Origin of the sequence: uncultured Lawsonella sp., from assembly GCF_947252745.1 — a bacterium.
Classification (GTDB): domain Bacteria; phylum Actinomycetota; class Actinomycetes; order Mycobacteriales; family Mycobacteriaceae; genus Lawsonella.
Genome location: NZ_CAMXWW010000002.1, coordinates 285,513 through 343,183 on the forward strand (window position 1 = coordinate 285,513; position 57,671 = coordinate 343,183).

Here is a 57,671-nt window from a genome sequence, read left to right on the forward strand (position 1 = left end):
GATCGCCGTAATCGTCATCGTCTGCCTCGCCGCGGCTGGCGGCATCGGCTACGGCATCTACTACGGAGTCAAGAAGAAGGGCAAGCAGAAGAGCTAGCTCTCCTCCACACCCCCACACTATAGAAGTGCCCCCTCGACACGTGGTCGAGGGGGCACACTGCTGCAATCGGATAATGGGGTGGAGCCGACAGAAGTGATTAATGGGGCGGATCCAGCGGGGGAGGGCGGCGACACCATGAACACTCAACCGCCGCCGACGCCCACGGAGGACCCACCCAGCGATTTGGTCAGTTCCGCGCCATCAAGGGCAGCAGCCGGTAGATAAGGTCCACCATTTTCTCTGGGAACATCTCCAAGGCCAGCAAAGCCGCCCCAGAGTTCTTGCGGTAGCGCAAGCGCGGGTGCTTCGTGTCCAGAATTTTCACCACCACTTCCGCCAGTTCCCGCGGGTCGCCGGAATTCTCTAGCGTGCTATCCATCATGGGTCGCATGGTGGAGAGGGCTTTCTTGAAGCGGGTGGTGTTGGTGTAAACCCGATCGAAGTCTGTTCGGAGGTTACGGGTGAGGTCGGTGGCGTAGGAGCCAGGCTCAACTTTCACCACGCGCACCCCACAGTACATGGCTTCGCGGCGGAGGGAATCGTTGTAGCCCTCCACTGCTTTCTTGGACATGGTGTAGGCACCGGCGAAGGGCTGCGCCGTCATCCACCCTGTTGAGGACGACGTATTAACAATGATGCCTTTGGCCTTCTCCACCATGTCGAAGAACGTGGCGTTAACACGCACCATACCAAGGGCGTTCACCTGGACGATGCGCTCACAGTCCTCAATGGGAGTGCCCTCAATGAGGGAGGCGAAAGCGGACAACCCGGCCATATTGACGATGGCATCCAGGTGGTCGGTGTGGTGTTGTATCTCTTTCCGGGCGGCTCGCACGCTCTCAACATCGGTGACGTCCATATGTATAGGTGTGATGTTGGGAAGGTTGGTGGCGAGTGCGTCGAGGCCGGCCATGTCGATGTCGGCGGCGTAGACGTGCCATTTGCCCCTTGTTGCCAACAGGGTGACGACGCTGCTACCAAGCCCGCCGGCTGCTCCCGTTAGTAGCACATTTTTCATGATGTTCCGTTCTGCCAAAGAAACCGGCTCCCAGCTGCCGTGGAAGGCGGTGTTTCTGTAGTTCAGTTTAGGTGTGAGGGGGAGGGGCAAAGTTTGCTTTGAAACGTGATTAAAGTCATTCACTAACGGTGTTCATGGGGTGGCGGCATTTGGGTAGCGTGTGGGTTGGCTTAACGCGGTGGGCTGTCTCTCTGGTACTGTGGTTTCGCTCTGCTGCTGGCCCCCACCCTCTGCGCCTTCACACTGGGCAAGGGCGCCTGGCTCCAGCACCGCGCCCACACGCTGGCCCTGTGGTGCATGTTCGCACAAACCGTCCCCGCCTTCATTGACAAGGGTGAATTCGCCGTGCACTCCACCTACAACCCGACGGTGATGTGGGTGTGGGGCTTCGCCGCGCTGGTGACCAACATTGCCGTCTTTATCTTCATGCTCTACCGCGTGTGGAAGAAGAAGATGAACCCCTACACCAACGATATTTACGCAGGCCTGGGCGCCTACGACGAGGTGAAGGCGATGTCCGCCCCGGTGTGGGAAGGCTCCAAAGAGGCCGTTCTGGCCGCCGAGCCAGCCACCAACGCCCCTGCCGCCAAGAACGCAGGATAGATAAGGTAACCGAAGCGGCTCGCCGGCATGAGCAGCATGGCTACCATGAGGCCCACCGCGCACACCCAGAAGGTGCGTGCCATAGTGGCCGGCGGGCACTTCACCATCCACAACAGCATGGCCACCCCGGCGAGCAGCAGAAGACTCCGCGACACCCACACCCCCACTGGTCCGGTGGACGCGATGAGCTGCCCCGGGGTGGCTCCTTGTGCGGAGGACTTCACCACGGAGGAACCAGTGGTGTAGCGAATAATATTCTCCGCCATGGCGTCTGGGTTAGCCAGGTAGAACGGCAGATAGGCGGCGAGGGTGACGAGCACCAGCACCGCGAGGAAGGCGACGAACTGCCCCGGCGAGGTTGTGACAACGGCTGCCTCTGAAACCGGCCCAGCCTCAGCCTGTGCAGCTGGCTTCGCACCCGTGCGCGCTACCCGGCTTTTCCAACTGCGGTAGCCCAAGGAGATAGCAACCACGAGTACTACCGGCAGCGCCGTCATCTTCATGCCGAGTACTACCACGCCCGCTAGCGCCGCCAACACTGAGTGCCCCCGGAATGCAGCCACCACACAGAGGAGCAGCAGCGCCACCACTACCAGGTCCAAACCGGCGGCCACCACGTTCATGGTGACGGGGGGTACTGCCACTAGCACGAGGAGAGCTTTTTCGGGGATGCGGGGGCGACCCGCCAACAGCCACGTGACCAGCAGCACCAGTGCCGCCACCAGGGTGGTATAGAGACGGGCGTCAGTCCACCAGTGGGTTCCCCACCACCCTGCCGGCAGCCCGAAAACTGCCATTAGAGGAGAATAGGGGTTGTAGTCCGACACGTGCGGGTGGGGAAAGCTGGCGACATCCAGGTAGGGGGAACCAGTGCGGAGCAGCAGCCGACCTGCCCGCTCGACCACCGCGGTTTCCATATTCGCGCCACATTCTTGGGACACCAGCGGGCACGCCATCTGGGCACGGACAATAACCCCATAGACCATGGACCCCGCGGCCGACGCCAGGAGAAAGATGCCGTAGATCCAGCTGCGTACACGTGGGGTGGACCGTTGACAGCTGCCGACCGCAACGAGCGAGAGTAGCGCAAGCCCAGCACAAGTAGAGGTGACGAGACCCCACAGCCGGTAAGAGATGACAGCGTTAGCGGGGGTGAGGGCGAACACCAGACCCACGATGCCCACAGTAAGCAGTAGGACAGAGCCGCCCACGCGGCATACAAGGGGGCGATCAGTGTTGTACCTGGAGGAAAGCCACGCAGCCATGTGCATAATTCTACCGTTTCGTTAAAACAACTTCGGAAACAGCTTAGTAAACACCTTTACATCTCTTGGTCACTCACTGCATTACATAAATGCTGCATACATCCCATCCCCCCCCATCAAACGACCAATTTGTCCTGGTCTAATGAATAACTGAACAACGGCAAACAGCTTTTTTCGATATCCATAAACCTATTACCGAGTGATATTCTCATTTGCGGGTACTGGTGGGCGTTTTACGCTCATTGGTGCTTGACTTATTCAATTGTTCGGCTTTGGAGAAAGCTATGAAAGGTTTTTTCAAGGCGGCTACAGTAGCTTCCGCTGCAGCCGCCCTGTCACTCGCCCTTGGTGGCGGTGTGGCAGAAGCTCAAGGAGTAGAGGGACCCCCTCTGCTCCTGAAACCACTCCAGTCGTCAACGTCCTCAGCATCGATAGTCACACGACCACACACAGTCTGAAAACTATCGATTTTCTTGAGAAGGATAAGCCGGCCATGCCGGCGGTCCCGACTGGTGATGTTCTCGACTTTCTGGCGCAATCCGTCAACTTAGCTGGCCGCGATGTTCTTAAGGGTGGCCTCAAGACACCCTCCCTCAACACCACAAAAAACAGTGCACCCAAAGGTGACAACACCAAGGGTGACACCACCAAAGGTGCCAACAACACTAAAGGTGCGAAGGGCGATAACGGCCAAAACTCCAGTGACGACCAAACGCCACAGGAGAAAATTCAAAAATTTGTTAAAAAGGTCGCACCAGGCGCCAAAAGCAGTGCCCTTGACGGGGCAGGCATCGGCGCCCTCGCGGCCATCCCCGGCGCAATAGCAGGAGGCGGCCTTGGTGCCGCCATCGGCTACCTCGCCGGACACGTCGTGGGCAGCATGCCCTTCGCCATCCTTGGCGGGGTACCCGGAGCACTCATCGGTGCCCCACTGCTCACCATCCCCGGCGCACTAGTAGGTGGCACGGTAGGACTGCTTGCATCCCTCCTACCCGCTACTCTTCTCGGCGCTCCTGCAGGCCTTTTCATTGGAGGTCCCCTCGGGTTCCTCCTGGGCGGCCCTGCAGGATCCCTCCTGGGAAGCCTACTGGTGGGCCCCGCCATTGTTGCATTCTTCGGTGCACCCCTGAATGCCATCGCTAGTTGTATTGGGACGAAAGTCCTGGGAACTATCGGTGGTGCTCTTGCGGGTAGCCTCGGTGGTGCCGGCCTGTTCGGCATCCCCGCAGCTATTCTGGGAGCTATTGCCGGCTCGCTCATTGGCCGTTGGTTTACGGGACACCTCTTCGGTATCCCCGCAGCCATCGCTGGTTTGATTGGCGGCGGACTAATCGGTGCCCTCGTTGGCACCATCCCCGCCGCTCTGCTCGGATTCCTTCCCGGCTCCGCCCTAGCATCGCTTGCTGGAGGACTTGCCGGAAAGGCACTCGGAATTGCCCTCCTAGGTATTCCGAACGCCCTTCTTGGAGGAGTTTTGGGTGCCATCATTAGCGGCGCGCTTGTACTTGGAGCAACCCTTCTACTCGGCCTGGGCCGCAAACTTCTTGTGTGGCTCTCTCCTGTAGACCTTGCTCTGGGTCTTCCAGGTTTCATCCTGGGGCCGATCTTCCTGCCGTACCTCCGTATGCTCGCCACACCAGCACTTATTGCTGCAGGTTTTATCGGCATGCTCGTTATCGGCATTGCCACCATTTGGGTTCTGTACGGAATTGCAGCAGCTATAACTATCAGCGCCGGTTTCTTGACTGGCCCGCTGGCCATCGTTGTTGTGCCTGGCCTCGCGCTGTTGTGGCTCGGACTGGGACTATACCCTGGTATTTCCACCGCTATTGGCGCTGGAGTAGGTGCGCTTGTCCTGCTTGGACTCTTTTTGCTCTACCTAGCTCCGTCGGTTTTCCTGCCGCTCCTGTACCTGTTCCCGATTGGTCGCCTGGTCCCAGGTACCATCGGGCTGGTACTCGTCACCCTCGCCCTCGGATTTGGATGGCTCGGCTACCAAGCTGTCCTCGTCCTCCTCTCCGCTGGCTCGTGGGTCGTCGGTGCCCTCGTCGGGCTCTTCGCAGCAGCGTCTGGAGTGATTTGGCTAGCCGGTTGGATCGTAACCCTCGGACTCATCGCGGCCGTGTTCATTCCTGTCCTCGGCCCCATTGTGTTCGTGGCGAACTTCCTATTCCTCCCGGTCGTCTGGCTTGTCCGCAAGGCAGCATTCATCTGCATGGTCGGATTCGGCATGTTCGCGGCCTACAACTTCGTATGGCCGATCGCAATGGCTATCCTGCCTTCATACGCAGGTGTACTGCTGATCGTCGGCGGAGCTTGGGGACTCGGTGTTCTGTTCACCCTCCTGTCTCCGCTCACCGGTTACGCGCTGAACGTACTCGGTTGGAAGATTGTCCGTAGCCTTGCTCACGGCGGAATTTTCGGTCTCCTCGCCCTCGGTACTACCCCTCTGGGTGCACTTATCGGCGGCATCATCGGCGCCCTCGTCGGCGGTCTCTTGGTCCCCGGTAACCTGCTCGGCCTCGGGCTGGCCATGCTTGGAGGTGTCCTGGGCGGCTTCGTTGGAGTTCCCCTACTCTCGGTCGCACTGACCGGTTCCATCGGATCCGTTATCGGTGCTCTGGGACTGGGTCTTTCTAGCCGCGCCATCGGACACATCGTTGGATTATTCATCGGTGGTTTCAACGGCGCTGCTCTGCTCGGTATCCCGGCTGCTCTCCTCGGAGCGCTTCTCGGTGTACTGCCTGGAGCCCTTGCTGGCCGTATTGGTGCCATCATCCTCGGAACAATCCCCTCGCTTCTGATCGGTGGCTTCCTCGGATTGATCGGCGGAGCCCTGCTGGGCATCCTCCCCGGTGGCTTCTTCGGCCACATCGCCGGCCGTGTTATCGGCCTCGGTGCGGGTCTGCTCGGTGGCTTCTGGCTTCCAGCACTTGGCATCAACGGTCTCCTTGGTGTTATCCCTGGTGTCATTCTGGGCATCCTCGGTGGCAAACTCCTCGGGTTCGTTCTCGGTGGCGCCATCGGTGGCGGCCTGGTTGGTTTCCTTCCTGGGGTCATCCTGGGTGTTGTGACGGCTGTTATTGGTGCTCTTATTGGCGGCATCTTGGGCAGCCTGCTGGGTATCCCCGGTTCCATCATTGGTGCTCTCGTGGGTAGCCTTGCCGGTACCTCCGGCGCCACCTTCCTCACCATCGTTGTTCCCGCACTGCGCAAGAAGGCCAAGGAACTTGGTCTCCCCGTCAGTGACCTCAGCGATGAGGAAGAAATCCAGGAAATCACCATGACGTTCAACGCCGTGTTCCCCTACGCCAAGCGCGGTCTCATCACCGGGCTTGTCTTGGGTGCACTCGCAGCCGTGGTAGCAGCCATCATTGGTGCTGGCATCGGCGCCCTCATCGGCGCACTTCCCGGTGCCCTCACCCTCAACTTCATCCTCGCAGGGATCGGAGCGCTGGTCGTCGGAACTATCTTCGGCGCCACCGTTGCAGTAATCGCCCTCGGGGCTGGAGCTGTGCTCGGCACCATCATTGGTACTGCCATTGGTGTTGCCAACTACAAGAACAAGAAGAGCAATGCTGCTCCTTCCGCCTCTGTGAAGGTCAAGAAAGGCAACAAGGCCAACAACGCGAAGAAAGCCCCCAAGGCTGGAAACGCCAAGAAGGCCAACAAGAGCGCAAAGAGGACTGGGAACTCCCAGACTGACTACGCACTCGCTGCCTAACACTCGCAGAGGTGACGTGAATGTGACGCTACATTTCCCCCAGCACACCACTGGACGAAACCACTAGCACCACACCACACAAACACAACAAAAAACTGGGGTGCCCCACCGAAAGGACCGGGGCACCCCAGTTTTTTGTCATCAGCACTGGCAAGGCGGCACACGTCACAGTGTTGTCCCTACGGGCGGAGCTGTGAAGCGAGTAGACTCGTAACGAAACTATGAACTCATGGAGGACAACAGTGAGCAGTCTGTCACACCCCCCATATGACCTGCACACCGAGGCAAAAACCCTGACCGGCTGGGGACGCACCCAGCCCTCCACTGCCCAGGTGCTCTCTGCCAGCAACCCGGAAGAGATCATCCGTGCTGTCAGTATGGTTGCCGAAGATAACGAGACCAAGCCCAGCTACCTGAAACGCGGCGTCATCGCCCGCGGCCGCGGCCGCTCCTACGGGGACCCTGCCGCCAACTCCGGTGGCCTCGTCATCGACATGGAACCCCTCAACACTATCCACAGCATCGACCCAGATACGGCCCTGGCTGACGTGGATGCTGGTGTTACCCTCGACCAGCTGATGAAAGCAGCCCTGCCCTACGGCCTTTGGGTCCCTGTCCTCCCCGGCACTCGCCAGGTGACTATCGGCGGCGCTATTGGCCCCGACATCCACGGCAAGAACCACCACTCCGCCGGCTCCTTCGGCAACCACGTTCGCAGTATGGAACTGCTGGTTGCTGACGGCCGCGTACTCCACCTGGAGCCGAAAGGTTCCGCCGACGACCCCGACGGCAGCCTCTTCTGGGCCACCGTGGGCGGCATGGGCCTCACCGGTATTATCCTGCGCGCCACCATCGAGATGACCCGCACGGAGACCGCCTACTTTATTGCGGACGGCGACGTCACCCACACCCTGGACGAGACCATCGCCTTCCACTCCGACGGCTCCGAGGTGAACTACACCTACTCCTCCGCCTGGTTCGACGCCATCAGCGCCCCGCCGGCACTCGGCCAAGCCACCATCTCCCGCGGCTCCCTGGCCACCCTGGACCAGCTCAAGGAATACGCCCCCAAGCTGGCGAAGGACCCACTGAAGTTCAACGCCCCCCAGCTGCTGACCGTCCCCGACGTGTTCCCCAACTGGTGGATGAACAAGTACATGATGATCGCCATCGGCAAAGCCTACAGCGCCATGGGCGGCACCTACCGCAACAAGATCAAGAACCTCACGCAGTTCTACCAGCCGCTGGACCTCATCGGTGAGTGGAACCGCGGCTACGGCTCTAACGGCTTCCTGCAGTACCAGTTTGTGGTGCCGCGCGAGGCAGTGGACCCGTTCAAGGAGATCATCTACGACATCCAAAAGTCCGGCCACTACTCCGCACTGAACGTTTTCAAACTGTTCGGTGACGGCAACCGGGCGCCGCTCTCCTACCCGATGCCGGGCTGGAATGTGTGCGTGGACTTCCCCATCAAGGCCGGCCTGGGCGACTTCCTGGATGACCTGGATGCCCGCGTTGCCGAGTTCGGCGGCCGCCTGTACCTGGCGAAGGAATCCCGCACCAGTGCGGAGATGTTCCACAGCATGTACCCGCGGATGGACGAGTGGATTGCCACCCGCCGCCGTATCGACCCCGATGGTGTGTTCATGTCCGACATGGCCCGCCGCCTGGAACTGAACTAGTTCCCCCTCCCCTCACTTCTTTCCCCAGCTGGTGCAATGCCAGCGACTAAGGAGACTAACCCATGCTGAACGCTGTTGGTGTTCCCCAAAAGATTCTGCTGCTCGGCGGCACCTCGGAGATCGGCCTCGCCATCTGCGCCGAATACCTCCACCGTGGCCCCGCGGAAATTGTGCTGGCCGCCCTCCCCGGCGACCCCGTCCTCGCCGACGCTGTCACCCAGATGGAGGAGGCCGGCGCCAAGAAGGTCACCACTCTGGACTTCGACGCCACCGCCTTCGACACTCACCCGGCTGTGCTGGATAAGGCCTTCGAGGGTGACGATGTGGACGTCGCCATTGTGGCCTTCGGTGTGCTGGGCGATAACGAGGAACTGTGGCAGAACCAGGCGAAGGCTGTGCAGGCCGCCCAGATTAACTACACCGGCGCGGTGAGCGTGGGTGTGCTGCTGGGCCAGCATATGAAGGCGCAGGGCCACGGCCAGATTATCGCCATGAGTTCGGTGGCAGGCGAGCGGGTGCGCCGCAGCAACTTCGTGTACGGCTCCACTAAGGCTGGCCTGGATGGGTTCTACCGGAACCTGGGTGAGGCTTTGGAGAAGGACGGTGTGCGCGTATTGGTGATTCGCCCCGGCCAGGTGCGGACTCGTATGTCTGCCGGTGTGAAGGAAGCGCCGCTGACGGTGAATAAGGACGATGTGGCGCGGATGGCGGTGACGGCGGTAGATAAGCGTAAAACGCTGATCTGGGCTCCACCACTGTTCCGCCTGGTGATGGTGGGCCTGAAGCATATTCCGGCGCCGCTGTTCCGGCTGCTGCCGATCTAGACTGCCGTCGATCTGGGCTGCGTCGGTCTAGCCGACTGCTTGTGTCGTTCTCGGTAGCTTCTTTGGTTTGAGACAAATAGTTGTGGTGCCCCTCCTTGTGGGAGGGGCACCACAACTATTTTTGTTTGTCTGCGTGACTTAGCAGCCTACATACACAAGGTGTTATGCAGCGAGGGCGAAGTCAGACTTGACGGCCTTCTTATCGGTTTCCTTGCGGTTGAGGCGAGGAGCGATAACGAAGCCGTAGATGAGCATGGCGACAACTGCCAGAACTCCACCAGCGAGACCGCCAGCAATGCCGCCGAGGACGCCACCAACGGGGAGGGTAACCACAGCGGTAATGCCACCAACAACAAGGAAGGCGACAATAGCCGGGAACAGGCCAAGGGAGCAAACCAGGGTGAAGACGCCGAGGAACAGGAACGCTGCAAGAGCGAACACCGGAATGGAGAGCAGAGCGATCACACCGGCAATACCGAAGAGGAGGCCAGCGATGACCAGAACGAGACCCGGCAGCAGGCCGAGACCCAGGAGGACCACACCTGCAATAAGGAACGGGGTGGAGAAACCACCGGATGGCAACTCTCCAACAGCCGCAGTCGGGATAACGCCGAACGCGATAAGAATTAGGATGATGCCGACCGGCACCCACAGAGGCAGGGTGAGGAGCATGAGGCCTGTCACGATTCCGCTAACAGCGGCAACAATGCCAGCCACTACAATGGTCAGACCAGCGACGAGAGCAACCAGGCCAGCCGGAACCGACACGATGTTGAAAGAAGCGAGCAGGAACGGAGCTTCAACGAGAAGCGCGGCAGCAGCGCCAGCGAATGCTGCTACGGCAGCGCCAGCGAGAGCACCAGCCCCTGCACCCGGAACAGCCAATGCCGGGATAGCGAGCAGCGGTACAACGTAGGGGACAACCTTAAGGACCATATCCAGGGCGCCGTTACCCTTGGGGTCTTGCGGGTCTGCCGGGGTATTCTCGGCCTTCACCAGAGTGGAAAGGCTCTTCGCGGAGAAGTCCTTGGTAGACAGGATGTCACGACCCAGCAGGTTGATGGAGTCGGACAGGAAGGTAAGAACGTCGCTTGCAGGGACAGCCGGGCTTGCGGGGGCGTCCTTGATGGCACTATCGAGAGCGTCCACCACGTGAATTGCCGGTACCTGCACAGGTGCGGGAGCTTGTGCTGCTTCCTGTGCATTTGCCACTCCACCACCGAGGAGGAGAGACAGAGCAGCTGTTGCGACAGCAGCTGCGCCGGGAATCATGAATTTCTTCACGAGAACTCCTAGAGAAAAGTTACATGCGCTCGTGCGTATGTCGATGCTAATACTAACACCACTTATTTAGTAAGTGCACAAATTTAACAGAGCGCAAATCCGGTGTTCGCCTTAATATTGGACAGTTGACCAAAGTTTACCCACTGTTCCCTAGATGATGACGAAAATGACACAGAGTGTCTACCCAGCGTCACATCCAAGAACCCACTACCCGTCTTCCCCGTCCCCGCACACGCCACCAACCAAGTAGAATTTAACACAGCCGCACCCCCACCCAAGGAGCAGCATGAGCACACCCCCCACCACCCAGCGCACCCGCCAAAACATTCTGGCCATCAGCCTCCTCGTCCTCCTCTCCCTGCTGGGCGGCTTCCTCCTACCACTGCTCCTCCTCTGGGTACTCACCTTCACCAACTTCCCAGCCTTCGGCAACAGCAACTTCATCCGCTCCCTCACCACCGTTACCCAAGTCTTCTTCTGCCTCACCACCTTCGCCGGCGCCGTCTGGGCCTACGCTGGCCGCCTCCGCACCCAACGCGGCGACAACCCCCGCTTCTGGTCCACCCACTTCGGCCCCGGCCTCCTCTCCTCCCTCTCCGTCGACGGCTTCGTCACCGTCTCCCTCGGCCTCCCCCTCGCCGCCACCAAGCTCTACCTCCACGGCATCAGCGGCGACCAAGCCTTCCGCACCCAATACCTCACCCGCCTCACCGACAGCCCCGCCCTCCACGACATGGCCTACCCAGACATGGCCCCCTACTACCCCAGCGGCTGGTTCTGGTTCGGCGGACGCTTCGCCAACCTCCTCGGCATCCCCGGCTGGGAAGCCTTCAAACCCTGGGCCATCATCTCCATGGCCCTCATGTGCAGCCTCTTCACCGCCATCTGGTGCATCATCGTCCGCCCCGAACTCGGCATCATTGTCGGCATGGTGACAGCCCTCGTCGCCACCACCTACGGCAGCACCGAACCCTACGCCGCCATCGTCGCCATGGCGCTCCCCCTCGCCTTCGTCCTCAGCTGGCACGCCATCCGCCCCTACCGCGGCGCCGCCACCAAAGGCCGCTTCGCCGCCGGCGGAGTCGCCGCCATCCTCGGCATCAGCGCCTGCACCTACACCCTCTTCACCGCCCTCGGCGCCGTCACCCTCATCCTCATGGCGCTCATCGTCACCATCCACCGCCTCTGGGTTGACCGCCAAGAACTCCGCAAACTCGCCGGCAAAAAAGTCAAAAGCCCCGGCAGGACCGGCATCAGCCCCGACCCCATCAAACTCCGCAAACTCCGCCGCCATATCTGGCAGCCCATCATCCGGCTCATCGTCATTGGCCTCGTCTCCCTCGCCATCGCCCTCATTCACTGGGGCTACTACCTAATCAGCGCCATCGGCCAACCCCGCAGTCACAGCGGCAGCGCCCTCCACTACCTCCCCAGCGACTCCGCCACCGTCCTCCTCCCCATGTTCAAGAGCGACGCCATCGGCCTCCTCTGCCTCATCGGCCTCGTCTGGCTCATCGTCACCATCCGCAGCAGCCGCATCGCCCAAGCCCTCACCATCGGCATCATCGCCATGTACCTCTGGACCCTCGCCTCCATGGGCTCCGTCCTCCTCGGCATCACCCTCCTCGGCTTCCGCGTCGCCCTCCCCCTCACCCTCACCTTCGCCATCGCCGGCATCTGCGGCATCTTCGACGCCACCCACCGCATCATCTCCGTCGCCGTCCGCCACGTCGTCATCGACGCCACCACCTCCCCCGACAACAACGCCACCCCCCTCGTCCTCAACGGACAAACCCCCCGCTACGCCGGCACCACCGACACCGAACCCAACACCCCCGCCCTCATCCTCCCCGCCGCCTTCACCTCCATCGACCCCGACGTCCGCCGCTCCTACAGCGGCCCCAACCAACCCATCCACGTCCGCCGCACCGCCCGCACCATCCAAGCCGTCGTCGCCACCATCACCCTCCTCATCGGCATCGGCTTCGCCCAAGACATCCCCACCTCCCTCAGCGACGAAATCCAAATGGCCTACACCGACACCGACGGCTACGGCGTCCGCGCCGACCGCTTCCCCGCCGGCATCGCCTCCTACTACCCCCAAGTCAACCAAGCCCTCCTGGAAGGCGCCTCCACCCGCCAAGGCCACCCCGCCCACGCCAACGACATCATCGTCCTCACCACCGAAGAAGCCCTCCTAGCCTACTACCCCTACTGGTCCTTCCAAGCCATCAGCCCCCACTACGCCAACCCCCTCGGCCTCTACGACAAACGCAACGAACTCATCGAAGACTGGGCCCTCGCCACCAGCCCCCACGGCCTCCTCCGCAAACTCCACGCAAGCCCCTTCCCCACCCCCAACGCCTTCGTCTTCCGCCGCGACGGCGACAACTACTCCCTCCTCCTCAGCGAAGACGTCTACCCCAACCAACCCAACGTCCACGACTACACCGTCTCCTTCGCCGCCAGCATCTTCCACTCCCGCTGCTTCCTCATCAAAGAAATCGGTCCCCTCGTCGCCGTCACCCGCATCTGCCAAACTCCCCAAGAAATGTCCAATGACTAGTACCCCGAACTAGTACTCTGAAGCCATGACCATCCAGAATCGCATCCTCGCCGCCACCACCACCGCCCTCCTCATCCTCACCGGCGCCAGCGCCCTTGCCACTGCCGACACCATCCCCGAAGGGCCTTTCGGCCCCCACAATCCCTTCGCCAAAGACGCCAAAGACCTCAGCTGGGGCAACAAAGACATCCCCACCAGCAGCCAAGTCCGCCGAGAAATGAAAGAAGGCAAACGGCCCCAATGCACCATCGGCCTAGCCGGTAACGAAGCCACCGCCAACTGCGTCAACAACACCGGCACCCCCTTCTTCGCCGCCGTCAGCACCACCTGCGCCACCAAAGACGCCAACGGCATCCCCACCGCCAAACCCGTCAACGCCAGCTTCGCCATCCCCGCCCACAGCAGCGGAGCCGGCATCGCCCGCTGCCAACCCGGCACCACCGCCCAAGGCATCAGCCTCACCGGACCCGTCACCCGCCACGAAGCCGAACTCATGCAGAAAAACCCCGCCGAGGTCGCCGTCAAAGCCTTCCTCTAGCGGGAGCTAGCAGGAGCCAGCAGGAACCTCCTCCGCAACAGGGAACCTTTACCTCCCCGGCGGCACTCACCGACTAGGCTAAGAGCGTGACTACCAGCACCCCCACGCCCCACGACGCCGCCCCGGCCCCCCAGGACGCCACCACCACTGGTGATAGCACCACCAGCGGTAACGACATCAGCCCCGCATCCCGCCGCACCCGCCGCCGCACCCGCCGCCGCATCGCCATCGCCGCCACCCTCACCGGCATCCTCGGCTTCCTCCTCGCCCTCGCCTCCGCCGTCCTCCCCGTGCAGCAAACGGTCGCCACCATCAACTGGAGCCAGACAAAAGAACCCACCGGCATTGTCTCCCCCCTCGTCTCCTACCTACCGCAAAACCTGGTCGTCACCCTCCCCTGTGGCAGCGTCACCGACGCCCCCACCAACAGCCTCCTCTTCTCCACCATCCCCGCCAGCTCCGCCGACGCCGGCAGTGAAGGCCTGCAAATTCGCCGCGCCCCCGACGGCGCCGGCACCGACGCTCTCTCCATCACCTCCCGCAGCCACCTCCTCTTCTCCATTCCTGTCGCGGAACTAGCCAACCAACCCGCCAACTGCTACATCACCACCACCATTCGCCCCGACGCCGCCCCCTCCGCCCCCTCCGTCTATGTTGAAGCAACCGGCAACACCTTCCCCATGCCCGGTAGCAACGGTGACGGCACCACCAACACCAGCCCCGTCGTCGGTGAACTCGCCACCGACTCCACCACCCGGCCACAGGTCGTCGGCATCTTCACCACCCTCCCCCGCGACGCTCGCATCCCCGGACTCGCCGCCACCATGGTGGTAGACACCCGCTTCTCCACCAGCCCCACCCCCCTCAAAACCGCCCTCATGGCCATCGGCATCCTCGCCAGCCTCGCCAGCCTCCTCCTACTCTGGCGCATCGACCGGATGAGCCGCCGCTACCGCCGCGACGCCCTCGCCCTCCGCGAAGACGCCGGCGAAAACCCGGCAGACCTCACCACCACCAACGCCGTGGGCGAGATCATTGACCCCAACCCCACAGCCGCTGCCGCAGATGCTGGCGGCTCCACCCAGCGCACTGCCCGGCGCAAGCAGAGCCATAACCGCGGCCGTACCGGCGTGTGGATCACCGACGCCGTCGTCACCCTCCTCCTAGTGGTCTGGCACTTCTTCGGCGCCAACACCTCCGACGACGGCTACCTCCTCAACATGGCCCGCGTCGCCGACCACGCCGGCTACATCTCCAACTACTACCGCTGGCTCGGCTCCCCCGAATCACCCATCGGCTGGTACTACAGCATCCTCCAAGGGCTCACCACCATCAGCACCGCCAGCCCCTTCATCCGCATCCCCACCCTCCTCGCCGGCATCGCCAGCTGGTTTATCATCTCCCACAGCATCCTTCCCCGCCTCGGCGCCGCCATCCGCACCAACGCCGTCGCCTACTGGACCGCCGGCATGCTCTTCCTGGCCTGCTGGATGCCCCTCAACAACGGCCTCCGCCCCGAACCCATCGAAGCCGTCCTCTTCATTGCCTGCTGGGCCCTGGTCGAACGCGCCATCGCCCGCGGCAGCCTCCTTCCCGGCGCCCTCGCCATCCTCGCCGCCACCTTCGCTCTCGGCGCCGGCCCCACCGGCATCATGTGCCTCGCCATCCTCTTCGCCGGGTTCCGCAGCTACTGGCAAAACATCCGCATGGGCATCTACACCCTGCGCTCCGCCGGCACCCCCAAAGGCCTCGCCATCACCGGCGTCTTCGCCCCCATCCTCGCCACCGGCTTCCTCATCCTCTACACCGTCTTCGCCGACCAAACCCTCGGCGCCATGCGCGAAGCCATCCGCGTCCGCACCGAAATCGGCCCCAACCTCGGCTGGTTCGAAGACAAAGCCCGCTGGATCGCCCTCTTCGGCATTACTCCTGACGGCTCCGTCACCCGCCGTTTCCCCATCCTCATCATGCTGCTCATCCTCGGCATCATGATCTACATCATCGCCCGCCGCACCCCCATCGCCGGCCTCTCCACCCCCGTCCTCACCCGTGTAGCAGGCATCAGCATCGGCTCGCTGCTCCTCCTCGCCCTCACCCCCACCAAGTGGACCCACCACTTCGGCACCTTCATCGGCATCGTCGCCGTCGTTGGGGCAGTTGGCGCCGTCCTCATGACCAACCGCGGCATCGGCATCGCCCGCAACCGCTGGCTCGCCGCCGCCGCCGTCACCGCCGTCACCGCCCTCTCCTTCACTACCAACAACGACTGGTGGTACGTCAGCCAATTCGGCATCCACACCAAACACGGTGGCCAAGACTTCCCCACCTTCCTCGGCAAAGCCTTCTCCACCTGGTTTCTGGCGCTGGCCCTCCTCTTCCTCCTCATCGCCGCCCTGCTGCACTTCTTCCCCAGCATCGACCGCACAGCCACCACCACCAGCAACACCGCCATCCGCAACACCACCTCCTGGCTCGCCCGGCAACCCCTCATGCTGGCCGTCCTCAGCACCTTCGTCGTCGTCTTCAGCATGGTCTCACTCCTCGGCGCCTTCATCCAGCGCTACCCCGCCTACACCGTCGGCTCCGCCAACCTCGCCGCCATCAAAGGCAAACCCTGCTCACTCGCAGACCAAGTACTCGTAGAACCCGACCCAGGGCGTTGGATCCTCCAGCCCGTTGACGGCAGCAACCCCACCGAAGCCCTCGCCGGCACCCTCCGCGACGGCTTCACACCCGACGGCCTGCCCGACACCATTGACGACAACCAAACCGAAATCAACACCGGCGACGCCGTAAAAACCCCCGACCGGCAAAACCACAACATACCCCCCTTCGGACTCCCCCACGACGTTCCCATACTGGGCACCTACCGGGCCGACAACCAAGTCTCCGCGCACCTCGTCTCCAACTGGTACCGGCTCCCCGCCCAACGCGACGACAGCCCACTACTGGTGCTGACCATCGCCGGCAGCCTCCCCGCCAACGCTGTACAGCTGGAATGGACGACGGATCCACTTCCTACCCCCAGCACAGCCGCAAACACCAGCACGATAAGCGCCACCAGCACTGCCGGAGCCACTGCCACTCCTGACAGCAGCTATAAGGTTGCCGGCACCCTCACCCCCATGGACCCCGGCCCCACCCCCAGCTGGCGCAACCTCCGCGTCCGCCGCCCCCACGACCTCCCCGCCGACGCCACCGCCGTCCGCCTCGTCGTCCACGACACCTCCCTCGCCACGGACAAGTGGATCGCCGTCACCCCACCACGCGTCCCCCAACTCCACACCCTCAACCAGGTGGTTGGCACCACCGACCCCGTCCTCATCGACTGGTCCGTCGGCCTCGCCTTCCCCTGCCAACGCCCCTTCAACCACCGCAACGGCATCGCCGAACAACCCAAGTGGCGCATCCTCCCCAACGGGCCCAACGTCGAATCCGCCAACGCCTGGGAAGACCGCTTCGGCGGCGGCCCCCTCGGCTGGACAGACCTGCTCTACTACGCAGAAAACGTCCCCACCTACCTCAACCACGACTGGATGCAAGACTGGGGCGCCCTCCAACGCTTCATCCCCCGAGATCCAAATGCACTACCAGCCACCATCACCGTCACTCACAAGGACGTCAACGGCCTCTACACACCCGGCACCATGCGCGACACCCCACCAACGCCCAAGCGCACCTAAACGCAAGTAGACGCTAGTAAGTGGGCGCACGAAAAAACACCCACAGACAACCAAAATACTGACCAGTAGCCAGTGACCGTACCGAAACAGTGTGAGTAGACTGGCTCTATGAGAGACAAAACACAAAAATCGCAGTATACGCGCTAGGCGCATTCATGACATTCGCCGGCGTGTCGCACATGTCCTTCAGTCGCGAAGAATTCCAAGCACAAGTCCCCAACTGGATACCCTTCTTCTCCAAGGATGCCGTCGTTCTCGGCTCAGGAGTTGCCGAAATTGGGCTTGGCCTAGGGCTTCTCGCACTCCCCAAGAAGCGCCGCGAAGTAGGCATGGCTCTAGCAGCCTTTTACACCGCCATCTTCCCCGGCAACATCGCCCAATACGCAGAACGCCGGAACGCCTTCGGCCTCGACACCGACCGCAAACGCTTCATCCGGCTACTCTTGCAAGCCCCCCTCATCGCCGCAGCCCTACACGCCGCAGGGATCCCCGCCGAAAACGAGGAACTACCCACCGGCAACTAACAACCACAACAGCGGATTAGCCGCTGCCATCGGCAAAGCCATAGTGGGTGGAACCACCACCGTTCTCTACTCATAGGACGTAGCCCGCAACGAAGAAGGATTCCAGCAGGTAGACACCAAGAAATACCCGGCTGGCTACCATCTAGTCGGTGATGTACTCAACCACACCAACGGGGACATTATGGAACTCCCCCAAAAATCCTCAACGGAACCTACAAAACCACCTGTCACGGTAACCGTAAATGATGCAGCGGCTACCGTGGTAGGTGTTGTGCGGGTACGCGCGATGCACACCCCAACACGACCGGAGTAGCTACCCCCAGTGCGCGCCGCGAGCAAACACACTGCAAATTAACACGATGACCACTCTAAAGCTATAAAGTGCAACACCGAAAAGTTACAGTTGACCCACAACACCACAAAAGACAAGGGAGGAACGGTCATGAAGTTATTGTCACGGTGTGTAGCCGCTGCCTGTGCGACTCTCCTCACGCTAGCGTCATCCGCCACTGTGTGTACGGCTGAGCCCATCCCAGAACGCCCTGACTATGTTCCTTCGTGGTTGTGGGCTGCTCTTTATGACAGTAAGGCCTACCCCTCCCTCAACCCGGATGACTTCATTGTTGTCAACGGCAAAAACGTCTACATTGGTTTCCACTACACCACTGGCTATACTTTCGACTGCGACATGGGGGCTCCTTGGGAAGAGGAGGGCGACCGCGGTATGGCATGCCTGGGCGATATGCCCACCATGGGGGCACTTCCTTTAACCCGCAGCACCTACCCCATCCCGTCCAATAACCACCGTATTCTCACCCGCATCTCCATGAGCAATGATAGTCTTCCGGTGCGGGCGGAAGCCCCCGCCTACGTCGGCGACCCCACCTTCTACGACAACACCCCCCACTTCCCCGCCGGCCACCGCCTCTACATCCCCAAAGCCGACCCCAAAAAATTCAAAGAACTCTACGGCTACGACGAACAATACAACCGCGCCCTCGTCTGTGTCTCCAAAGACACCAACAGGTTCGGCTGCCTCCGCACCGACAACCACGGCTTCTACCTCGACCAATACGGCACCCACACCTTCTAACGAATGAATACCCTCGACGCATGATTCGACATACTAAGTTCTTTAGCGCAGTAAGAAGGATGCCAACGACCTCACAAATTACACTCCGTTAGGCAGTCTCCAAGCTATGGCGACAGTATTACAGTAGACAACAAGAGGGACTATCAAATCCTGTTCCCTGGCTCCCCCCAGCAGAGGCTTCCATTGTGACAAAGCTAGCTTTTCCCCGAACGCTCGCAGCGTTGGCAGTAACTGTTGCTCTCGTACTCTGTCAGGCGGGCACTCCTAGCCAGGCGGACACTCTCAAGCAGGTCAGCGCCCCTGCCCCCAACCAAGCCCAAACGTCCCACTCCCCCTACCCCAGCACCATGTTCCCCGCCGACAGGATCCTCACCCGTCGCCAAGCCGAACACATGCTGCGCACCGAACTAGCAGACCTCCTCCACACACTCAAAATAACCAACGCAACCCCACCCAAAATAACATTGGAGCCCAGTTATCAATCTGACGAGAAGCCCGATAGACCCACCAATAAACAATCGTGGCTTGAAGCATACTTCGATATACACAGATACCTGGACGAGACCGGTAAAGGCATCCAATACAAGGACGCCGTCCGACTCACCAAAAACTCTCAATGGACCACGTACACGGGGGGATACCTTATTGATGCCCATTTCATTAATTCAGCGGGTACCGTCCAGTGTTACCTCACTATTGACTACTCGCGTATTCCTAACGAGGATGATCGTCCTAACTATCAGGCCATGACCTGTTTGACCGGCTTGTATATCGTGAGAAACGGGCGCTTGAAAGAGGTACCGCCGCAGCGCCGGAACTCACGTAAGTACTCCTGGAGACGCTCCCCACACCAAACACGCCTATGGAAGACACACGCTAACCGAAGAAGACTACAAACGGTCGCGGAATTCGTCCACGCCCTGAATGGTACAAACTTTGACGGCTTCTATACGCTCGGCCCCATGTCTGAAATTACTTTCGGATTCGCAACGAACGTAAAGACGTCCTTGGTCGAGGACATTCTAAGAAAAGCGGGCTGGCGCATAGATGTGTACACAGACCCGAAAGTAGGAGTTTCTGAATATACCGTTTTTAAAGGTCCATTACGCTGCTATTTTGAGGACTATCTCAGTATTAAGGATGACTCGGTAGACCCACCTCTAGACAGAGACCTGCTTGTCGACTGCACATCAATCGCATCAGACATCTTGTACAACCCATTCACGAGCATCCCCATCGACTACACCTTGTATATTGCGGCTAACACTATCGGCAGAGCGCTCCCCCGCCCAGTCTTCGATGACCTCAATCAAACCTTCAATCGGCCTGTTCTCTTCCAACCTGACGACCTCCCCGACATCAACTTCGCACCTAAACACGGCTGGTGGTACGAAACCGACTACACCCCCAGCTGGGCAATAACAGTAGACAGGTCATGGGGCGCCTAGAACATATCATGCCCGGTTTTCTTACTGCCCTTGCCGCCAGTGTTCTTGCTGGAGTGATGACGTTGTCCGCTACCGGATGCACGACTCATGTGCCGGAGAAACCGGAGAAGATTCCTCAAGTGATGTGGGATCTCTTGTGGGATCGGGACCAGTTGAAAGAAGCCGATAAAACCTTCTACCTCAACTCCTATAACGGGGTGGACTACACCACGTACATGTTCCGCAGCACCAACCTCTACCCCCTCGAATGTGATGCCAGCGGCACCGATCCCGCCGACGGATACCAGGTCTTTGGTTGCCAAGGCAAGGTCCCTCTGCCCGGAACACAATATGCTCCTCTTCTCAGCCCCATCCCGTCTACTCATCTCCCCACCGCCTACATGGGTGCCTCCACCGCACCGGAACCTGGTGCCATGTCCTTCAGCCTTCAACGCCCCGAACCGATGAATGCTTATGGTAAAGCTACTGAGGTCCTCCCTGTTGGCTCCAAGCTTGTCTTCCCTAAAAAAGACCCCCAAGCGTTCAAAAACGACGTCGAGTACTACTACGCGCAGCGTGAGCACCTCTACAACAGAAAACTCGTCTGCGCCGTCCCCACCCGCACCAGCATCGGCTGCATCCGCTCCGACAACCACGGCTTCTACCTCGACCAGTACGGCACCCACACCTTCTAGTCAGTAGCCGCAGCATCATATGAGAAAAGGTAGGAACGGTCATGAGGTTCTTATCCCATTGCGTAGTCGCTGCCTGTGCAGCTTTCCTCACACTAGCGTCATCCACTACCGCCTGCTCTGCTGAGCCCATCCCAGAACGCCCTGCCTATGTGCCTTCGTGGTTGTGGTCAGCTCTTTATGACAGTAAGGCCTACCCCTCCCTGGACTGGAATAACTTTGTGGTTGTCAACGGTAAAAACGTCTACATTGGTTTCCACTACACCACTGGCTATACTTTCGACTGCGACATGGGGGCTCCTTGGGAAGAGGCGGGCGACCGTGGCATGGGGTGCCTGGGATATATGCCCACTATGGGGGCACTTCCTTTAACCCGCAGCACCTACCCCATCCCATGACTACCATGATGAATGGCAAACAGACTCCCCAAACTCCAAAGGCATGGCTGTTTTTGTGCACGTGTACTACCCAGGAGAGCCACGGAAGTGAATGACATGTCTTCTTATGCTCATAGGTTTCGTAGGCTCGCCGCCATCACACTTAGCCTCACACTACTCACCGGAATCGCAACAGTAATCCCCCAAAGCCGCGCACTACTCGTCAACCGCCCCTACTGCGCTAGCCTCTATCGCACATATCTGCCTCATGGGGAATATGACTACCGCTTCAACTACAAACTTGGACTCATGTGGGAGTCACTGCACACTGCAACCCGAACAATCGAAATCCCCCACGACCCTAGAGTCGACACTGTCTACGAAGCGATTCTCCTCTCCCACGCCATTGGAACGCCTAACTATGACATAGACGAAATATCCACAGTCTGGGATAAATTTTGCCGTGTAGGAGACTATTTTATCTTTAGGGTTGACGATGAATACGGACCACTTCACTACTAGACGCGCCACTCTTGTTCTCTGCCTGTGTCTGGGGCTTATTTTTGATATCACTATCCCGCTGAGTGTGGAAAACACGCGTCTTACCGATCGCGACTTCTGCCAGGCTCTCCCCACCCGGCTCCCTCTCGATACCACGCCTTCAACCCCCGCCGACGCCGTTAGCACCATGGCGTCCCTGCGCAGTACCTATCACCTCAGCAACAAAGCCCAACTCCTCACCTCCTTCTACATGATCTTCTCCATCCACCACCACAACATCTACAACGAATACCCCCACCACACCCACTACCTCACCCGCGCAGAAAAAACAGCCCTCCACGACATCTACCAGCACTGCGGACTACCACAATGAGTGCACACACCTCCCTGCAACACCTCAAAACACTCCCCCTCGCAGCACTTGCCAGCATAGTGTTCGCCACCAGCCTCCTAGTAGGTACCGGCCTCGGCTTCGGATTCCGCGCCGCCCACCACACCCTCGCCGACGCGCACAGTTGCCTCACCATACACGACAACCTCTGGGACACCTACCGCAACCACCCAGATACTCTCACCCGACAACTCGCGCTCGAAGAAACCTACCAACTCCACGACATCCGCGCCGCCAAACACGTCTCCCCCACCATCCGCCAACTCACCACCACCATCCTCAGCCTCGACGCCATCTACATCGACTCCACCAACCCCGACTACACCACACCCCCACTGACACCCACCCAATACACCCACTACACCCACCTTCTCGCAAAAAACCGCACCGCAATCCGCCACCTCTGCTACAAATAAAAACTAGTCAGCAGACCACTCCCCACTCTCAGCACCGTAGCTCCCCGATCAAGAAAGCACCCCGCCCGCCTAGGGACGCGGCCCAACCACACAGCAACCCCCACGAATCCCCAATAGAAGAACACACCACGGGAAAGGAGCCCATTCTATGCCGGGAATGTTTGAGCTCATGTTTTCCGTACTACTGTCTCTCCTCTGTATCTTCGTGGTATTTCGCTCCCCCCGACTCAGCGAACGCAGCCCACAATCCCGCCTCTTACTGTCTCTAGCAGCAGCGCTTATTGTTCTGCCGGGCAGCATCCTGGTGTCGACAGCATTAGAACAGGGTTTTAAACTGCGCAACAGAACACAGGTCATCCTCATCTTCGCTGCCGTCATTATCGTCGTGGCAGTTATTCTACTTTTTATCTCCATACGGCCATCCACCTGGAAAGGATGGACAAAACTCGTGCTCCTTGTCCTCGCGGTCTGTTGCATAGGAACATGGGGCTGGATGATGGCAATGATGTTCTACATGGGCTCCTATAACCCACTAGAACTCGCAAAATACATAGGACCCACATAACCCCCTAACGGCGTGCTACCCGTAAGTCATAAAGCTCCTGCATGTTCACCCATATTGCAGGAGCCCTAGAGAATAACTTCCCTAGTCGCGAAGCTGCATCAGCAGCACTGTCCGCTTCACCATGAACGACTCTAGAAACGTGATACCCGCTCAACCCGATGTCGCTTGTCAGCCGATACTGACTTTTAATACGAATGGAATAGACAGAGGAAGGAACCTGACGAGCTTCCACAAGAGTATCAGCCTCCAATACCAGCATCGCACGCCGTCTAGGTATCAGCCGCAACACTCTCTACAGAAAACTCGCTACCACCAAAGAGAGCATGGCCTGATGACTCGATAAGTGTTCTCATACAGCAAGAAGCATGGTAAAGTCCGCTCCCAACGAGTAGCGACCAGCCGAACACTCACATCTTCTGCCATCTCGCTCATCCTTCCTCAAGACCTTTATCCCCATCAATCGTCTTAAGTGGCCGAGCATCTTTTACCGGCTGCGGACCGGCGACCACCGACACCGATTCTGTTGGGGTTGGGTTACCAATCGGAGCAGATTAGCGGCCCATCTTGATGCCATAAGTCACAAGATAATCCACACAATTGTCGATTTCGTCAAAGATATAGGCACGAGCAAGCAAGTCGTTAAAACGCTCCGACACCCCTTTGTTGCCCTCCTCATAAGGAACAGCAAGGACTGTACTATCGCCGAGAAGAATATTCGCAGACAATAGCGCGGTGCGTTTATTACCATCGCCGAATGGTTGCGCCTTCGCCAACAACACAAAAAGTGCTGCTGCTTGACGGCTCGCAGAGGACTCCCGCTCTGCTCGTCGGATGAGATTTCTCAGACCTGCTAAGTTAGTCCCGGCAGGCCGGTGGTCACCATAAACAGTCGCCACACCAATGTTGCTGTCATCTGTTCTAAAAACGCCCGGATACAGCGCTGCTGAACGGGTCATAGCGGCATTGACCTCGACGATTGCTTCTGCAGTAACAGGCTTCCTAGCAGCCCGATACTGGACGACAATATGTGCCGCATCTCGAAGATCTTGCAATAACTGAAGATCTGCTCTGCTAGAAATCTGTGTGACGTCGCCATTCTCAAGAAACGTCAATGTGGCCAGATGGCCGCTTCGGAGATTATCAAACACCTTTCCGGCTGTGTAGATAACGTCCGACATCTCCCTCGTCTGCATCATCCCTACACCTCCACATACGACAGGTCCGCTACATTGTCCTGCCCCCGGTAACGTGTTCGAGAATAGCAGCTCGGTGGGTAGAATTGTGGGCATGTCTGAGCCTGCACCTCACATGCCCCGCCACGCCGACACCACCGCCGCGCACACCACCCCCACCGGCCCTGCCGAGCCCACACAGGCGGCCCCCGCGCAGCACACCACCCCCACCACAAAGCGCCGGACCGCACCCGCTTTCTGGAACCTCAAAGCCGCCCGGCTCACCGCCGCCATCACCGGCTTCCTCGGCATGGTCCTCTTCATCCTCGCCCCCTTCCTGCCGGTCAACCAGACCACCGCCACCCTCACCTGGCCGCAGAACAAGAGCGTCAAAAGCGTAGAGGCGCCGCTCATCGCACACAGCCCCCAAAGCATCACCCTGGATGTACCGTTCTCGGCCGTACACGCCATGAAAGGCCAAAAAGACGGCATCATCGCCAGCACCCTCCCCGGACAATCCACCCAAGCCACCCGGCGCGGCCTCTTCGTCCGCGTCTCCGAACGCACCGTGGACGTCCTCTCCCGCGACACCCCCCTCGTCACCCTCAGCAGGTCAGACGTCGAAGCCGCCCACAACGGCACCATCCACGTTGACGTAGACAAGAACGGTGCCCGCGCCACCGTCACCGGTCTCAGCGCACCCGTCACCTACACCTCCGACGACTCCCACCTCCGCCCCATCACCATGGGCATCTTCTCCGACCTTCCCCTGGACACCCCGCAGGCAGCCGTCCAGAACATGAAGATCACCGTCCACATCGACACCCGCTTCACCACCGAACCCACCCTGGTGAAACTCCTCGCCATGATCTTCGGCGTACTCTGTATGATCCTCAGCTGGATCGCCCTGGCCCGCATCGATGCGATCGTCCAACCCACCCCCTTCGCCCCCACAGGCTACATCCGCGCTGACGGCACCATCCGCAGCCACTGGCGCAGCTTCACCGCCCTCGATGCCGTCGTCTACGCCCTCCTCATCATCTGGCACTTCATCGGCGCCAACACCTCCGACGACGGCTACATCCACACCATGGTGCGAGTAGCCAACCAAGATGCCGGCTACATGGCCAACTACTACCGCTGGTACGGCGTCACCGAATCCCCCTTCGGCTCCCCCTACTACGACATCCTGCAAGGCTTCGCCGCCGCCAACCCCACCAGCCCCTTCGTGCGGCTTCCCGCCCTCATCTGCGCCATCATCACCTGGATGCTCATCTCCAAGGCCATCATCCCCCGCCTCGGTGAAGGCCTCCACGCCCGCAAAATCACCACCTGGACCGCCGCCGGCGTCTTCCTCATGTTCCACATGGCCTTCAACAACGGCATGCGGCCCGAACCGTTCGTCGCCATGATGGCCATCCTCACCTGGGCACTGCTCGAAAAGAGCATCACCACCCACCGGATGCTGCCCGCCACCGCCGCCGTCCTCACCGCCGCCCTCGCCCTCTCCGGCAACCCCACCGGCCTCATGGCAGTCGCCGCCCTCGCCGTCTCCATCCGGCCCCTCCTCCACATCATCCGCGAACGCCGCCCCCACGTTGGCCTCGCCGCCCAAATCGGCCCCATCGGCGCCTCCGGCTTCGCCGTCCTCACCTGCGTCTTCGGCGACCACAACATTGGCGCCGTCATGGAAGCCACCCGCGTCCGCGGCGAAATCGGCCCCAACATGCCGTGGTACCGCGAAGTCCTCCGCTACTTCTGGCTCTCCATCCAAACCGTTGACGGGTCCATGTCCCGCCGCCTTGCCGTCTTCACCATGCTGTTCTGCCTCATCGTGGTGACGGTCGTCCTGCTCCGCAACCGCGAAATCCGCGGCACCCTCCCCGGACCCAGCTGGCGCGCCCTCGGCATCACCTACGGCACCCTCCTCCTCATGACATTCAGCCCCACCAAGTGGACCCACCACTTCGGCGCCTACGCTGGCATCGCCCCCGTCCTCGCCGCCCTCGCCGCCCTCGCCATCGGCAACACCGCCCTGCACTCCCGCCGCAACCGCAGCCTCGTACTGGGCGCCATGGGCTTTGTCCTGGCCTTCTCCCTCGCCACCGTCAACGACTGGTGGTTCGTCAGCCAATACCACATCCCCTGGTTCGACAAAGTCCCCCAAATCCACGGGGTGGAATTCTTCAAGATCGTCATGGTCGTCGCCGTCATCGCCTTCCTCGTAGCAGGCTGGCAGCACGTCACCCAAGACTTCACCGAAACCAAAGAACCCTCCACCGCCAAAGGCCGCGAACGCCTCCGCACCCTCGCCGCCGCACCCATCACCGTCGTCGCCTGGTTCACCGTCGTCTTCTACCTCCTGAGCTTCGGCAAAGCCGCCATCTCCCAACACCCCGCCTACTCCATCGCCAAAGGCAACCTAGGAGTACTAGCCGACCACAGCTGCATGATGGCAGACGACGTCCTCGTCGAACCCGACCCCAACAAAGGCATGCTGAAACCCCTCCCCCACCAGCAGTGGGAACGCACCCCCGAAGACAATAACCCCATCGCCCGCGGCCCGCTCGCCGGACCCGGCACCTACAACTTCGAAGCCTGGGGCGTCCCCGACCGCGTCCAAGCCGACCCCGTCTTCGTCCAACAAGGCACCGCCGGCACCAACTACAAGCCCGAAGTGCCCCCCACCAAACAAAGCGGCCAACCCGGCGGCAGCGAAGGCGGCCTAGACCCCAACCTGGGCGTCAACGGCTCCCGCGCCAAACTGCCCTTCGGCCTCAACCCCCAAACCACCCCCGTACTGGGCTCCTTCCAATACGGCGCCCAACACTCCGCCAAACTCCAAACCGCCTGGTACAGCCTACCCAAGGCAGACCCCGAGCACCCCGTCATCGTGTTCACCGCCGCCGGGCGCCTCAAGTACCTCAACGTCAACGGCATCGAATACTACGGACAACCCGTCTACCTGCAATACGGCATCACCCAACCGGACGGCTCGGTGAAGATGCTCGGCCAAGTCCTCCCCTACGACGTCGGCCCCATCCCCGCCTGGCGCAACATGCGCATCCCCCGCAACGTGATCCCGCCCGAAGCTAACGCCGTCCGCCTGGTCGGCGAAGACACCAACCTCGACCCCGACCACTGGGTAGCCGTCACCCCGCCGCGCCTGCCGCACCTGGTTACCCTGCAGCAGTACGTCGGCTCCTCCGACCCCACCCTGCTGGACTGGGAAATCGCCCTGCAGTTCCCCTGCATCCGCCCCTACACCCACTACGCGGGCGTGACCGAGCGACCCAAGTGGCGCATCACCCCCGACCGCGCCTCCACTGTCAACAACACCAACACGTGGGAGGCCACCGAATTCGGCGGCTCGCTGGGCATTACCGAAGGGCTCAGCCGCGCCGAAGAAGTGCCCACCTACCTGAAGGACGACTGGGGCCGCGAGTGGGGCAGCCTGGAACGTTTGGAGCCCTACGGCACCCGCCAACCCGGCCTGCCCAAGCGCGCCACCATCCAGCACGGTACGGAGAAACGCTCCGGCCTGTGGAACCCCGGCAAAATGAATATAGGTTAGAGCAGCGGCACCTCGTGCTTGCGATGCGGGGTGAGCAGCTCCTTATCCCGCAGCTGTGCAAAAGCCTTCCGCAACATCAGGCGTGTATCAGCCGGCTCAATAACAGCATCAATGTAGCCGCGCTCCGCCGCAATGTACGGGGTAGCCATGAAAGTGTTGTACATGTCGATGAACTGCTGGCGGATCTTCGCGCCCTCTTCCGGGCCAGCCGCCTCAATCTCGCGGCGCTTCAGCAAATCCACCGCACCCTCGGCACCCATCACCGCAATGCGAGCAGTCGGCCAGGCAAAGTTAATATCCGTGCCCAAGTTCTTAGAGCCCATCACGGCGTAACCACCGCCGTAAGCCTTCCGCAGCACCACCGTCACCTTCGGCACCGTAGCACCCACAATGCCGGCCAGGAACTTGGCGCCACGGTGAATAACACCGTTCTTCTCCTCCTCGAAACCGGGGAGGAAGCCCGGCACATCCACCACGAACACAATGGGAATGTTGTAGGCGTTGCACAGGGCCACGTGGCGGGCCGCCTTCTCGGCAGCGCGCGCATCCAGGCAACCCGACAGCACCTTCGGCTGGTTGGCGATCACACCCACCGGGCGGCCATCCACGCGGGCGAACGCCGTCACCACGTTGGCGCCGTAGCCGGGGGTTACCTCCAGCACGTCACCATCGTCAAAAATCTTCACCAGCACATCCATCACGTCGTAGGAGGCGTTGTCGGAGTCCGGGATGATGGTGTTGAGGGACAGATCCGAGTCCGTCACCTCCGGTTCCAGGCCGGTGCGGCCCAGCGGAGCGGGATCGCTGGAGGAGGTGGGGAGGAAGGACAGTAGCCGGCGCACATAGGAGAATGCCTCGTGCTCGTCTTCGGCCACGTAGTTGACGTTGCCGTACTCCATCTGCTTCTCGGCAGAACCCAGTTCCTCCATGGTGATGTCTTCGCCGGTGACGGAACGGATAACGTCCGGGCCGGTGACGAACATGTAGGAGTCCTTAGTGGCCACCACGAAGTCGGTGGTGACGGGGGCGTAGACAGCACCGCCCGCGCACTTGCCGAGCATGATGGAGATCTGCGGCGACAGACCGGACAGTGGGTACTGGCGGCGGCCGATCTCGGAGTACATGGCTAGGGAGGTGACGGCGTCCTGCACGCGGGCACCGCCGGAGTCATTAATTCCAATGACGGGGCATCCAATCTTGATAGCCAAATCCATTGCGGCACAGACCTTCTTACCAAAAGCCTCGCCAACGGAGCCACCGAACACAGTGTTGTCGTGGGCGTACACCACCACCGGACGACCATCGATGGTGCCATGGCCGGTCACCACACCGTCACCATACGGGTTCATGGGGTTACCCGGCATCTTCGCCAAACGCCCCATCTCCACAAAGGAACCCTTATCCAGCAGGGCATCGATACGCTGGCGCGGAGTGGTCCGCCCCAGGGCGGCACGCTTCGCCTTCGAGCGCTCGCTACCAGGGTCCTCCGACTGCGCCATCTTGACCCGGAGGTCAGCCAGCTTTTCAGCGGTGGTCATGCTCACAGTTGCTGTCCTTTCTGAGTGCATAACTAGTCTAGTCCACCTGCAACTATCCCAGTAGTTAAGGCAAGGCTACCGCAGCAGCACCGCCCACAAACACAGTTACGTTAACGCGGTTGAGTTAAGACGGTTAAGCCACCTTGGTTAAGCCAACGCCTTATTAATGAGCTTCTCCATCCACTGCACAATCCACTGCGTCGCCGTCATCCCCCGCACCACATTCGGATTCGTGTTGTACTCCCCATGCACCGGATTCTGGGAAAAGAAGTTCGTACCCCTCCGCACCAACGTCAACGGGTTCATCGTCGCATTACAAATTATGTCCTTCGACGAACACAACTGGTAGGTGCGGTCATTCAAAGACCCAAAACCATCACCCCGCCGGCCCTTCATCGTGGCATCCGACCCCGACAAGAACCCCAAACCGGTACCCACCAGGCCCAACGCCGCCTCCAGGCCCTCGCCCTGCAGCGGCTCACCCGGGTTAATACCCTGGTCATTCACGCGGCGACCATCCGCCAACAACGCCGCACCCAGCACATTCTTCGCCGGCACAGGACCGCGGTCATTGCCAATCTCGGAGGCAACGTCACCAGCAATAACAGCACCCTGCGAGAAGCCCGTCAGCACAAACTGGGTCGCCGGGCACTTCTGGTGCATACGGTTCATCTCCGCCACCAGACGCGCCTGGCCCTGGTCGCGGGAATCGTTATAGCTGGCCTCCTGCATCGAACCGGGGTTACGGAACTGCGCCACATAAGGGACGGTGTAGACGCGCACCCGGGCGGCACTGTAGCGCTGCTGCAGCGGATTGGTGACGTTCAACAGCATGGCGTTCCGGCGAAAATGCGGGTGAATCGGGTCGTCATCCGCAGAGGACTCGTAGGTGCCTGGCACCGCCAGCACCTCCACCTGCGGGCAGCCCGGAGGGTTCACCGCCTCCTTCTCCGTACTGGGCCGGTTGCCCACCACATTCCACAACAGGGCGGCAACAACCACCATCACCACCACCAGCGCGAGGACGCCAATGATGATGTTGCGTTTCTTCTTCGGGCGTGGGCCAGCGGCCTTCCCCCACATAGTGCATCCTTCCAGGATCAAAGCGCAGAGTTCAGGTAGGCCTTCACTCTACCGGCAATAATGTCGGATTGCCGTACGGGTCAAAATATCGGTGGTCTGCTGCGTATCCTGGGAGGCTTTCCCTTGCTGCGCGAGCTGCCCTGCTACAGCCCGCGCCAGCACAGAGTTGAACCGGCCGTTCTCCGCCTTCCCCTGGCACAGAGACTTGCCGGTTCCAATCAACGAATCCTCCACACCGTCAACCACAATGCCCTGGGACCGGAGATCTTGCAGGTACTCCTTGTCCTGGGCAGTGCGCATAATAGTGGAGGGTCCGGGGTAATCCTCCGGCAGCTCACTGGGCCGCGCCGGATTGGTGCCGCTCGAGGGAGAACTACTGGAGGATGTCTGGCGGGAGTTATCCGTCAACAGCGCATCGCCGGTGCCGGACACTTCCGAATGACCGCACGCGGTAAGGCCTGTCAGCCCCAGCAGGAGGGCCGCAGTGAGGGCGCCGCTACGGAGCAGAGGACGACGGTTACTCTCTCGCATGATGAAGTCCTTACTTCTTGTGGTAGGTGGCGGTGTTGTTCTTCGCGGTCCACTCAATGCGACCATGCTCGAACTGGGAGACGGCACCCTTCTTGGTGCGCTGCTCATCCGAGGTGGGCCAGCCGAGCTTGCCGGAACTGTAGCCCAACTCCTTGTACTTCTGGAGGATCGTCCCCCGCACCCAGTGCGCCCCCGTCTGGAACGACCAGTACAGGCGACCGCCCTGGAAATCCTGGTAGAAGCCCCGCTTATCGCGGGTGGGGTGTTCCTCGTCCAGAGGGAGGCCCAGTACTGAACCCGACGAGCCCATGTGCTGGTAGGCCTCATTCAGCTTGCCCTTCACCAGCACAGCGCCCGTCTCCGGGGACCAGAACACGCGGCCATGCTCGAAGTTTTGCGCACGCCCGCCCGGCACCGGGTACTCGCCGGTGAGGCAGCGGCCGGCCGACTTCGCGATCTCCGGATGGCCATCCAGGTACTTCCGAATATCGCCCTTCGTCTGGCACTTGGGGTCATTCTTGGGAACCTTATAGGGGATCGGCTTCTTGGGGTCCCGCCGGTTGAGTTCCGCCGTCACCTCCGCAGAAGGAGGAGCCACCCGACGCCCCGCCTTACTCTGCTTCTGCTTCGGCTTGGGGTTGACGGTGGCGTCCGCACTCTTCGCGAAACTGGCCAGCGAATCGCTGTAGCTCAAGTCGCCCGCCACTTTGCCGGACGTGGGGTGGCCCAGCGCCTTCAGGATCTGCGGCAGAGACTGGTTGAACTCGAACTGCCAATACGGCCACGAGTGGGTGCCGGAGGGGCGGAACTTCGCAGTGACCGGCACCCCCGCCTCCTGGGCGGAACTGACGAACGTCTTAGAGGTCAGCTGCGCCAAAATCTCCAGCGCATAGGCGGCATGGTCCTGCGGAATACCGTCCACCTCCGACGGCTTATCGTAGGGGCCAGTATTGCCGGATCCCGCCGACACGTAGATACTCTTGCCGGCTAGCCGCTGCACATGCAGCTTCGGGTCGTGTGCCTGCCAGTTCGCAGACTGGTAGGGACCCCACATTTGGGTTGCACTGTACTTGGGCTTCACTTCCTGCATGGCCTGGTTGATGGCCTCCCCCATGCCATCGGAGGAGGTGTCCAAGTAGCCAGAGTAGGAACCGACGAAACGGTAAAGGCTGGGGTGGCGCTCCGCCAGGTTGACGGCCGCCGTGCCCCCCATGGACAAGCCCGCCACCCCAGCACTGTTATTGATACGCCAGTGGTTCCGCAGCACATTGGGCAGTTCCGTCGCCAGGAACTTCTCCCACTGCATAGCGTTCTTTGTCTCAGGGGACTTCTGCCAATTGGTGAAGAAGGAGGCGGGGCCACCAATGGGGAGAACCACCATGAGGTCGGTGCTGTCGACCGTCTTTACGAGGTTCGTGTATTTCGTCCAGCCGCTGAAGGAGGTGGAGGCGCGCATACCGTCCAGCAGGTAAAGGGCCGGGTAGGAGAGATTCGGGTTGGCTTTGAAGCTACGCGGGAGCAGCAGTTGCACTTGCCGCACGCACTGCATGGCGGGGCTGTAGATCCAGAGAGCGACGTGCCGGGGGGAAAGCCACTTGGTCTTGGTGATGGTGGGCTCCCCCGCAGCCTGAGCGAAGAATCCCGCCATAGGGCCGACGTGGCTGGTTGCCCCCAAAGTGGGGACGACGACGGCGGGGGTGGCGATGAGTAGTGATGCCGCGATGAGGGCGCTGGTGGCGCGCACGGAGCGGAGAGGACGAAGCATCAGGAAACCTCACAAGTGAACGATAGGGGCAGTAGGTACAGGAGCCGGGTAGCGTGCCCTGTACCTATGTGTCCTAGCTGTCCATCCGCGGGTTCCCCTCCCCCGGATTGATAACCAGTATGTTGTGGTGTGTGGTGCCACGCAGCGCGAACTGTGGGGCACAGTGTGCTGGTGGAGCAGTATGTGGTGCCACCCGCGAGAGATCATGGCCGTTAATCAATTCTCGCGGGTGGCCAGCCTTGTTAGCTGATGGCGGACTTTACGTACGGGTAGGCCATGCGCAGCTGATCGCGCCAGTAGCCCCAGTTGTGAATGCCATTAGCCATAAAAATGTGACGGCACGGAATGCCGAGTTGTTCCAGCCGGTCCTTCATGAGTATGTGCTGCTGGCGGGCAACACCTTCCAGAATGAAACCGACAGTGGTGTTGAAAGCCTCCTGGACGTTGCTCGGGTTGTCATAGCGTCCCGGCAGGCCGGTGGCGGAGGACATGAAGAGCTTCAAACCACGCAGCTTTTCGGCGTTGACGTATGGGTCGTTACGCTGCCAGGTGGGGTCACTGTAGGGGCCCCACATGTCCTGCAGGTTGTAATTGCCGGCATCGTTGGCGGCGTACTGGAGAGCCTGCTGCATGATGGGGTCGGAGACGTTCATGTAGCCGGAGAAACTGAGCGCCTGCCTGAAGTAGGGCTTGTGGTAGATGGCCAGGGTGAAGGCGGCGGATCCGGACATGGAAAGACCGCCGATGGCGTTACCGGAGTAGGCCACGCCGAAGCGGCGGTTCAGGTAACCGGGGAGTTCCTTGGTGAGGAAGGTTTCCCATTTATAGGTGTACTTCTGGCCATTGGTAGAGGACTTGCGCTTCCAGTCCGTATAGAAGGAGGTTTCGCCGCCCACCGGCATCACCACAGTGATGTTGGAGTTGACGAAGATGCGGGGGGCGCCGCCACCATGGGACCAGCCGTTCCAGTCGTTGCGGGCACGCATGCCGTCGAGGAGGAAGAGTGCGTGGCTTCCCCCGTATTTGGCGGGCTGAATTTGCACCCGGATCTTGCGGTGCATGGCGTTGGACCACACTTCACACTGTTGGACCCAGTGGTTGACGGGATCCCATTCACAGCGACGGTTAGAGGAGTTGTCGCGGCGGAGCGCAGCACGGTTGTCAGCGTTCGCAGTGGGAAGATCGACACCCATGCCGGCGACCAAGGAAATAGCGAGGAGTGTTGCTCCGGCAGATGCCACCCACTTATTTCGCTTGTTCACGGTCATACTTTTTTCCCTAGCGCTCATACTCTGTTTATCGGCATGCGGATAGCCGCTGTTACCCAGCTTAGCCAGCTACGAGCACGTGGTGGGTACTCACAGGAAACCTCGGTGGGCCGAATACAGCTGAAAAGATGCTGGGCAGACAGGTCTGCCGCTCTTTTGACTATACAAAACTAAATCACTTTAGTCACACTAGTCACACCATTATTTTTTCCACTTTTTGGAAACCCCACGGAAACACCCACATCCCGACGCACGAGCCCACACCCACACAGCATCAGCAGCACCCCCCATCACCAGCAGCATCTCCTATCACCAGACGGCCCGCCCAGCACCAGCAGTGCTTACCTACTATTACCAGACGGTCCCAGCAGTACCCGCCCAGCGCCAGACGGCCCCACTTTACCCACCAAACACGTACACAGCCAGCACAATACACACCAGCCACAGCAGGGCAATCACCTGCAGCACATGGTCCTTCAACGCAATGTCCTCCGGGGCGCCGGCCTCGCCACGGTCCACATCCACCGCATAACGCATCACCGCAATCGCCCACGGCACCATCGAAATCTCATACCACAAGCTCGCACCCTGATCCGCCGAAGGCATCTGCCCCTGCTGGAACGCCCACAAGGAATAGCAGAGAATCAGCGCCGTCGCGGACATCGTCCAGACAAACCGCAAGTAAGTACCGGTATAGGACTGCAACACCTTACGGATCTGCCGGCCCTCCCGCTCCGCCAGCATCTTCTCCGCATAGCGCTTACCGCTGGCCATAAAGATCGAGCCGAACGCCATCACCAGCAGGAACCACTGGGAAAGCGGCACATCGGACGCCACCCCACCAGCAATAGCGCGCAGCAGGAAGCCCGAGGACACCAACACAATGTCCAGCACCATCTGGTGTTTCAAGCCGAAGCAGTAGCCCAGCTGCAACACAATGTAGACGGCAACAACAATGGCCAGTGGCCCACCGGAGAGGAAGAATCCCAGCAGCACCGCCGCCAGCATGAGGACAATGCCCATAGCGTAGGCAACACCCAGCGGCAACACCCCAGAAGCAATGGGGCGGAAGCGCTTCACCGGGTGCGCCCGGTCCGCCTCCACATCCCGCGCATCGTTAATGAGGTAGATGGACGAGGACGCCAAGCAGAACGTGATGAACGCGTAAAGAACCTGCAGCAGCACCTGCGGATCCGTCACCACCTCCGTACCAGCAGAAATGGGCGCCATCAGCACCAGCACATTCTTCACCCACTGGCGTGGGCGAAGCGCCTTCCACATGGCCTCCGCCAGATTCCTCGGAGGCCGCAGCTGCCGGCCCTCCTTCTCCATCTCCGCCGCCGACGCAGTTTCCTCAAACATCACATCGTCGGCAGTGTCGCTATTGGCATCCGCCGCATGGGTGGACTGGCTAGCACTATCCGCCATCGTTCATGTCCTTTCCACTGGAAAGACTAACGGTGGGAAACCTACCCCGTAGGCTTCCCACCGACAGCCACATGGCTACAGGCCGAGGCTCTCGCGACGCTCGGTAATGTTGCGGGCGATCTTGCCCACTTCCGGCTCATCGATCACCGACAGGTGGTCGCCCTTCAGCCGCACCACGGTAAGATCCTTCACGATCTTGCCCCAGCCGCCATCCGGATCAATGTTGGCGTAGCGCGGCTCCAGCTCAATCGCACCGTCGTGCATCCGCTCCGCCCGATACAAGGTGACGGGCACCTGCACAGACGCCCACGTGTCCATATCCAGGTTGGCGAGCATCCGGTTATCGACAAAGGAAGCACGCTGGTGCTCCAGCACCGCCGCCGACACACCCGTGTTCGACAAGTCCGCGGTGGCTGCCATCTGGGCAAACAGCTTCATCATGCCGTTTTCACCCTGGGCGTCCAGAATGTCATGAGGCACCTGGAAGTTCACACCGTAGGTCTTCTGAATGAAGGAAGCATAGCGGTCCCAGCGAGCGTGCAGTTCCTCACGGGTGCCGGGATCCGGCTCGGAGGGCTGCACCGTGTCGATGAGGAGAATAGCGGACACCTCGTCACCTGCGGCGATAAGCTGCTTAGCCACCTCATAGGCGAGAGCGCCACCCAGCGACCAGCCACCCAAGGTGTACGGGCCTTCTGGCTGCACCTCCTTGATGGCCGGCACATACTCGGCAGCACGCTCCTCCAGCGGGCCTTCCACCCGCTCCAGGCCAAACACCGGAATGTCAGCGGGCAGGTCATCCACCAGCGCAGAATACTGGGCGGTGGTGCCACCGGCCGGGTGGAAGAGGAACAGTGCCTTAGAGTGCTGGCCCTCGGGGAAGTCCCGCAGGGTACGCACCAGGCCATCCACTTCCTTCTCCAAGAAGGGGCGAATAATGTTGGCGAGCTGCTCAATGTTCGTCACATCCTGCAGCAACACCGGGTCAATGTCGGAACCGGTACGCTCCGCCAGACGCTCCGCCAGCTTCGCGCGGGTCTCGTCACCGATCTGTGGTAGGGGCCGCATCACGTCGCCGGCAGACTCGCCGGTGACGGTAACCCAGGTGGAGAAAGCCAGGCGCTCGGAGGCGTCGCGCGGGGGCACGTCCGCACCCGCACCATTGCCGGCATTACCGGCGGCAGCATTCTCGTCGGCCTTCTTCTCAGCCAGCTTCTGGGCGGATACCTTGGAGGCTTCTTCATCCGAAAGTCCCTGCGACTGGGCATCACGCACATTGGAGATGTACTCGGCGACGTCACCAATGGTGGAGGAACGCACCACCATAAGGTCCAGTTCAGGAATCTGGAACTCATACTGGATACGGTTCTTAATGCGGATTGCCATCAGAGAGTCGAGGCCCAACTCCATCAGCGGCAGTTCGCTCGTGAGGTCCTCCGGGTTGTACGCCAGGTTAGTGGCAACAATCTTGGTCAGGTGCGCCACCACGGTTTCGCCGCTGGCGGGGTCATAGAACTCGTCATCCGTGTTGTTTTCCGCCAGCGGATCCTCGGGGCCAAACTCATCCGCATCCGGCTTCGCAATGTCAATGACGGACACCGCATTCGGATCCCCCACGGTGACGGCAGCGGAAGCCAGCGGGCGGGACTCGCCATTCAGCTGGGTGAAGATCTCCACCGTGGCGCCACCCTCCTGCGGGTCGAGGATGGTGATGTAGCGGGACTCCGGCACATCCTCGCCATCCAGCTGCCAAGAGGTGACGACACCGTCCTCACCGAAGCAGTATTCGGCGGCGGACTGGGCCAACACCTCCAGCTGCTTCACAGCCTTATGCTGGGCTTTCCACACGTGCTGGCCGGTGGGCAGTAGAACGTGCGCACCAGGCAGATGGGAGTCGTTAGCACCGGACAAGCGGGCGCCAGTCCAGCAGTACTTGCGCTGGAATGCAGTGCGCGGCACATCCGCATACTCCTGGGTGAGGGCCAGGTTGCGGAGGTTAGCGTGATGCCCGGCGGCAGCCAGTTGGGCGATAGCCCGCACCAGGGTGTTGGGCTCATATTCCTTGCGGCGCAGCGTGTAGAACAGCTTCGCGTTGGGGATGTTGGCGGCGTAGGTGGCGGCCGCGACAGAGAGGATAGCCACCGGGTGGGCGGACACCTCCATGAAGCAGGTGTGGCCGGCCTCGCAGGCCTGGCTGACCGCCTGGGTGAACCAGACAGAGTGGCGCATGCCCTTGGCGAAGTACTTATAGGTGGTGGGGGTATCGCCCACCTGGTACACGGCATCCTTGTCGATGGAGGAGAAGAGGGTACAGCGCAGCGGACGCGGTTCGATGTCAGCAATCTCGCCGATGAGCTCACCGATCAGCGGGGCCACCATGGAGGTGTGGCCGGCGCCGTTGACACTCAACATGCGAGCAAACTTGCCGTGCTCGGTGGCGTAGTCCACGAAAGCCTGCACGTCCGGCTTCTTGCCACCAATAGTGATCTGGGTGGGGGCGGCGTAGACGGCCGGCTCCACCGTGTCGAACGTACCGGGGTTATCGGCGACAATCTGGGCGATAACCCCGGCGGAGTATTCAACCAACGCCATGCCGCCCTGCTCATCCTCGGAGAGAGTGGCCTCGCCCTCGCCCAACAGGCGGGAGCGGACGCAGATGACGCGGACGGCGTCGTCCAGGCTGAGGCCACCGGCAGCGTAGGCGGCGGCGACTTCACCCATGGAGTGGCCAATGACGGCGGCGGGCTGGCAGCCGAAGTAGGTGAGGGTGTCGGTGAGGGCTACCTGGATGGCGAAGATGCCGTCCTGGGCAGTTTCGGTGTCCCAGTTGAGGGCATCGGTGAGCATGATCTGCCGAATGTCCTTGCCGGACTCCTCCTTGATGAGGGCGGCAACGTTATCGAGGGAGGCTGCGAAGATTCCGCCGAAGTCTCCCCGGAACTTGTCGGCAAGGTAGAGGCGCTTGCCCATCTTGCGGTGTTGGCCGCCGAAGCCGGAGTACACCCACACCGGACCTTCCAGGGCAACATGGTGGCCGGAGTAGACGTCCGGGGATTCGGTGCCTTCCGCGATGGCCTGCAGGCCGGCGATGGCGGAGTCCACGTCGGTGGCGACGACTTCCTTGCGGAAGCGACCAATGGAGCGGGTGGAGAGGGTGTGGGCGACGGCGGCAAGGTCGACGTCGCGGTTATCCTCCAGCCAGTCCGCCACATGCTTGGCGGTTTGGCGGGCACGGGTGGAGAGGGTGCCGGAGACGGGCAGCACGTAGGCGCGGGGTTCTTCCAGCTCCTCGAACATGGCGTTTTCGGCCTCCAGCTGGGCGCGCTCGGCGTCACTCAGCTCGGGCAGGTCGGCGGCAGCATCGGTTGCGGTCGCGGTGGCAGCATCAGCATCAGCATCAGCAGCGTCAGCGTCAACAGTGTCAGCGGCGGGTACGGTAGCAGCGCCATCCACAGCAGTCTCGGCAACGTCAGCAGCGGACCTGTCACCCTCCACAGCTGCAGCGGGGGCAGCCGGGCCGGTGTATTCCTCCACCACAATATGGGCGTTGGTGCCACCGAAGCCGAAACCGGAGACGCCAGCCACCGCCTTACCGGAGTAGCGCGGCCACTCACGGTTCTCAGTGACGGGCTCCAGGTGGTCGCCCTCGAAGTTGATGTACGGGTTGGGGCCGGCGAAGTGCAGCATGGGCGGAATGACGCCCTTTTCCATAGCCAACGCCAGCTTAATGAGGGAGGCGGCGCCAGCGGCCGACTCCATGTGGCCAAAGTTGGTCTTACAGGAGCCCAACAGCAGCGGCTTCTCTTCGTCGCGGCCGTAGCCCAACACCTTGCCCAGGGCGAGGGCTTCGATGGGGTCGCCCAGAATAGTGCCGGTGCCGTGTGCCTCCACATAGTCCACGTCCTGCGGGGTGATGTTGGCGTCGTGGTAGGCATCCACCAGCACCTCCATCTGCGCATCCGGGTTGGGGGCAGTGATGCCGTTAGAGCGGCCATCCTGGTTGACAGCCGAACCCTTGATGACGGCGTAAATGTGGTCGCCGTCAGCCTCCGCATCCTGGAGTCGCTTCAGCAGAACCAGGCCGGCGCCGTCAGAGCGGGAAATGCCGTCGGCGTCGTTGGAGAAAGCCTTGATGTAGCCGTCCGGGGAGAGCACCGTCTCTAGGTCGGCAAAGGCAAGCTGGGTGCCGGGGGCGAGAATGAGGTTGATGCCGCCGGCCACAGCCAGGGAGCTTTCGCCCCGGCGGAGGGCCTGCACAGCCTGGTGGACGGCCACCAGGGAGGAGGAGCAGGCGGTGTCCATGGAGATGGAGGGGCCGCGGAAGTCGAAAGTGTAGGAGACGCGGTTGGCCAGAATCGAGGGGGACAGACCGGTCAGAGAGTAGGGGTGGAAGGCGGAGTAGTCGCTTTCCAGAATGCGGGCGTAGTCCTGGTTGGAGGCGCCGATGAACACGCCCACTTTATGGCCGCGCTGCTCGGAGATGGGCAGGTGGGCGTCCTCGAACACCTCGTAGGTGAGTTCCAGGAGCATACGCTGCTGGGGGTCCACCTGCTCGGCTTCGCGCGGGGAGATGGAGAAGAATTCGGGGTCGAAGTAGCGGATGTACTCGGACTTAATGTAGCCGCCGCGGGTGGGGGCTACGTTGACCTTGGCCTCAACGTCCTTGTCCTCCAGGAATTCCTGGTAGCGGTCGGCGGGACGGTCGGTGACGGCATCGACGCCGTCGTGAAGAAGTGTCCAGTACTGCTCGGGGGTGTTAGCGTCGCCGGGGAAGCGGGTGGCCACACCGATGATGGCGATGTCGGCGCCTTCGACGGTGGAGCGGTCGCGTACCTTCTGGTGGGTTTCGGCGGCGGGGTCGGAGTCGTCGAGGAGGAAGACTGCCAGTTTGTTCACCGTGGGGTTCTGGTACACCACGGCGGCATTGATGGATTTACCGGTGAGATCTTCCAGCTGGCCGGCGAGTTCCAGAATGCTTCGGGAGGATAGACCGAACTCCTCGAAGGGCTGGTCCGGGTTCACTTCCGAAACGGTAATGCTTACGTCGTTTGCAATCCATTCCCGCATCCAGGCAATGAGTTCAACAACCGTAAGGTCAGACTTCACAATAAATCTCGATTCTCTAGTGTTCGCCCACTGGATAGCTGGGCTGCGCTGCAGAAATCCTGGCACTCGTGCCATTCTGTGGAGATAAACTGTCTTAACATTTTCTCCGATGGTGTTCGACCGGTAGTCGAGCCATCTCAGCGTCGTATTTCACACAAGGTGTTAGTAACTGGTGTCCGCATGGGCACAATCGAAATACCCACAGTCTTATTAATTCTACTGGACAGTACGCGTGCCACAAACTAACTTCGGTTCACGTCGCGCTGTCCGCTACACCACACTGGAACTGTTCAATTATGGAGGGCGTCTGCACCTGCACCGGCGCCAGAAACGCCTGAAGCGGCAGTGCCTCGGCACCCTTCACCAGGGCCCAGACGCACTGCCGCACAGAGCAATTAGGTCACAGTCATAGCGGCTACGAGCCTACTGACCGTCACAGCCTAGAAGCGGGCGCTCAGAGAGTCGCTCTCGTACGCATTGCGGCACTCCAGACGCTTAATCTTCTGGGTGGGGGTACGCGGGATAGCACCCTGCTCCACCACCCGGAAGTCCGCCAGCTGCACACCGTGACGGCGAGCCACCAGGGTACGCACCGCGCCGAGCGCCTCCTCGAAGTCTTCCACCTCGTTATCGGGGTTGACTTCGGCCACAACAACCAGCTGCTCACCCTTGGTATCGGGGGCGATCACACGGCCAGTGCGGTGGGACGCAGACTCCAGCAGGTCGGCAGCGTTGACGGAGAAGGCGGCAATGGTGTTGGGCAGGAACTTGCCGGCACCCGCCATCACCACGGTCTCTTCAATGTCGGTGGCGACATGGTTGCGGCCATCCACAATGACGAGATCCTTCACGCGGCCGGTGATGAACAGCTGGCCATTGTAGTAGGCGCCGCAGTCGCCGGTACGTAGCCACTTAGCGTCCTTATCCACCTTCTGGCCGAAGCGGATGGTGTGGGTGAGGTCGTCGTCGAGGGTCTCCACCAACTCATTGTTGAAGGTCTCGGCGCTTTCCTCGGGGCGGTTCCAGTAGCCGGAGGCCAGGTTCGGGCCGGAAATCCAGATCTCACCAATGGTGCCGTCGGGGACCTCAGAACCGCGACCCAGGTACTCTTCGTTCTCGTCGAACTCAGTGCGGACGATGACGGCGTACTCATTACGCAGCGGGCCACCAACGCCCACCTGGGACAGACCCTTGTCCTCCTCGCCCGGCGCAACCTCGACGAACTTGCCCTCGGCCAGCTCGTAGCCGTCAACCTTGGCGATGAAAGTGGGCACCTCGGGCTCGGGGGCGGCGGCACCAGCAGTGGTTTCCGACATACCGTAGGAGGCGCGCATAGCGTTGTCGTGCAGTCCGTAGGGCTTGAAGGTGGCGTTGAAGAAGTCCACGGTGCCCTGGGTGACGGATTCGGAGCCGTTCATGAGGCCAACGACCTTGGACAGGTCGAGAGACTGGCCCTCTTCCGGCTTGCCGCGGGCGGCGGCCAGGCCGAAGGCGAAGTCGGGGCCGGAGGAGAAGACGTCCTCGCCGTCAATGGACTGGAGGGCGTTCACCCAGCGGGAGGGCTGCTGCAGGAAGGCAGCGGGCTCCATGATGTCGATGCTGGTGTAGGACACCGGGGCAGCGAACAGGTAGATGAGGGACATGGAGTGGAAGATCGGAATCCAGTTAACGCCACGGGTGTGCGGCTTGAGGCCGATGGTGCGCATAATCTGCACGACATTGACCAGGGCAGCACGGTGGCTGATCTTGGCGGCAGTGGGGCGGCGGGTGGAGCCGGAGGAGTACTGCAGGTAGGCGATGTCCTCGGGGTCGAGCTCGGGGTCAACCCAGGAGGCAGCCATCTCGTCCTCGATGCCTTCGACGGCGATGATGCGCGGCTTGTCCTCCACGTGGACGTTCTTGAGGAACTGGCGGACGGAGCCAGCCACCTTGGCGTCGGTGAGGATGACCTTGGGCTGAGCGTCGGTGAGGATAGCCTCCAGGTAGCCGGCGTGGGCGGGCTCGGTAGGGCTGAAGGCGGGGATGGCGATCTGGCCACCAAAGAAGGGGGCGAAGAAGCCGGTGATGTAGTCCAGGTTCTGGGACATCATGACGACGACGCGGTCGCCGCGCTCGCAGAGCTGCTGGAGGCGGGCGGCGATGGCCTTGGCGCGGGTAGTGAAGGAAATCCAGGTGAGGGCTTCCGGGGTGGGGTTCGGGTCGCGGAGGTAGTCGAAGAACCGGTAGATGGGGTAATCTTCCGCCTCTCCAGCCAGGATCTGGGCGACGCGCTGCTCGGCGATAGCCGGGAACGAGGTCAGGACAGAAGTATCGATAGTGGTGCCACGGAAGAGCGGCTCTACCTCAAAGGACATGCGTAACCTTCCTTAGGAGTTCTGCGATTTCGCGTTATCACGAGGTTTATCGGACAAGGCTGGAAAAACGTTACACACGCCCTGCGAAAATCACTGAGAGAAATTTCCGCAGGGCGTGTACGAGGGGTATGCGCGCTAGTGGCAGTGCCTGCGCGCCGGCGACGTCGCGGGTACTGGCGGCGGGAAGGGTGCTGAGGGCAGTGCCTGCGCGCTGGTGAGGGGGCTGGTTCTGATGGGGGCGGCGCTACTGTCGCTTCTGGAGAGACTTGCACAGGTGCTTGTCGGAGGCCCCGTAAAGAACCTTCTTGGCCTTAGCCTTAGTCACGCCCGGCGTCACCTGCACTAGGGATTCCAGCATGACATCCTGGACCTCGTCGGTCCTATGGTCGTTCGACTTTTTCGCCTGGCAGTGCATGTAGCCCATACCGAGCAGAGCCGTTTCCATGCCATCCTTCACCGGAATGCCACCCTTCTTCAAAGCCGCAAAGTAGGCTTTCGCGTTGGGGTCCGAGTTCGGGTCCATAGCGAGACCAGACAGGTCGGGGGTGACGGCTTTATCGCCGGTGAGTGCCTCCGCATCCGGGGCGGAGGTGCGGTTCTCCCCGGCAACTGTGGTGCTGGTGATGGCGGTGACGGTGGACGCGGCGTTATTCGACGAGCTTTGCTGGCTGGCGACAGCAGCGATCACGATAATAAGCACCAGTACAATAGCGCCGATGATGAGGTAGGTGCGCTTGTTGGCGAGGGCACCTGAGCCAAAGAAAGCGACGAGGCCCTTCCGCTTACCGCCCTGTGCTTTGGGAGACTGCGGGTTAACAGACCGGGGGTTAGAAGACTGTGCAGCACCCCGCTGGGCACCGCCGCCCTGAACTTGCCCGCGGAATCCAGACACGCGCTGAGCTGGGCCATGCTGGCCGGCACCACCACGCGTAGCGGCACCTGCACCACCGACCTTGCCCCAGGCAGCACCGCGTCCGGCAGCTCCCCCGCGGCTAGCGGTGGGGCGGGCGGGACGAGGGGGGCGTTGGGCGGCACCGTCACCCCGCCCGGCTGCACTAGTACTGCCGCCGATACGCTGTACGGGAGCACGACCCGGGCGACCTGCCGCCGCGGGGCGGCTGGGGGTGGCAGGACGGGAAGAATCGGCAGGACGGTTCGGGTCGACGGGGCGACCCGGCTGACCCGGGCGCGAAGGGCGAGAGGGGCGGGGGGGATTCGTCATAGCTGCTCCTTGTGGATGCCTACGACGACATACTAACTATTTTTCCCCCCAATAAGCCGCTGCAACACGACGAGGCCCCATTTGTGGGTCACCAGGCTGGAGGCGGCACCCAGCACAGCACCCGCCGCCACATCCGTGGGATAGTGGACGCCGGCCAGCATACGGGAAGCCATCATGATGGGGCTGAGCACCAGCGGCAGCGGATTACGGGAGATGATGGTGGCGCTGGTTGCCCAACTGGTGGTGCTGGTGGAGTGCGAGCTGGGGAAACTGAGCTCGCTGGGGGTGGAGACATTGACCTCAATAGCCGGGTTGCTGGGGCGGTGGCGGCGCACAATCCGCTTAATGATGACGGCCAGGGCGTGCGAGCCGAAGGCGGAAAGCGCTGCCCACCCCCACTGTTCCCGCTGCTTGGGGGAGGCGAGGGCGCATACGCCGGAGAGAGCCAGCCAGCCCAGCGAGTGCTCACCGAAGTGGGAGAGGCCCTGCGCGGTCTTCACCGTCCACGGGTAGGGTTCGCACCAGCGTTGCAGGTTAACGAGGAGGTGTTCCTCTTCGGAGAAGTAGCGGGAAGCGCCGGAGAAAGCATCCGGCACGTCTTCAGGAACTCTGCCGCGGCCGAACCACTGGGCGCGTTTCCATTCTTCCCAGGTGACGTCAAAGACGGTGCGCTTGCTGTGGCCGGCGGCGGAGCCTAGTTCGGGGTGAATCTGGGAAGCGCCGGAGTGGGCATCCACATAGTGCAGCTCGTGAGGTGCGTCGCCGTAGCCATCGTGGTGGATGGTGGCGCCGGTGTGTGCGTCAACCTCGTGGGCAGCGGAATCGTGGTATTCAGGCTCACCGGAAGCGTTCGCCATGGCAGTAATCTCCGTCAATATTGAGTGGATCGATTGTTGTTATTCACGTATGGCTCGGCGCGTAATGCGCCAAACCCTCAGCACAAGGTCGCAGCTCGGCATTAGGCCAGTCACAGCCTGGCATCAGCCAAGTCGCGGCCCAGTATCAGCCCAGCGTGTCGGGCCCGAAAACCTCGGACCACGCCTCCAGGCTGGTCAGGCGCGGGTGCGCAGCGCGGTACTCGCGTTGCATCTTCGCCCAATTCTCGCGCAGCTGCTTGTGCATGGCAAAAGAGTCCTTCACTAGCTGCTTCGCCTTGTCCAAGTCTCGTTGCCGGTACACCACACCACGCCCATCGGCGGTAGTGACGGTAGCCCCATCCAGCCGGCTGAGAGAGTACCAGCGGGCATCAATGGGCGGCAGGTTCATCTGCGGGGTGGAATGGTGGGCGGGGTCCGCCGGGCGAACCGAATGCAGCAGCCCCTTCGCCAACGCCGTCACCTTCCGGCGCATACCGCGCGGCTCCACCGTCACCCCACCGGGCCCACCAGAGGGGGCAGGTAGGTCGCTGGCGGAACGGAGCACCACCGCATCCGGGAACTCGCGGCGCATCGCAGCAACCTTCGGGAGGGCCGTGGGCAGCAAGTCGAAAAGGGCATCGGGGCCACGCAGGAAGTCCTTAATGGCCTCAATCTGGATGGCGACAGTGCTGTACTCCAGGCACAGCGTGTGCTTCACCACGGCCTTCGCCATGGACGCCAACATGCCGTTAATGGAGTCCCCCTCCGGCTGGGTGAGGGCGGCCACCACTAGGCGGTTACGCAGATGGAAGTAGGCCTGCCAGTCGATCGCATCATCCTTATCCGACCAGGCCATATGCCAGATGGCGATACCGGGCATGGTGACGGTGGGGAAGCCGTGGGCGCCGGCCCGCAGGCCGAACTCGGCATCATCCCACTTGATGAAGAGCGGCAAGGGTTGGCCGATGGTGTCCGCGACCAGGCGCGGAATGAGGCACATCCACCAGCCGTTGTAGTCCACATCGATGCGGCGGTGCAGGTCCGCAGTTTCCTTCCAGCGGAGGTCGGCTAGACCCGTCTGCTCGGCGCCCCGGTGGTCGCGGGCTGCCGACAGTGGGTATTGGCTGAAGTCGTGGTCGTAGTGGACGTGCGGGGCGGAGGTCCACATGAAGTCGGCGCGGTTGACAACCTCGCCCATGGAGTGGAGGTGGCTGCGCTCCTGTAGGTTGAGCATCTGGCCACCGACCAGCATGGGCTGCTTAGCGAAGCGGGCGAACGCGACTGCGCGGAGGATGCTGTCGGGTTCGATGGCGATGTCGTCATCCATGTAGAGGATGAAGGGGGCGGTGGTGTGCTGGCGAGCCTCATACATGATGCGGCTGTATCCGCCGGAGCCGCCCAGGTTGCCCTGTTCGAAGCGGAAGAAGCGGCCGTCGGGGGTGACGGGAAGCGGCTGGCCGGCTGCGTCGGTGGCGCCGTCCACTCCCTCGCCAATGCCGAAATGGGCTGCGGCAGCTGCAAACTCGGGGTGGTCGATAACTTTTTTGGTGCCCTGGTCGGGCATCAGCACAGCTTCGATGATGGCGTCCACATCCGGGTCGGAGGCCAACGCCTGCAAGGCCGCCACCGCATCGTCTGGGCGGTTGAAGGTGGGGATGCCAATAACCACTTTGTTGGCGTTATCGACCTCTTGGGTAAGGCCCGACTGCGGATCCGTATAGGTGACGGTGGCGGGGGCGGCGACGGGGGCATACCAGCCACCCTCCAGCAGCTCCACCGGGGTGTCAGCGGTGATGTCGAACCACAGCCAGCCGCCATCCTCAAAAGGCTCCAAGCCAAGCGTGAGCTCGACGATGCTGGACCCGTCCGCACACAGGGTGACCTGCGGGTCCAGGGAATGCGGCGTGGCAGTACCATCACCCTCCGCCCCAAAGAAGGAAGCGCCAGTAATACCGATGCGCGACCCATCGATCTTCGACCGGTACGCATCTACCCGGCCCGAGCCGGTGAGATGCAGTCTCAGCACCACCGACGTGAGGGTGCTCCAACGCCGCCAGTAGGAGGCGGGCAGACCATTGAAATACGTCTCGAAGGAGACTTCCGAGTCTGCCGGAATCCGCAAGGTGGTGCGGCTCGGGGCGTGGCAGCGACGCGGATTGGTGGACGCCTCCACCAAATAAAGGCTGCGCACGTCAAGAGGCTCACCCGGGCGCGGGGTAATGATGCGGGCAAGCCGCTCCCCTGCAAAAGTGGAAAACTGTGCGGACGTTGGAGCAGTGGACATTAGCGCTGACCCTTTCCTTTCAAGGCAGCACCATCAGTCCAGTAGGGGGCCAGCTGGTTGTCGAACATGGTGAGGGCGGACGCAATAGCCATGTGCATATCTAGGTACTGGTAGGTACCCAGCCGGCCACCAAACAACACTTTCTGGTCGGCGGTTTCGGCGGCAGCCAGCTCCCGGTAGGCGGCCAGAATCTCGCGGTCCTCCGGGGTGTTGATGGGGTAGTACGGCTCATCGTCTTCCTCCGCGAAGCGGCTGTACTCCTTCATGATGACCGTCTTGTCCTTGGGGTAGCGGTCGGCCCGCTCCGGGTGGAAGTGGCGGAACTCGTGAATACGGGTGTAGGGGACGTCTGCGTCGTTATAGTTCATGACGGCCGTGCCCTGGAAGTCCCCAATGGGCAGAACTTCCACATCAAAGTCCAGGGTGCGCCAGCCCAGGCGGCCCGCCGAGTAGTCGAAGTAGCGGTCCAGCGGGCCGGTGTAGACGACAGGGGCATCCGGGTTAGCGGCACGCACGTCCTCCCGCACATCGAACCAGTCAGTGTCCAGCTGCACATCAATGAGGTCGTGATCGATCATGGCACGCAGCCAAGCAGCGTAGCCGTTCACTGGCAGACCCTCGTAGGTGTCGTTGAAGTAGCGGTTGTTGAAGGTGTAGCGCACCGGCAGGCGGGTGATGTTTGCTGCCGGGAGCTCCTTCGGGTCGGTCTGCCACTGCTTGGCGGTGTAATCGCGCACGAAGGCCTCGTAGAGCGGGCGGCCGATCAGTGAGATGGCCTTCTCCTCCAGGTTGGTGGCCTCTTCCGTCTTCACCTCGGAGGCCTGCTCCTTGATGAGGGCGCGGGCTTCGTCCGGGCTGTAGTACTTGCCGAAGAACTCGCAGATAAGGCCGAGCCCCATGGGGAACTGGTAGGCCTTGCCGTCGTGCATGGCGAACACGCGGTGCTGGTAGTCCGTGAACTTGGTGAACTTGGTGACGTAGTCCCACACACGCTGGTTGGAGGTGTGGAAGAGGTGGGCGCCATACTGGTGAACCTCGATGCCGGTTTCCGGTTCGGGCTGCGAGAACGCATTGCCGCCAATATGGGAACGCTTCTCGATGATGAGGACGCGCTTGCCTAGTTGGCTGGCGGCGCGCTCGGCGACGGTCAGTCCGAAGAAACCGGAGCCGACCACGATGAGGTCGTATGACTGAGTGTTCATTATGTGAACGCCTTTTCTCGTACACACTAGGGGACGCGGTGCGCCCTAGATGGGGGGGAGGTGTTCCGCTCGGGAAAACACCTGTGCGTTACCGGGCGGTGAGTCCCCTTAAGCCTAGCCAATATTGTGCCTAGAACGGATGTTCATGGACAGGTAATACCAAGATGCCATCCCTACGATGACCGGCGTTAATGGGGAGATGGTATCCGCGGAAATCTGCTACAAATGGCATTTCCCCACGTTATCCATGTAACATTTGATGTCTCACCACACATATACATACATAGGAGCTTTTCATTGGGGTATGTCGCGGTGCTCCTCGGCACAACTGCGAATAGCAGCGACAGGTAGCCAGCATGCGGACTCGATGGGCAGTCAGCGTGAGGACTTGACGGGACTCGTCACCCCCCGGATTTATTCCCTGAAACTCCCCAAAATCTTGCGGATGTGAGAAAAATCCCGGGACAAATCGGTGGTGTGGCACTAGACAGCAAACATAACCTTTGCGATTATTGTTACTATTGTTAAAAGTGTTACAAGTGTGATTTTGACAGTTAGTATGGCGTCGAGAGGACCCGTCTACTCCACCACGACCTAGGCCATAGCTCTACACATACAAAGGGACAAGAACAGAACTATGAAGCGTTTGACTACTCGGCTACTCGCCGCAGCAGGGGCACTCACGCTCACGGTAGGACTCATCAACCCTGAAACAGCCCAAGCCGCAGCCACCATGCCTTCACCCATTCTGGACCCCTTCTTCAACGTCCCCGCAGCCCAGTACACCCACAAACCCCACGGCAAACTCCTCCGCAGTCGCAAACTCCCCGCCTTCCTCGTCCCCGGCGGCAACGCCACCCAAATGGTCTTCTCCACCCGCGACACCTTCAACCGCCCCACCTACGCCACCGCCGTCCTCGTCAAACCCGCCAACTTCCCCAAAAACGGAAAAGTTGTCGTCTTCAACGACTTCATCAACTCCCTCGGCATCGGCTGCCAACCCAGCTTCTCCTACTCCAGCCTCAACCCCGAATGGAACACCCGTAGCTTCATCGCCATGTGGTACGCCGCCATCGCAGCCCGCTACGGATACGCCCTCCTCATCCCCGACCACGAGGGCATGAAAGCCGCCTACACCGCCAACATCCGCGCCGGACACATCGTCCTCGACGCCGTCCGCGCCATGAAAAACACCCCCAGCTTCGACATGCGACACAGCTGGACCGGCATGCTCGGCTACTCCGGCGGCTCCATGGTCAGCCTCTGGGCCGCCAACCTCCGCGCCGACTACGCCCCCGACGTCCACTTCGACGCCATCGCCGTCGGCGGCACCCCCACCGACCTCCAATACTACGGAGTCCGCTTCGGCAACCGCCCCAACGACGCCTTCGGCCTCGCCTTCGCCTCCCTCGTCGGCCTCGAACGCGAATACCCCAAGAGCATGCGCGTCACCCCCCGCCTCTCCCAACACGGCAAAAGCAAGATGCGCGTCCTCAAAGACGCCTGCTCACCGCGCCTCCTGCAATCCCTCAAAGGCGAATCCGTCAACACCATCTTCGACGGCATCAGCCTCAACCCCGCACAAGAACGCTCCGCCTTCCGCGTCCTCCGCGAAAACAGCCTCTACTACGACCAGCGGCACCCCAGCCGCGGCACCAAACTCTACGTCTTCGGATCCCGCACCGACATCGGCGCTCCCATCCGCCCCCTCCGCGCCACCATGCGCCGCTACTGCGCCACCGGATCCCGCATCCAATACATCGAAGTAAACGACCCCAACCACGTTTCCACCGCCTTCTACAACATCCCCGCAGCCGCTCAGTGGCTCTTCCAGATGAGTAACGGCGGAAAGATGCGCAACGACTGCCGCCGTATCCCCCGCTAACCGCAGCACCCTCCCCGAAGGAAGAGAACCCACCCACATGACGACACGGACCACCCGCCTCAAAAGCATCACCGCCGCGACAGTCACTGCAGCTGTACTAGCTGGCTCCGTCGTAGCTGCCACCCCCGCCGACGCCACCCCCCTCTACGACACCACCCCCCTCGGCTCCTTCTTCACCGTCAGCCAAGCCAAGCTCAACTCCGTCCCCAACGGCACCCTCATCCGCGTCCGGCCCGTCTCCAACTTCGTCGTCCAAGGCACCCAGGTCCTCCAATACGTCTTCAAGACCACCAACTCCCACGGCAAAGCTGTCCTCGCCAGCTCCGCCGTCATGCGGCCCATCATCGCTCGCCCCAACAACAACGTGCTGGTCTACAACGACTTCATCAACTCCCTCGGCGTGCAGTGTCAGCCCTCCTTCTCCTTCAACGCCACCGCCGACTGGATCACCACCGGCGGCCGCACCCCCAACGCTAACCGTAAAGCCGAAATCATGACGCGCAACGCGTCCCTCTACGGCATCGGCGCCCTCGCCGCAATCTGGGGCATCACCACCATCTTCCCCGACTTCCTCGGCCTCCAATCCGCCTACGGAGCTAACCTCCTAGGCGGACACATCATGCTCGACGCCACCAAAGCCGCCCGCCAGATCAAAGCCCTCAACATCCCCAACCCCAAGATCATCCTCGCCGGCTACTCCGGTGGCGCAATGGTCGCCGGCTACGCCGCCTCCATGGCCCCCACCTACGCCCCCAACCTCAACATCGTGGGCCTCGCCGCCGGTGGCATGCCCGTCGACATGGTGTGGATGGGCAAAGCCCTGGGCAACAACCGCAATGCTGGCTTCGGCATCGCCATGGGCTCCATGATCGGCATGGAACGCGAATACCCCGACCGCATGAACGTCTACGCTCGCCTCTCCAAGCACGGCAAACAAATCGTTGACGCCAACCGCGACGCCTGCACCCCGCGCATGCTCGATGCCATGGCGAACGAATCCGCCACCACCATGTTTAACAACGTGAAACTGCGCGAACAGCACAACGAATTCGCCGTCTTCGCCGAAAACAGCCTCATCAACTACAAGCCCGTCCCCCGCGTGCCCGTCTTCATCTGGTCCAGCAGCCGCGACGACCTCGTCCCCCTGCCCCTCATCAAGAAGGTCACCAAACGCTGGTGCCGCACCAACCACAACCTCAAGATCCAGATCATCGACACCTTCGTTTCCAACCACGTCACCAACGCAGCCGTCGGATCCTGGTTCGCCTTCCCCTGGGTCCTCAGCCGCTTCGCCGACCTACCCCCACAAAACACCGAGTGCTAACCCAGCCCGGCCGGGCAGCCGCCGCACCCCCCCACACACACACGGCCCGCCCCCACAAACCTACAACTCCATACAGAACCACCCGCTCTGTCGGAATAACCCCCGACAGAGCACCACCACCCCAACTAAATAGGGCACACACAACATGCCAACACCGACCCTAACCCTTGCGTAACCAGCGAAAAACCCGGAAAACACCACGGAAACCACCCCTGGGATCCCCCGGAAATCGACCCCGTAAGGCCACCCCCAAGCGCTACGCGGCAGAGTAGAACTACGAGGATAGGGAGCAAATCGGTAAAGTGTAGCCTGCCAGCTATTGAGAGAAAGAGAGAAAGCTGATGACAGCACGTCGAAGCTTCCGGACGAAACTCATGTCCGCCCTGTGCGCCGTCGCACTCGCCGCCGGCACCGCGGTCGCCGTCAGCCCCGACGCTACCGCCGCCCCCATCTACCCCTCCAAGGTGAAGGACCCCTGGTTCCGAGTCCCCGCCTCCAAGTACGAGAACCTGCCCCACGGACGCCTCATCAAGAGCCGCTCCATGAAACTGGTGCAGTTCCCCACCGCAGTAGCCGAGCAGCTCGTGTTCGCCTCCACGAACTCCCGTGGCGAAAAAATCTTTGCCACCGCCCTGCTGCTCCGTCAGCCGCAGTCCTACGCCATCCCCAACGTGCCGCTGATGGTGTACAACCACTTCATCAACTCTCTCGGCGCTGAGTGCCAACCCACCTACTCGCTGACCACCCCCATCACCGAGTTCAACAACCCCGAGTCCCTCACCGTCGCCGGTGAAATCTCCCTCGGTCTGAACGCCGCACTGTCCCAGGGCTGGAACATCCTCCTCCCCGACTTCGAAGGCATGCAAGGCGCCTATGGTGCCAACATCCTGGCAGGACACATCATCCTCGACGCCACCACCGCCCTGGTGACCTCCCGTAAGTTCAACTCCCGCCACTCCAAGGTCATCCTCGGCGGCTACTCCGGCGGCGCCATGACCACCCTCATCGCAGCCTCCATGGCCCCCAAGTACGCCCCCGCCCCGCGCTTCGTCGGTGCCATCGCCGGCGGCACCCCCGCCGACATGGAATGGATGGGCCTCGCCCTGGGCAACAACCCCAACCCCGGCTTCGGCATCGTCGCTGGCTCCATGCTCGGCCTCGAACGCGAATACCCCGACCGCATGAACGTCTTCGCCCGCATGAAGCCCGAATGGCAGGACCGCCTCCGCAAGGGTCTCAAAGATTCCTGCGTCTCCACCATGATCGCTGCCTTCGCCGGCCAGTCCATGCGCAGCGTCTTCAACAACGTCGACATCCGCAAGCAGAAGCGCGAACTGGAAGTCGTCCGCGAGAACAGCCCCCTCTACTACCCGCTGTCCCCCAAGATGCCGCTCTACCTCTACCACGGTAACCAGGACATCGCCGTCCCCGTCGCCAAGATCAGGAAGCTCGCCCGCCGCTACTGCAGCACCGGCACCAAGGTCACCCTGGCCACCATGGACCTCTCCGAGCACCTGCTCGTCGGCTTCGTGGGCCTGCCAAGTGCCGCTGCCTGGGCCCAGGCACGCTTCGCCGGCACCCCCGCACCCAACGAATTCTGCGAGGGCCGCGAATACAACATCCTGCCCCTCGGCCAGCTGCAACCGCCCAAGAACTAAGCGGCCACCAGCGCACTAGGTGGCGCACTAGTGCAGACCAGCACCCCCTGGCACCCGCACTAGCCGCACCGCAAGGGTTCCACACAGCCTTTGTCCATAACACAACCACTACACAACCCGGGTCCGCATAACATCGTCCGCACGGCCCTCCAAACACTCTCAATAGCAGGAGAGGGTGGGAAGCCCAACCAGGCTTCCCACCCTCTCCTTTGCACAGTGGCAAACACACAGTGACAAACGCACAGTCACCAACACAATGGGCAGTGACGTGCCGCAGTTAGGCGCTCAGCAAACGCTCCAGCACCACGGCCACACCATCCTCATCATTGGATACTGTCACCTCATCCGCTGCAGCCTGCACCGCCGGATGCGCGTTCTCCACGGCCACACCCCACGCCGCCAACTCCAGCATGTCCATATCGTTCGGCATATCACCGAACGCCAACAGCGTCTCCTCCGACAGATCCCAGTAATCCAGAATCCGCACCAACGCCTCCCCCTTCGTGGCCACTGGGTGAGAAATCTCCACCAGACCCCCATCCACCGAGTACGTCGCATTCGCCACCGGCTCCACCAGCGGGCACAACATCTCAGCCATCTCCGCACTGGATATATCCTCGGCACGCACCAGCAGCTTCGCCGCCGGCTCCTCCGCCAACGCCGCCAACGACGTCCGCGGCGCATTCTGCTCGTACCAGATGTGCTCGTTATTCTCAGCGATCAAAAACTCCTCCACCGGGCCTTCACCCGTGGACGGCGTCATCTCCGAGGTAATGCGCTCCACCGCAAAGCACGCCTCCGGCAGCGCCTCGTGCACACTCTGCACAATGTCCTGCAGCACCGTCGGCTTCAGCACCACCCGGCGCAACACCTGGCGGTGGAACGAATCGTAAATTACCGCGCCGTTCATGCAGATACACAGGGGGCGCACCGGCAGCTGCTCCCACACCGGGGGTAGCCAGCGCACCGGCCGACCCGTCGCAATCACCAGCGGAATATGGCACTCATCCAGCTGCGCGAGAACCGCCTGGGTACGTGGGCTCACCCGCTTATGGGAATCCAGCAGAGTGCCATCCAGGTCGGTGGCCACCAGCCCCATACCACCATGGGCAAGGGGGGGTACACTGCTAACACCAAACTCAGCGTTTGCGGGCATCGGCATCGTCCCCGAGAGCTACCGTCTCCTCCAACACATGCACCGCTTGCTCAGTGGCGCGGGCGGCATCCTCCAAAGCGCGGGTTGCCTCGCGCTCCTTCTGCCGACGAGCCGCCTCCAGCTTCTTCGTGGTCTTGCGGACCTCATCGGCCGCCGCCTGCTCCACCCGGGCTTCCCGGGCGATAGCGTGGCGAATCTGGCGTTCCTCCCCCGCCTTCCGGGCCGCTTCCTCGGCGTCCGACAGGTAGGTCAACAGGGACTGCGCCTTCTGCGACAAGTACTCTGCGCCAGCGTGTAGCGACTTTGCGGTGCGGTGACGGAAACCGGTGGCGAACTCCGTCACCGAATCCGAACTGGCCCCCAACCGGCGGGACGCCTTGCGGCTCGACAGCACGGTCGCCCGCTCCAGCTCCACCGCCGCAGAGGCAACCGTCTCCGTCATATTGCGGAGCGAACCAGCCCCCGCCTTCCGCTTGGCAACCTCCCCATCCGGTGCCTTCGCTGCTTCTGCCAGCTCCTCAGCGGCCCGGTTGAGCTTCTCGGCGGCGGCCCGCATGCTGGTGAGGCGGGACAGCTTCGCCTCCGGGGCGGCCTCGTCGGCAGTGGCGTCGGTGGTGTTGAGGATGACGGTGTGGACTTCCTTAGCCGCCTTGTAGGAGTGGCGCATCATGGCGTTGGCGCGCTCGCGGTCCTCATCGATCTTGTCGTCGGCGACCTGCGCCTCCTCCAAGGTGGGGGCGCTGCCACCCAGGCGGGCGGGCATCCACGGCAGCCCCTCCTCGAAGGGACCGAACTGCTCAATGTAGCGCTGCTGCACCTCTTCCAAGGTTTTCTGCATGGTGGCCCGGAGCTGCTGGGTGAGCTCCTCCGGGTCTCCATCGGATACGTCCATCGGTTCACAGAAGTGGACCATGATGGGGATGCCGCGCTCCAAGTTGGGCTTAATGTTGCGACGGTAAACGCGGTGGGAACCCCACACGATAACGGGATAGATTTTGACACCGGCGCCCTGCGCCATGCGTACGGCACCCGTCTTCATGTCTTTAATTTCGTAAGAGTTGGACATGGTGCCCTCGGGGAAGATCGCAACCATCTCGCCCTTCTTCAGCATGTCGATGGCGGTGTCCATGGACTCGCGGCCGGCGATGCGGTCCACCGGAATGTGGCCCAGTGCGCGCATGATGGGGCCGGCGACAGGGTTTTCGAAGATCTCCTGCTTTGCCATGTAGCGCGGGTTGCGCTTGGCGCGGAGCAGCGGAATACCCGAGAAGTAAAAGTCCACATAGCCGGTGTGGTTGATGCACATGAGTGCACCACCCTTTTTCGGTATGTTTTCTTCCCCGGTGACGACGATGTTGTGGCGCAGCAAAAACGTCACAGTTCGTGCAAGTCGGGAGATAAACGAATAGAGAGGTTCCAAGGCCATTACCTCACTGTAGTGCGAAAATGAGCGGAAAACTAGCAAACACCTCGTTCCGCTAAAACTGGTGCTTTTCGACAACCAGATTCCGAACTGTGACTAAAACCACTCTAAGGAAATGCTATTTTTGCAGTTCGTTTACAAAAATGTGTAACGCGGCCCACAATTAGCGGTCTAGCTGCTCAAACACTGATTTACGGCCCCTAGCGTAGGATGTACGGTAAAGCAGTACCCATTCCCTGACTCTCGGGGACATAAGGTTTTCTACAGGAGGACTCACTTGTCTGCACCGTCCGAACTCACTCTTGAGCTTCGCGAATCCAACTGGGATCGCCTCGGCTCCGAACAATTCGACATTCTCATCATCGGCGGCGGTTCCGTCGGTGTAGGCGCCGCACTCGACGCCGCCACCCGTGGCCTGAAGGTCGCCATGGTCGAGGCCCGCGACCTCGCCTGCGGCTCCTCCAGCCGTTCCTCCAAGATGTTCCACGGTGGCCTGCGCTACCTGCAGCCAAACCCGATCCCCCAGTTCGGCCTAGTCGCCGAATCGCTGCACGAGCGCGAGCTGTCCATGCACACCCTGGCGCCACACCTCGTCAAGCCGCTGAAGTTCATCTACCCCCTCACCACGCCGTTCTTTGAGCGCATCATGATGTTCGCCGGCTTCACCCTCTACGACCGCATGGGTGGCGCCAAGACCGTCCCGATGCAGAAGCACTTCACCCGCAAGAGCATCCTCAAGAAGATCCCATCGCTCAAGCCCAAGGCCACCTGCGGCGGCGTCCAGTACTACGACACCCTCGTCGACGACGCCCGCCACACCATGATGGTTGCCCGCACCGCCGCGAAGTACGGTGCTGTCATCCGCACCTCCACCCAGGTCATTGACTTCCTCAAGGACGGCGACCGCGTCGTCGGCGTCACCATCAAGGACACCGAAGACGGCCGCACCCAGAACGTGAAGGCCTCTGCCGTCATCAACGCTACCGGCGTCTGGACCGACGAAATGCAGAACCTCGCCGGCGCCAAGGCCAAGTTCCACGTCCACCAGTCCAAGGGCATCCACATCGTGGTCCCCAAGGATCGCATCAAGTCCGACTCCGCCCTGTGCTTCGTCACCGAGAAGTCCGTACTGTTCGTGATTCCGTGGGGCAACTACTGGATCGTCGGCACCACCGACACCTCCTGGAAGCTCGACCTGGCCCACCCGGCCGCCACCAAGACCGACATCGACTACGTCCTGGAAGAGCTCAACTCGCGCCTTCAGGAACCCATCACCTACGCCGACATCGTCGGTGTGTACGCCGGTCTCCGCCCGCTCGTCGCCCAGGCTGGCCAGCAGAACACCGAGAAGCTCGCCCGCAACCACGAAGTTGCCCGCCTGTGCCCCGGCCTCGTCTCCGTCGCCGGCGGTAAGTACACCACCTACCGCGTCATCGGCAAGGATGCCGTCGAAGCCGCCCTCAAGGACGTTCCCGGCGAGGTCGCCAAGTCCACCACCGAAGAAACCCCCATCATCGGTGCTGACGGCTACTGGGCACTGACCAACCAGCTCGACGCCCTCGCCGCCA

The 57,671-nt window shown here is 61.4% G+C and carries 39 protein-coding genes and 1 pseudogene (2 of these 40 cut by a window edge); 22 read left to right on the plus strand and 18 right to left on the minus strand.

The features are described 5' to 3' along the window. A protein-coding gene (locus Q0X28_RS03460; RefSeq protein ID WP_298576545.1) for a hypothetical protein crosses the window boundary here: on the plus strand, positions 1-97 show its end. 935 nt of this gene lie to the left of the window's left edge; 97 of the gene's 1,032 nt are visible here — the last part of the coding sequence; the start codon falls outside the window, past its left edge; it ends in the stop codon at positions 95-97. A gap of 190 nt (positions 98-287) precedes the next feature. On the opposite strand, the gene Q0X28_RS03465 is transcribed toward Q0X28_RS03460, so the two are convergent. Further along, positions 288-1,136: an SDR family NAD(P)-dependent oxidoreductase gene (locus Q0X28_RS03465; protein ID WP_298576546.1), complete on the minus strand. Its 849-nt coding sequence runs from the start codon at positions 1,134-1,136 to the stop codon at positions 288-290. Positions 1,137-1,361: 225 nt separating this feature from the next. Between Q0X28_RS03465 and Q0X28_RS03470 the strand changes: the two genes are divergently transcribed. Then, the gene (locus Q0X28_RS03470; protein WP_298576688.1) at positions 1,362-1,721 is read left to right on the plus strand and encodes a DUF5692 family protein; all 360 of its coding nucleotides are present in this window, start codon (positions 1,362-1,364) and stop codon (positions 1,719-1,721) included. Here the strand turns inward: Q0X28_RS03470 and Q0X28_RS03475 are convergent. Further along, complete coding sequence (locus tag Q0X28_RS03475) at positions 1,613-2,986, minus strand: hypothetical protein (protein ID WP_298576547.1); 1,374 nt, start codon at positions 2,984-2,986, stop codon at positions 1,613-1,615. The genes Q0X28_RS03470 and Q0X28_RS03475 overlap by 109 nt on opposite strands. 493 nt (positions 2,987-3,479) lie before the next feature. Here Q0X28_RS03475 and Q0X28_RS03480 point away from each other — a divergent pair, with 493 nt between their 5' ends. From Q0X28_RS03480 to Q0X28_RS03490, 3 genes are all read left to right on the plus strand, one after another. Next, the gene (locus Q0X28_RS03480; RefSeq protein WP_298576548.1) at positions 3,480-6,710 is read left to right on the plus strand and encodes a hypothetical protein; all 3,231 of its coding nucleotides are present in this window, start codon (positions 3,480-3,482) and stop codon (positions 6,708-6,710) included. 242 nt (positions 6,711-6,952) lie between these two features. Continuing rightward, positions 6,953-8,392, plus strand: a complete 1,440-nt coding sequence (locus Q0X28_RS03485) for an FAD-binding oxidoreductase (RefSeq protein ID WP_298576549.1) — start codon at positions 6,953-6,955, stop codon at positions 8,390-8,392. 62 nt (positions 8,393-8,454) lie between these two features. Beyond that, positions 8,455-9,216 (plus strand): decaprenylphospho-beta-D-erythro-pentofuranosid-2-ulose 2-reductase, encoded by a 762-nt coding sequence (locus Q0X28_RS03490; RefSeq protein WP_298576550.1) that lies wholly within the window; start codon positions 8,455-8,457, stop codon positions 9,214-9,216. 162 nt (positions 9,217-9,378) lie between these two features. On the opposite strand, the gene Q0X28_RS03495 is transcribed toward Q0X28_RS03490, so the two are convergent. Then, the gene (locus Q0X28_RS03495) at positions 9,379-10,500 is read right to left on the minus strand and encodes a hypothetical protein (protein ID WP_298576551.1); all 1,122 of its coding nucleotides are present in this window, start codon (positions 10,498-10,500) and stop codon (positions 9,379-9,381) included. A gap of 286 nt (positions 10,501-10,786) precedes the next feature. Here Q0X28_RS03495 and Q0X28_RS03500 point away from each other — a divergent pair, with 286 nt between their 5' ends. The 12 genes and pseudogenes from Q0X28_RS03500 to Q0X28_RS08580 all read left to right on the plus strand — a co-directional run. Further along, complete coding sequence (locus Q0X28_RS03500) at positions 10,787-13,066, plus strand: arabinofuranosyltransferase (RefSeq protein WP_298576553.1); 2,280 nt, start codon at positions 10,787-10,789, stop codon at positions 13,064-13,066. A 25-nt stretch (positions 13,067-13,091) separates the two neighbouring features. Beyond that, positions 13,092-13,604, plus strand: coding sequence for a hypothetical protein (locus tag Q0X28_RS03505; protein ID WP_298576555.1), 513 nt, complete (start codon positions 13,092-13,094; stop codon positions 13,602-13,604). Positions 13,605-13,690: 86 nt separating this feature from the next. Beyond that, positions 13,691-17,287 carry an arabinosyltransferase domain-containing protein gene (locus tag Q0X28_RS03510; protein ID WP_298576557.1) on the plus strand — a complete coding sequence of 1,199 codons (3,597 nt, stop codon included), beginning with the start codon at positions 13,691-13,693 and terminating at the stop codon, positions 17,285-17,287. A gap of 155 nt (positions 17,288-17,442) precedes the next feature. Then, the gene (locus Q0X28_RS03515) at positions 17,443-17,811 is read left to right on the plus strand and encodes a hypothetical protein (RefSeq protein WP_298576559.1); all 369 of its coding nucleotides are present in this window, start codon (positions 17,443-17,445) and stop codon (positions 17,809-17,811) included. Between the two features lie 442 nt (positions 17,812-18,253). After that, a complete protein-coding gene (locus Q0X28_RS03520; protein WP_298576561.1) occupies positions 18,254-18,904 on the plus strand; it encodes a hypothetical protein in 651 nt (216 codons plus the stop codon). 185 nt (positions 18,905-19,089) lie between these two features. Next, positions 19,090-20,352 carry a hypothetical protein gene (locus Q0X28_RS03525; RefSeq protein WP_298576563.1) on the plus strand — a complete coding sequence of 421 codons (1,263 nt, stop codon included), beginning with the start codon at positions 19,090-19,092 and terminating at the stop codon, positions 20,350-20,352. Between the two features lie 8 nt (positions 20,353-20,360). Further along, a complete protein-coding gene (locus Q0X28_RS03530; RefSeq protein ID WP_298576565.1) occupies positions 20,361-21,026 on the plus strand; it encodes a hypothetical protein in 666 nt (221 codons plus the stop codon). 41 nt (positions 21,027-21,067) lie between these two features. Then, entirely contained in the window at positions 21,068-21,421 is a 354-nt protein-coding gene (locus tag Q0X28_RS03535) for a hypothetical protein (protein ID WP_298576567.1), read from the plus strand. A gap of 475 nt (positions 21,422-21,896) precedes the next feature. Then, positions 21,897-22,274, plus strand: a complete 378-nt coding sequence (locus tag Q0X28_RS03540) for a hypothetical protein (protein ID WP_298576569.1) — start codon at positions 21,897-21,899, stop codon at positions 22,272-22,274. After that, complete coding sequence (locus Q0X28_RS03545) at positions 22,271-22,708, plus strand: hypothetical protein (protein WP_053978846.1); 438 nt, start codon at positions 22,271-22,273, stop codon at positions 22,706-22,708. Before Q0X28_RS03540 ends, Q0X28_RS03545 begins: the two co-directional genes overlap by 4 nt. A 148-nt stretch (positions 22,709-22,856) precedes the next feature. After that, positions 22,857-23,273 (plus strand): hypothetical protein, encoded by a 417-nt coding sequence (locus tag Q0X28_RS03550; protein ID WP_298576573.1) that lies wholly within the window; start codon positions 22,857-22,859, stop codon positions 23,271-23,273. Between the two features lie 254 nt (positions 23,274-23,527). Continuing rightward, positions 23,528-23,605 (plus strand): annotated as a pseudogene (locus tag Q0X28_RS08580) (helix-turn-helix domain-containing protein); the annotation flags it as partial. Positions 23,606-23,824: 219 nt separating this feature from the next. Here Q0X28_RS08580 and Q0X28_RS03555 read toward each other — a convergent pair. Further along, entirely contained in the window at positions 23,825-24,451 is a 627-nt protein-coding gene (locus Q0X28_RS03555) for a Fic family protein (protein ID WP_298576575.1), read from the minus strand. 109 nt (positions 24,452-24,560) lie between these two features. On the opposite strand from Q0X28_RS03555, the gene Q0X28_RS03560 reads away from it, so the two are divergent. Continuing rightward, complete coding sequence (locus Q0X28_RS03560; RefSeq protein WP_298576577.1) at positions 24,561-28,019, plus strand: arabinosyltransferase domain-containing protein; 3,459 nt, start codon at positions 24,561-24,563, stop codon at positions 28,017-28,019. Here Q0X28_RS03560 and Q0X28_RS03565 read toward each other — a convergent pair. From Q0X28_RS03565 to glf, 12 genes are all read right to left on the minus strand, one after another. Then, positions 28,016-29,563: an acyl-CoA carboxylase subunit beta gene (locus tag Q0X28_RS03565; RefSeq protein ID WP_296239782.1), complete on the minus strand. Its 1,548-nt coding sequence runs from the start codon at positions 29,561-29,563 to the stop codon at positions 28,016-28,018. The two genes, Q0X28_RS03560 and Q0X28_RS03565, sit on opposite strands and share 4 nt — an antisense overlap. 141 nt (positions 29,564-29,704) lie before the next feature. Then, the gene (locus tag Q0X28_RS03570; RefSeq protein WP_298576580.1) at positions 29,705-30,640 is read right to left on the minus strand and encodes a cutinase family protein; all 936 of its coding nucleotides are present in this window, start codon (positions 30,638-30,640) and stop codon (positions 29,705-29,707) included. Positions 30,641-30,688: 48 nt separating this feature from the next. Beyond that, positions 30,689-31,171: a DUF732 domain-containing protein gene (locus Q0X28_RS03575; RefSeq protein WP_296239784.1), complete on the minus strand. Its 483-nt coding sequence runs from the start codon at positions 31,169-31,171 to the stop codon at positions 30,689-30,691. A gap of 10 nt (positions 31,172-31,181) precedes the next feature. Next, entirely contained in the window at positions 31,182-32,936 is a 1,755-nt protein-coding gene (locus tag Q0X28_RS03580) for an alpha/beta hydrolase-fold protein (protein ID WP_298576581.1), read from the minus strand. Between the two features lie 242 nt (positions 32,937-33,178). Continuing rightward, positions 33,179-34,204 (minus strand): alpha/beta hydrolase family protein, encoded by a 1,026-nt coding sequence (locus Q0X28_RS03585; protein ID WP_298576583.1) that lies wholly within the window; start codon positions 34,202-34,204, stop codon positions 33,179-33,181. Positions 34,205-34,603: 399 nt separating this feature from the next. Then, positions 34,604-35,566, minus strand: a complete 963-nt coding sequence (locus tag Q0X28_RS03590; RefSeq protein WP_298576690.1) for a decaprenyl-phosphate phosphoribosyltransferase — start codon at positions 35,564-35,566, stop codon at positions 34,604-34,606. 141 nt (positions 35,567-35,707) lie between these two features. Next, positions 35,708-40,738, minus strand: a complete 5,031-nt coding sequence (locus tag Q0X28_RS03595) for a type I polyketide synthase (RefSeq protein ID WP_298576585.1) — start codon at positions 40,736-40,738, stop codon at positions 35,708-35,710. 440 nt (positions 40,739-41,178) lie between these two features. Next, positions 41,179-43,092, minus strand: coding sequence for an AMP-binding protein (locus Q0X28_RS03600; RefSeq protein ID WP_298576587.1), 1,914 nt, complete (start codon positions 43,090-43,092; stop codon positions 41,179-41,181). 244 nt (positions 43,093-43,336) lie between these two features. Further along, positions 43,337-44,314: a DUF732 domain-containing protein gene (locus tag Q0X28_RS03605; protein ID WP_298576589.1), complete on the minus strand. Its 978-nt coding sequence runs from the start codon at positions 44,312-44,314 to the stop codon at positions 43,337-43,339. A gap of 32 nt (positions 44,315-44,346) precedes the next feature. After that, positions 44,347-45,171 carry a phosphatase PAP2 family protein gene (locus Q0X28_RS03610; RefSeq protein WP_298576591.1) on the minus strand — a complete coding sequence of 275 codons (825 nt, stop codon included), beginning with the start codon at positions 45,169-45,171 and terminating at the stop codon, positions 44,347-44,349. Positions 45,172-45,316: 145 nt separating this feature from the next. Beyond that, a complete protein-coding gene (locus Q0X28_RS03615) occupies positions 45,317-47,455 on the minus strand; it encodes a glycosyltransferase (protein ID WP_298576593.1) in 2,139 nt (712 codons plus the stop codon). After that, the gene (gene glf / locus Q0X28_RS03620; protein WP_296239605.1) at positions 47,455-48,660 is read right to left on the minus strand and encodes a UDP-galactopyranose mutase; all 1,206 of its coding nucleotides are present in this window, start codon (positions 48,658-48,660) and stop codon (positions 47,455-47,457) included. Before glf ends, Q0X28_RS03615 begins: the two co-directional genes overlap by 1 nt. A 634-nt stretch (positions 48,661-49,294) precedes the next feature. On the opposite strand from glf, the gene Q0X28_RS03625 reads away from it, so the two are divergent. The 3 genes from Q0X28_RS03625 (at position 49,295) to Q0X28_RS03635 (ending at position 53,524) form a co-directional block, all read left to right on the plus strand. Next, positions 49,295-50,542, plus strand: coding sequence for a lipase family protein (locus tag Q0X28_RS03625; RefSeq protein ID WP_298576595.1), 1,248 nt, complete (start codon positions 49,295-49,297; stop codon positions 50,540-50,542). A gap of 37 nt (positions 50,543-50,579) precedes the next feature. Then, positions 50,580-51,866, plus strand: coding sequence for a lipase family protein (locus tag Q0X28_RS03630; RefSeq protein ID WP_298576597.1), 1,287 nt, complete (start codon positions 50,580-50,582; stop codon positions 51,864-51,866). A gap of 341 nt (positions 51,867-52,207) precedes the next feature. Then, a complete protein-coding gene (locus Q0X28_RS03635; protein WP_298576599.1) occupies positions 52,208-53,524 on the plus strand; it encodes a lipase family protein in 1,317 nt (438 codons plus the stop codon). A gap of 277 nt (positions 53,525-53,801) precedes the next feature. Here Q0X28_RS03635 and Q0X28_RS03640 read toward each other — a convergent pair whose 3' ends face one another. Together Q0X28_RS03640 and Q0X28_RS03645 are read right to left on the minus strand one after the other, a co-directional pair. Continuing rightward, entirely contained in the window at positions 53,802-54,680 is an 879-nt protein-coding gene (locus Q0X28_RS03640; protein ID WP_298576601.1) for an HAD family hydrolase, read from the minus strand. Beyond that, on the minus strand, positions 54,664-56,106 hold the full coding sequence (locus tag Q0X28_RS03645; protein WP_298576603.1) for a 1-acyl-sn-glycerol-3-phosphate acyltransferase: 1,443 nt from the start codon (positions 56,104-56,106) through the stop codon (positions 54,664-54,666). The genes Q0X28_RS03640 and Q0X28_RS03645 overlap by 17 nt, the downstream gene beginning before the upstream one ends. A gap of 274 nt (positions 56,107-56,380) precedes the next feature. Here Q0X28_RS03645 and Q0X28_RS03650 point away from each other — a divergent pair, with 274 nt between their 5' ends. Next, a protein-coding gene (locus Q0X28_RS03650) for a glycerol-3-phosphate dehydrogenase/oxidase (RefSeq protein WP_298576605.1) crosses the window boundary here: on the plus strand, positions 56,381-57,671 show its 5' portion. It continues 443 nt past the right edge of the window; the window shows 1,291 of its 1,734 coding nt (coding positions 1-1,291); it begins with the start codon at positions 56,381-56,383; its stop codon lies off the right edge, out of view.

Bases quoted from the DNA above. Each gene is read 5' to 3' on its own strand.
- Q0X28_RS03475 (WP_298576547.1), bottom strand. From the start codon at position 2,986: ATGGCTGCGTGGCTTTCCTCCAGGTACAACACTGATCGCCCCCTTGTA.
- Q0X28_RS03480 (WP_298576548.1), top strand. From the start codon at position 3,480: ATGCCGGCGGTCCCGACTGGTGATGTTCTCGACTTTCTGGCGCAATCC.
- Q0X28_RS03490 (WP_298576550.1), top strand. From the start codon at position 8,455: ATGCTGAACGCTGTTGGTGTTCCCCAAAAGATTCTGCTGCTCGGCGGC.
- Q0X28_RS03500 (WP_298576553.1), top strand. From the start codon at position 10,787: ATGAGCACACCCCCCACCACCCAGCGCACCCGCCAAAACATTCTGGCC.
- Q0X28_RS03505 (WP_298576555.1), top strand. From the start codon at position 13,092: ATGACCATCCAGAATCGCATCCTCGCCGCCACCACCACCGCCCTCCTC.
- Q0X28_RS03515 (WP_298576559.1), top strand. From the start codon at position 17,443: ATGACATTCGCCGGCGTGTCGCACATGTCCTTCAGTCGCGAAGAATTC.
- Q0X28_RS03520 (WP_298576561.1), top strand. From the start codon at position 18,254: ATGAAGTTATTGTCACGGTGTGTAGCCGCTGCCTGTGCGACTCTCCTC.
- Q0X28_RS03530 (WP_298576565.1), top strand. From the start codon at position 20,361: ATGCCCGGTTTTCTTACTGCCCTTGCCGCCAGTGTTCTTGCTGGAGTG.
- Q0X28_RS03535 (WP_298576567.1), top strand. From the start codon at position 21,068: ATGAGGTTCTTATCCCATTGCGTAGTCGCTGCCTGTGCAGCTTTCCTC.
- Q0X28_RS03540 (WP_298576569.1), top strand. From the start codon at position 21,897: ATGAATACGGACCACTTCACTACTAGACGCGCCACTCTTGTTCTCTGC.
- Q0X28_RS03545 (WP_053978846.1), top strand. From the start codon at position 22,271: ATGAGTGCACACACCTCCCTGCAACACCTCAAAACACTCCCCCTCGCA.
- Q0X28_RS03550 (WP_298576573.1), top strand. From the start codon at position 22,857: ATGCCGGGAATGTTTGAGCTCATGTTTTCCGTACTACTGTCTCTCCTC.
- Q0X28_RS03555 (WP_298576575.1), bottom strand. From the start codon at position 24,451: ATGTCGGACGTTATCTACACAGCCGGAAAGGTGTTTGATAATCTCCGA.
- Q0X28_RS03560 (WP_298576577.1), top strand. From the start codon at position 24,561: ATGTCTGAGCCTGCACCTCACATGCCCCGCCACGCCGACACCACCGCC.
- Q0X28_RS03570 (WP_298576580.1), bottom strand. From the start codon at position 30,640: ATGTGGGGGAAGGCCGCTGGCCCACGCCCGAAGAAGAAACGCAACATC.
- Q0X28_RS03575 (WP_296239784.1), bottom strand. From the start codon at position 31,171: ATGCGAGAGAGTAACCGTCGTCCTCTGCTCCGTAGCGGCGCCCTCACT.
- Q0X28_RS03580 (WP_298576581.1), bottom strand. From the start codon at position 32,936: ATGCTTCGTCCTCTCCGCTCCGTGCGCGCCACCAGCGCCCTCATCGCG.
- Q0X28_RS03585 (WP_298576583.1), bottom strand. From the start codon at position 34,204: ATGACCGTGAACAAGCGAAATAAGTGGGTGGCATCTGCCGGAGCAACA.
- Q0X28_RS03590 (WP_298576690.1), bottom strand. From the start codon at position 35,566: ATGTTTGAGGAAACTGCGTCGGCGGCGGAGATGGAGAAGGAGGGCCGG.
- Q0X28_RS03600 (WP_298576587.1), bottom strand. From the start codon at position 43,092: ATGTCCTTTGAGGTAGAGCCGCTCTTCCGTGGCACCACTATCGATACT.
- Q0X28_RS03605 (WP_298576589.1), bottom strand. From the start codon at position 44,314: ATGACGAATCCCCCCCGCCCCTCTCGCCCTTCGCGCCCGGGTCAGCCG.
- Q0X28_RS03610 (WP_298576591.1), bottom strand. From the start codon at position 45,171: ATGGCGAACGCTTCCGGTGAGCCTGAATACCACGATTCCGCTGCCCAC.
- Q0X28_RS03615 (WP_298576593.1), bottom strand. From the start codon at position 47,455: ATGTCCACTGCTCCAACGTCCGCACAGTTTTCCACTTTTGCAGGGGAG.
- Q0X28_RS03625 (WP_298576595.1), top strand. From the start codon at position 49,295: ATGAAGCGTTTGACTACTCGGCTACTCGCCGCAGCAGGGGCACTCACG.
- Q0X28_RS03630 (WP_298576597.1), top strand. From the start codon at position 50,580: ATGACGACACGGACCACCCGCCTCAAAAGCATCACCGCCGCGACAGTC.
- Q0X28_RS03635 (WP_298576599.1), top strand. From the start codon at position 52,208: ATGACAGCACGTCGAAGCTTCCGGACGAAACTCATGTCCGCCCTGTGC.
- Q0X28_RS03640 (WP_298576601.1), bottom strand. From the start codon at position 54,680: ATGCCCGCAAACGCTGAGTTTGGTGTTAGCAGTGTACCCCCCCTTGCC.
- Q0X28_RS03645 (WP_298576603.1), bottom strand. From the start codon at position 56,106: ATGGCCTTGGAACCTCTCTATTCGTTTATCTCCCGACTTGCACGAACT.